General features: G+C 52.2%; 38 protein-coding genes and 2 pseudogenes. 35 read left to right on the top strand and 5 right to left on the bottom strand.

Annotation, left to right across the window (positions count from 1 at the left end; genetic code table 11):
* The first annotated feature begins 277 nt into the window (after positions 1-277).
* The 10 genes from I2G43_RS00005 to wecB all read left to right on the top strand — a co-directional run bounded on the left by I2G43_RS00005 (position 278) and on the right by wecB (position 10,890).
* Complete coding sequence (locus tag I2G43_RS00005) at positions 278-868, top strand: hypothetical protein (RefSeq protein WP_195534594.1); 591 nt, start codon at positions 278-280, stop codon at positions 866-868.
* 81 nt (positions 869-949) lie between these two features.
* Entirely contained in the window at positions 950-1,651 is a 702-nt protein-coding gene (locus I2G43_RS00010; RefSeq protein WP_195534595.1) for a sugar transferase, read from the top strand.
* A complete protein-coding gene (locus I2G43_RS00015; RefSeq protein WP_195534596.1) occupies positions 1,652-2,764 on the top strand; it encodes a glycosyltransferase family 1 protein in 1,113 nt (370 codons plus the stop codon).
* The gene (locus I2G43_RS00020; RefSeq protein WP_195534597.1) at positions 2,764-3,990 is read left to right on the top strand and encodes a glycosyltransferase family 4 protein; all 1,227 of its coding nucleotides are present in this window, start codon (positions 2,764-2,766) and stop codon (positions 3,988-3,990) included. Before I2G43_RS00015 ends, I2G43_RS00020 begins: the two co-directional genes overlap by 1 nt.
* Complete coding sequence (locus I2G43_RS00025) at positions 3,983-5,092, top strand: glycosyltransferase (RefSeq protein WP_195534598.1); 1,110 nt, start codon at positions 3,983-3,985, stop codon at positions 5,090-5,092. The genes I2G43_RS00020 and I2G43_RS00025 overlap by 8 nt, the downstream gene beginning before the upstream one ends.
* Positions 5,092-6,336 (top strand): O-antigen ligase family protein, encoded by a 1,245-nt coding sequence (locus I2G43_RS10625; RefSeq protein WP_195534599.1) that lies wholly within the window; start codon positions 5,092-5,094, stop codon positions 6,334-6,336. The genes I2G43_RS00025 and I2G43_RS10625 overlap by 1 nt, the downstream gene beginning before the upstream one ends.
* Positions 6,337-6,361: 25 nt before the next feature.
* The gene (locus I2G43_RS00035; protein WP_195534600.1) at positions 6,362-7,336 is read left to right on the top strand and encodes a nitroreductase family protein; all 975 of its coding nucleotides are present in this window, start codon (positions 6,362-6,364) and stop codon (positions 7,334-7,336) included.
* A 44-nt stretch (positions 7,337-7,380) separates the two neighbouring features.
* Positions 7,381-8,496 (top strand): polysaccharide pyruvyl transferase family protein, encoded by a 1,116-nt coding sequence (locus I2G43_RS00040; RefSeq protein ID WP_195534601.1) that lies wholly within the window; start codon positions 7,381-7,383, stop codon positions 8,494-8,496.
* A 1-nt stretch (position 8,497) separates the two neighbouring features.
* Positions 8,498-9,796 carry a flippase gene (locus I2G43_RS00045; protein ID WP_195534602.1) on the top strand — a complete coding sequence of 433 codons (1,299 nt, stop codon included), beginning with the start codon at positions 8,498-8,500 and terminating at the stop codon, positions 9,794-9,796.
* On the top strand, positions 9,796-10,890 hold the full coding sequence (wecB, locus tag I2G43_RS00050; RefSeq protein ID WP_195534603.1) for a non-hydrolyzing UDP-N-acetylglucosamine 2-epimerase: 1,095 nt from the start codon (positions 9,796-9,798) through the stop codon (positions 10,888-10,890). The genes I2G43_RS00045 and wecB overlap by 1 nt, the downstream gene beginning before the upstream one ends.
* Before the next feature lie 220 nt (positions 10,891-11,110).
* Here wecB and I2G43_RS00055 read toward each other — a convergent pair.
* Positions 11,111-11,384, bottom strand: a pseudogene (locus I2G43_RS00055) (transposase); the annotation flags it as partial.
* A 761-nt stretch (positions 11,385-12,145) separates the two neighbouring features.
* On the opposite strand from I2G43_RS00055, the gene I2G43_RS00065 reads away from it, so the two are divergent.
* The 6 genes from I2G43_RS00065 to I2G43_RS00090 all read left to right on the top strand — a co-directional run bounded on the left by I2G43_RS00065 (position 12,146) and on the right by I2G43_RS00090 (position 17,585).
* Entirely contained in the window at positions 12,146-13,192 is a 1,047-nt protein-coding gene (locus I2G43_RS00065; protein WP_195534604.1) for a DUF4062 domain-containing protein, read from the top strand.
* Positions 13,193-13,194: 2 nt separating this feature from the next.
* Positions 13,195-13,950: an inositol monophosphatase family protein gene (locus tag I2G43_RS00070; RefSeq protein ID WP_195534605.1), complete on the top strand. Its 756-nt coding sequence runs from the start codon at positions 13,195-13,197 to the stop codon at positions 13,948-13,950.
* 84 nt (positions 13,951-14,034) lie between these two features.
* Entirely contained in the window at positions 14,035-14,442 is a 408-nt protein-coding gene (locus tag I2G43_RS00075) for a TIR domain-containing protein (protein WP_195534606.1), read from the top strand.
* Positions 14,443-14,638: 196 nt separating this feature from the next.
* Entirely contained in the window at positions 14,639-15,250 is a 612-nt protein-coding gene (locus tag I2G43_RS00080; protein WP_195534607.1) for a hypothetical protein, read from the top strand.
* 4 nt (positions 15,251-15,254) lie between these two features.
* Entirely contained in the window at positions 15,255-16,235 is a 981-nt protein-coding gene (locus tag I2G43_RS00085) for a caspase family protein (protein ID WP_195534608.1), read from the top strand.
* 114 nt (positions 16,236-16,349) lie between these two features.
* Positions 16,350-17,585 carry a hypothetical protein gene (locus tag I2G43_RS00090; RefSeq protein ID WP_195534609.1) on the top strand — a complete coding sequence of 412 codons (1,236 nt, stop codon included), beginning with the start codon at positions 16,350-16,352 and terminating at the stop codon, positions 17,583-17,585.
* Between the two features lie 181 nt (positions 17,586-17,766).
* Here I2G43_RS00090 and I2G43_RS00095 read toward each other — a convergent pair whose 3' ends face one another.
* Together I2G43_RS00095 and I2G43_RS00100 are read right to left on the bottom strand one after the other, a co-directional pair.
* On the bottom strand, positions 17,767-18,951 hold the full coding sequence (locus I2G43_RS00095; protein ID WP_195534610.1) for an AAA family ATPase: 1,185 nt from the start codon (positions 18,949-18,951) through the stop codon (positions 17,767-17,769).
* Positions 18,952-18,954: 3 nt separating this feature from the next.
* The gene (locus tag I2G43_RS00100; protein WP_195534611.1) at positions 18,955-19,770 is read right to left on the bottom strand and encodes a hypothetical protein; all 816 of its coding nucleotides are present in this window, start codon (positions 19,768-19,770) and stop codon (positions 18,955-18,957) included.
* 361 nt (positions 19,771-20,131) lie between these two features.
* On the opposite strand from I2G43_RS00100, the gene I2G43_RS00105 reads away from it, so the two are divergent.
* The 4 genes from I2G43_RS00105 to I2G43_RS00120 all read left to right on the top strand — a co-directional run bounded on the left by I2G43_RS00105 (position 20,132) and on the right by I2G43_RS00120 (position 25,405).
* Complete coding sequence (locus I2G43_RS00105) at positions 20,132-21,244, top strand: hypothetical protein (protein ID WP_195534612.1); 1,113 nt, start codon at positions 20,132-20,134, stop codon at positions 21,242-21,244.
* The gene (locus I2G43_RS00110) at positions 21,237-21,683 is read left to right on the top strand and encodes a hypothetical protein (protein WP_195534613.1); all 447 of its coding nucleotides are present in this window, start codon (positions 21,237-21,239) and stop codon (positions 21,681-21,683) included. Before I2G43_RS00105 ends, I2G43_RS00110 begins: the two co-directional genes overlap by 8 nt.
* Positions 21,676-23,397 (top strand): hypothetical protein, encoded by a 1,722-nt coding sequence (locus I2G43_RS00115; RefSeq protein WP_195534614.1) that lies wholly within the window; start codon positions 21,676-21,678, stop codon positions 23,395-23,397. The genes I2G43_RS00110 and I2G43_RS00115 overlap by 8 nt, the downstream gene beginning before the upstream one ends.
* Before the next feature lie 382 nt (positions 23,398-23,779).
* Positions 23,780-25,405 (top strand): reverse transcriptase domain-containing protein, encoded by a 1,626-nt coding sequence (locus tag I2G43_RS00120; protein ID WP_195534615.1) that lies wholly within the window; start codon positions 23,780-23,782, stop codon positions 25,403-25,405.
* Positions 25,406-25,647: 242 nt separating this feature from the next.
* On the opposite strand, the pseudogene I2G43_RS00125 reads toward I2G43_RS00120, so the two are convergent.
* Positions 25,648-26,337, bottom strand: a pseudogene (locus tag I2G43_RS00125) (transposase); the annotation flags it as partial.
* 233 nt (positions 26,338-26,570) lie between these two features.
* On the opposite strand from I2G43_RS00125, the gene I2G43_RS10670 reads away from it, so the two are divergent.
* From I2G43_RS10670 to I2G43_RS00195, 14 genes are all read left to right on the top strand, one after another.
* Complete coding sequence (locus tag I2G43_RS10670; RefSeq protein ID WP_195534616.1) at positions 26,571-26,798, top strand: DUF2188 domain-containing protein; 228 nt, start codon at positions 26,571-26,573, stop codon at positions 26,796-26,798.
* Between the two features lie 385 nt (positions 26,799-27,183).
* The gene (locus I2G43_RS00135; protein WP_229071382.1) at positions 27,184-28,326 is read left to right on the top strand and encodes an AAA family ATPase; all 1,143 of its coding nucleotides are present in this window, start codon (positions 27,184-27,186) and stop codon (positions 28,324-28,326) included.
* Between the two features lies 1 nt (position 28,327).
* Positions 28,328-28,996, top strand: coding sequence for an RloB family protein (locus I2G43_RS00140; protein WP_195534618.1), 669 nt, complete (start codon positions 28,328-28,330; stop codon positions 28,994-28,996).
* Between the two features lie 600 nt (positions 28,997-29,596).
* Positions 29,597-30,697, top strand: a complete 1,101-nt coding sequence (locus tag I2G43_RS00145) for an AAA family ATPase (protein ID WP_195534619.1) — start codon at positions 29,597-29,599, stop codon at positions 30,695-30,697.
* A 2-nt stretch (positions 30,698-30,699) separates the two neighbouring features.
* Positions 30,700-31,518: a hypothetical protein gene (locus I2G43_RS00150; RefSeq protein WP_195534620.1), complete on the top strand. Its 819-nt coding sequence runs from the start codon at positions 30,700-30,702 to the stop codon at positions 31,516-31,518.
* Positions 31,519-31,948: 430 nt separating this feature from the next.
* Positions 31,949-34,087, top strand: coding sequence for a DUF4118 domain-containing protein (locus tag I2G43_RS00155; protein WP_195534621.1), 2,139 nt, complete (start codon positions 31,949-31,951; stop codon positions 34,085-34,087).
* Positions 34,084-34,989: a hypothetical protein gene (locus tag I2G43_RS00160; protein WP_195534622.1), complete on the top strand. Its 906-nt coding sequence runs from the start codon at positions 34,084-34,086 to the stop codon at positions 34,987-34,989. The genes I2G43_RS00155 and I2G43_RS00160 overlap by 4 nt, the downstream gene beginning before the upstream one ends.
* On the top strand, positions 34,986-36,866 hold the full coding sequence (locus tag I2G43_RS00165; protein ID WP_195534623.1) for a DUF2194 domain-containing protein: 1,881 nt from the start codon (positions 34,986-34,988) through the stop codon (positions 36,864-36,866). The genes I2G43_RS00160 and I2G43_RS00165 overlap by 4 nt, the downstream gene beginning before the upstream one ends.
* Positions 36,863-38,290: a GT4 family glycosyltransferase PelF gene (gene pelF, locus I2G43_RS00170; RefSeq protein ID WP_195534624.1), complete on the top strand. Its 1,428-nt coding sequence runs from the start codon at positions 36,863-36,865 to the stop codon at positions 38,288-38,290. Before I2G43_RS00165 ends, pelF begins: the two co-directional genes overlap by 4 nt.
* Positions 38,291-38,293: 3 nt before the next feature.
* Positions 38,294-39,838, top strand: coding sequence for an exopolysaccharide Pel transporter PelG (gene pelG / locus I2G43_RS00175; RefSeq protein WP_195534625.1), 1,545 nt, complete (start codon positions 38,294-38,296; stop codon positions 39,836-39,838).
* Positions 39,828-41,597, top strand: a complete 1,770-nt coding sequence (locus tag I2G43_RS00180) for a CotH kinase family protein (RefSeq protein WP_195534626.1) — start codon at positions 39,828-39,830, stop codon at positions 41,595-41,597. Before pelG ends, I2G43_RS00180 begins: the two co-directional genes overlap by 11 nt.
* Complete coding sequence (locus I2G43_RS00185) at positions 41,584-42,375, top strand: polyphosphate polymerase domain-containing protein (RefSeq protein ID WP_195534627.1); 792 nt, start codon at positions 41,584-41,586, stop codon at positions 42,373-42,375. Before I2G43_RS00180 ends, I2G43_RS00185 begins: the two co-directional genes overlap by 14 nt.
* Before the next feature lie 3 nt (positions 42,376-42,378).
* On the top strand, positions 42,379-43,044 hold the full coding sequence (locus I2G43_RS00190) for a DUF4956 domain-containing protein (RefSeq protein ID WP_195534628.1): 666 nt from the start codon (positions 42,379-42,381) through the stop codon (positions 43,042-43,044).
* A gap of 112 nt (positions 43,045-43,156) precedes the next feature.
* Positions 43,157-44,149, top strand: a complete 993-nt coding sequence (locus I2G43_RS00195) for a PLP-dependent transferase (protein ID WP_195534629.1) — start codon at positions 43,157-43,159, stop codon at positions 44,147-44,149.
* Positions 44,150-44,437: 288 nt separating this feature from the next.
* Here I2G43_RS00195 and I2G43_RS00200 read toward each other — a convergent pair whose 3' ends face one another.
* The gene (locus tag I2G43_RS00200) at positions 44,438-44,785 is read right to left on the bottom strand and encodes a winged helix-turn-helix domain-containing protein (protein ID WP_195534630.1); all 348 of its coding nucleotides are present in this window, start codon (positions 44,783-44,785) and stop codon (positions 44,438-44,440) included.
* Positions 44,786-44,978: 193 nt separating this feature from the next.
* Here I2G43_RS00200 and I2G43_RS00205 point away from each other — a divergent pair, with 193 nt between their 5' ends.
* On the top strand, positions 44,979-46,490 hold the full coding sequence (locus I2G43_RS00205) for an IMP dehydrogenase (RefSeq protein WP_089571691.1): 1,512 nt from the start codon (positions 44,979-44,981) through the stop codon (positions 46,488-46,490).
* Positions 46,491-46,727: the final 237 nt, after the last annotated feature.

Genomic DNA, 46,727 nt, shown 5'->3' on the forward strand with positions numbered 1-46,727 from the left:
CCCGTGGGTTATACCCTAAGAGCAAACCACCCTTTTTAAGGGTGGTTCTGATTGCACAAAAAGGTACAGGTTTTTGTAGAGGGGTATGGAGATGTATCTACTGGCAGTACATTTCGCGTAATCTGGGCAAACGCGGAATAATTGCTCGTATAAAGGCCTATGTCGAAAGATACAAAAACCTGTACTTTTGCGACTGCGCCTACTTGCGAGCGAGAAGCCTGTTCTAAACGCCCCTGCATTTGCGTGTGCCGCAAAGCAAGAAAAAGGGGGCGAGAACATGGAGCAGACGGCACGGCGCCAAGAAAAGCTGCCGGGCGCATTTAACGGCGTAACTACCAACAGCCAGCACGGCCGCGTCCGCTGGTATCTGGTTCACACCCCCAATGGAAAAGAGCGCGAGACCTGCGAAAAGGTCCGCTGCATCATCCCGCATAGCCTAATGCAGGACGCTTTTGTGCTGCAAAAGGAGTTCTGGTTTAAGCGGGACGGCGCCTGGTCGCTCCAAACCAAACCCATGTACAAGGAATATTTCTTCGTCGCCACGCACGATGCCGCCGCGCTCGATAGGGCCTTGGCCCAGCTGAGCTTTGGCTGTCGTATCGCCGGCAGTAGGGAGCGGGCGTACATGCCCATGCCGGACGACGCGCAGGACTGGTACCGCAGCGTGCTGGACGACGACGGCGTGGTGCGCAACAGCGTCGCCCGCATAGAAGACGGCGTGCTGCACATAGAACAGGGGCCCTTGGTGGGGCAAGAGGCCCGTGTAAAGAAGATAGACCGTCATAAGCGCTGGTGCCTGGTAGACGTGGGCGATGGCGACTCCGCTTTTAGGGAGCTGCTTCCGTTGGACGTGCCCAGTAAGACGTAAGGGAGACGTGCGCCGGCAATTCATTCGCAATTTGAATTCATCGATTGGGGGATCCCTGGAATCAGGGACGTGGATTTGAACGTGACTACTAAAGAGATAACTGAGAGTGGCGCATCCATGGGGGAGACGCTGGCTATTCAGAAGATACAACCGAGCGGCACGCTGGCCTACCGCTTTTTGAAGAGGCTGTTCGATTTTGTGTTCAGCCTTTGCGTGAGTGTGGTGCTGTGTATTCCTATTGCCGTTGTGTGCGCGTTTATTTGCTTCGAGTCTTCTGGAAGTCCTGTGTATGCGCAGGAGCGTGTGGGCAAAGGCGGTAAGACCATCAAGATTCTTAAGCTTCGCAGCATGGTCACCGACGCCGGCAACGTGCAGAAATATCTGAGTCCCGAGCAGCTGCATCAGTGGGAGGTCGAGCGCAAGGTCGACGACGACCCACGCATTACCAAGGTTGGTCAGTTCATCCGCAAGTGCTCCATCGATGAGATACCGCAGTTCCTTAACGTGCTGAATGGTGACCTTTCCGTCATCGGTCCGCGTCCCATTACAAGAGATGAGCTCGAGCAGCACTTTTCCGACGAGGAAAAGGCAGAACTTTTGTCTGTCCAGCCTGGCATTACGGGCCTTTGGCAGGCGACCGATCGCAACGCCGCCACCTTCGAGAGCGGTTTGCGACAGAAAATCGAGCTCAACTACGTGCGCAACCGTTGCTTCCGAATGGACTGGAAATGCTTTACCGGCACCTTTGGTGCCATGTTCGGCAAGAAGAGGACGGGGCGTTAGATGACTAATCCAATTCGTGTCGCGCAGATAGTCGGAAAAATGAATGGCGGCGGCGTTGAGGCCGTCGTCATGAATTACTACAGTCATATTGATCGTAGCAAAGTGCAGTTTGATTTCCTTATCGATTCCGATTCGTCGCTTGTCCCTCGCGAGGAGATTGAATCACTCGGTGGCAGAGTTTTCGAGATTCCGCCCTACCAGCACGTAATTGAATACCAGCGAGAGCTTCAGCGCCTCTTTAGGGAAGAGGGCTGGAAGATCGTACACAGTCACATCAATGCGCTTTCGGTTTTTCCACTTCGCGCTGCGAAGAAGGCGGGTGTCCCCGTGCGTATCGCCCATAGCCACTCTACGAGCGGTAAGGGTGAGTATGCCAAGAATGCTCTTAAGGCTGTGCTGAAAACGCAATCAAACCGATATCCGACGTATCGCTTTGCATGTAGCCGGTTTGCCGGTGAGTGGCTTTTCGGCAAAGATGCTAACTTCGAGGTTGTATACAACGCTATTGATTTGAACAGCTTCCGCTTCAATGCAGAGGCTCGCGAACAAGCACGAGCCGACCTGGGCCTTGTTGGCGGTCAGTTTGTAATTGGGCATGTTGGTCGGTTTATGGCGCAGAAGAATCATCCGTTCTTGATCGATGTTTTCGCCGAAGTCGCAAAACGCCGCGACGACGCTGTTCTGTTGCTTGTCGGCTCCGGTGAAGACGAGGATTCAATAAAGGCATTGGTGGATGAACGCGGCCTTTCAGACTGCGTTAAATTCTTGGGACAGAGAAACGATGTAAATCGACTATACCAGGCATTTGATGTGTTCGTTCTTCCAAGCCTTTATGAAGGCCTGGGCCTCGTTGATGTCGAGGCTCAGGTGTCTGGTTTGCCATGTCTGCTAAGTGATGTTATTCCGCGTGAGGTGGATGTAACAGGGGAATGTACGTTTCTGCCCATTGATACTCCTGTCGAATGGGCTGATGCGATTTGCTCTCTTTCAAAAAAGTCTTATGAGGGACGTAAATCCAACTCTCTTGATTCATTTGCAAATTACAACATTGATCAACAGGCTGATTGGCTTTCAAGGCGATATTTGCAGCTAGCAAACGGAGATATAATTTGATGGACAAAAGAGTCAAAAACGTCATTATTGTTGATGACACTGCTGATAATTTTGGTGGAACTGCCCAAATCGCCTATATCACTGCCGTGGTTCTTCGTGACAGCGGATATAACGTTGTTTACTTTGCTGGTTGCGGGCCAATACATAGCCGCCTTAACGGTTTTAGGGTTGTTGTCGCAAATGAGAGGCCGTTTCTCGAATCGACTAATAAGGTTTCCGGTGCCATTAATGGGCTGCACAGCGGTAAAACTTATAAGAAGTTTTGCTCTCTATTAAACGAATATAATCCTGATGACACTGTCGTGCATGTCCATTCATGGACTCATGCGCTTTCATCTTCAATTTTTGATGCTATCGCCGATTTAGGCTTTAACGTGCTCGTTACACTCCATGAATATTTTCTTGTATGCCCTAATGGTGGGTTTTATGATTTTAAGAAGCATGAAATCTGCCATTTGAAACCATGTTCCGCAAAGTGCATCCAATGCAATTGTGATAAGAGAAGCTATGGACAGAAGCTGTATCGAGTGGCTCGCATCGCTCTTCAAAATCGCTCAATCAGGCGTGCTCATCCAAAGTTCTGTTACCTTTCGGATTTTACCTACGATATTATGCGCGGGAGTGAATTCGATGATGGCATGCCGTGCATTCTCCCCAATCCTATTTCTGTTGAAGGAGAGTTTTCGCCTGGTATACCGTCTGAAAAGAGCGGTTACTTGTTTGTGGGTCGTTTCGATAAGGAGAAGAACCCCGAGTTGTTTTGCAGGGCTCTCACATCGTTGGGCTTGCCAGGAACGTTATGTGGATCTGGTCCTGAGTTCGAGAGGCTAAGAGACGCTTATCCAAATCTAAATTTTTTGGGTTGGTGTGATAAGGATGTTCTCGCTGAACAGTTCAAAACAACTAAAGCCTTGGTGATGACTTCATCTTGGTATGAAGCTTCGCCTTTGGTGTGCCTTGAAGCCATGCTCACCGCTGGTATTCCATCAATCGTTCCGGATACCTGTGGAGCTATTGCATATATCAAGGATGGTGAAAATGGTCTCCTATTTAAAAATGGTGATGCTTCCTCTCTTTGCGAGGCGATTTCCAAGCTAGAAGACAGCAGATATTACGAAAAGCTTTGTGAATCAACCAGCCTCTCGGTGCCTTCTCTCCAAGAAGACCGAAGCTATGAGACTTACGCAAAGAGGGTTATCAATCTTTACGAGGGGTTATATGTTTAAGAGGATTATATATATCGTTAAGTCGGACTTAGCGTTCTATCCCCCCTGCATGTCACAAATAAGAATGATTAAAGATTTGGGCGTGCAGATTGAAGTCTGGTTTGGTTCCAGCAAGGATACGGCTAAGGAAATTCTAAAAAGCGAGGGCATTCCTTTTACGGAGCTCGTTGATCCGCATCTGAGCGTTGGCGGAAAACTGGATACATTGAATAACTGGACTCATTTCCGCAAAGCCGTTCTCACTCGCCTAAAAAAAGAGCCAATGGATTATCTTATCTGGTTTGGAACTGCTGAATCCGCGCTTCCGCTTTACGGGGCACTTTCCGGTATTCCCTATGTGGCCACGGCGCTTGAGCTGTGTGATGATCAACCGACAAAAGAACGACTATTTGCGGCGGTTTGTCGCAAGGCTCTTGCAGTTACGTGTTGCGAGTTAAATCGTGCCTACTATATGAAAATTAAATGGGGGCTGAATTCGCTTCCCTCAGTTTTCCCGAATAAGCCATACGGGCTCAAATCGGGTGAAATCCCCTCTGTTTCGACAAACGTCACAAAGCAGATCTTGGATGAGCTTGACGGAAGAAAGATCCTTCTTTACCAGGGGCTATTCCAGCGTCCTGAATATGTTGCGCCCATCGCTGAGGCTCTTCGTATGATGGAGTCTGATTACGCTTTCGTTCTTATGGGAAAAGATCGCTACGGTACGACTGAACGAATGAAGGAGATTTACCCGGATACTTTTGTGTATGGTTTTGTTCCAGCGCCAAAGCATTTGGAAATTACTGCAAGGTCGCGAATTGGCGTCGTGCTTTATGATGACACATCGCTTAATAAGGCCTTTTGCGCGCCTAATAAAATATATGAGTATGCAGCATTTGGTCTCCCCACGCTTGCTAATCGTTTGCCTGGTTTGGTTTCAACTGTTGAGGCTAGCGGTAGCGGTATGTGTGTTGACTTTCAGCCAGACAAAATCGCTGATGCAATTTTGCAATTCGATCAGAATTATGAAAAATATTCGGCATCTGCTTTTAATTTCTTCAATTCGACTGATAACACGCAGACTATGCGCTCGCTGCTTGTAAAGTTGGGCTGTGTAAAATAGTGGAAAAATGTTTTAAGAAGAGCCTGAGTTATGCTAAAGCAAATACGCATCTTAAGGCTAGTGAAATAAAACTTTCAGATCTTTGTATTTACATTGGTATTCTGTATGTTTTTAAGCTGGGCTCAATCTCATATTTAATTCCGAAATTTGGCGTAATTTACTATGGTCTTGCCGTAATTCAATTACTGCTCGCTCTGTTTGTTTATGCTCGGGGCGATGTTCGGCTGAATAAGGTGCATTTTGGAATTGCTGGATATTGTGCCACTCTATTATTTTCAACATACGTAAATGATGCATCGATGCAGATATCACTCAATGAGGTGTTTTGTTTGTTGCCTCTATTGGTGACAGCAGACATGTTGTTTTATAGAAGAGATATAGAGGTAGTTCGACGTGTATCAAGATTTTCAATATTAATGATTTCGCTCAATACCCTCACTGCCCTTATTTTCCGAAATGCAATGTTTCGAGATGTGACTGGCGCTCCCACGATATTTCTACTGGGTGCGGACAACTCTCTTATCCCCATTTATATGGTTTCCTCTGTTTTGGAAATGTATAAAAGAAATCTAGAGGATGCGGCTTGTTGCATTCCAGTCGTTTCGCTCAGCAATTTGCTCCTCTTTTCAATGCTAAGGGATATTGCGTCTGGCAAGTTGGTGGGTGTTTTACTAGTTCTCCTTCTAACTCTAGCTTTCTTCAATAAGTCTTTTAAGTTCTCTTTTTCGCTTGCTCTAGGTATTAATATCGCCTTTTTTGCGATTTTCGTTTATGGACAAAGCACAATTAGTGGCTTAACTGGGATTTTTGAATTATTGGGGAGAAATTCAACCTTTACCGAGCGTTCATTTTTATGGGCATTTGGTTTTAGGCTATTTTCCATGAGTCCTTTGCTCGGCTTAGGCAGCTACAGCGCTGTTAGTTTCAATAATCTTGTTAGGGCGCTAACAATTACTGGACTGTTTAATACTGGTAATCCTCATAACAGCTATTTGTCTATATTAATTTCCGGCGGGTTGCTTGCATTTTCCTTTGTTGTATTTACTGTCCTTCAGGCGAGGGTTAAACCTTCGGATCCTTTTTTTAACATTTTTTTATTCACCTTTTTATTGCATGCGCAAGTGGAGGGACGCGATATCGTCTATATCTTCTTCATCGTGATTGTCATTTATAGATTTTTCCATTCTGATAATCAGCTTTCGTTGCGAGAAGATAGCCGGGCTGCAATTCAATCGTTTATATAGGATATCGATAATTAGGATGGTTAAAGTGAAAGATCTTTGGGCCGTAAAGCTAATATACAACCGCTTGAGGCGTGCTTTGCTTGCTTCGAGAATAAATCGTCTACTGGGAAATGAAGATCAGAAGAACTTGAATACGCTATATCGCGATGCTCTTCTTATTGCTCATTCATTTGAGAAAGCTCTTTGTATTGAAGGCTGTCGCGATGATTTTGGAATACAAAAGGCCGACCGTCTCCTTGATTATTTAACGCTTGCAGCAAAAGATCCTTCTTTTGATAATCATTCATATGCTTTTACCGAGTCCATGGCGGCACTTGAGAACTGGCTTGTTCGTCGAGCTCAGCTTGGACTTGATTGCTCTAAATGGCAGCCTGGTTTTGAATCGCTCGCTGAACAAACTTCATATGAAGTTGGCCGAATTGACTTGAGTGATAGGGCTGGAATTGTTTCCGATTCTTTTGCTTCTGCCTCTGATTGCGATAAGAATGCGATCAATTTTATTAACGGGAGACATAGTGTTCGGTCATTTGATTCAGCCCCTGTTCCTCAGGAAACGCTGACGCAAGTTGTTGAGCTTGCGCAGAGCGCGCCTTCGGCGTGCAACCGCCAACCAAGCCGCGTGTATTTTTCCGGAACAAAATCTGCTCAGGTTGTCTCCGCTGCCGTGCGTGGCAATAAAGGGTTTGAGCAATCAATTTTCCAATGGGCAGTTATTACTGCCGACACTTCTCTGTTTTCATGCGCCGAATATAACCAATGGTTTATCAACGGCGGCATCTATCTCCAGTCCTTTGTTTTGGCTTTAAAGGCTTATGGGATTGGTTCATGTATTTTCCAGTGGGTTGTTGGTGACTCGGGAAAAGAGATGCGCTCGTCCTTAGGCATTTCAGCAAATGAAGTGATCATTGCGGTCGTCGGATTTGGCTATCCAAAAGAAACGTTCGCGAGACCCGTTGCTCGGAGAATGCCTGTTTCCGAAGTCGCGTGTTGGGCAGATTAACGTTGGGATGCTCGCTAGAGTATTATTTGATTGGGAATTATTAAATGAAAATTGGAATCATTACCTACCATTTTGCCCGCAACTACGGTGCGATCTTGCAGTGCTACGCACTGCAAGATCAGCTTTGCTCCATGGGTCATGATGTTTGGGTGCTTAACTATCAAAATGTTCGTCAGGAGCGCAATAATTCCCTTCACCACAAAAGGGATGGTTTTCTATCAAATTTAGCGGTTAATGTCGCGTTGCTTCCTTTTGAAGGCAAAAGGCGTTCTAAGGAGCGCAAATTTGCTGAATATGAGTCGCGTTACCTTCATCTGACGCCTCGGTTTTATTCAATTGACGAGATACGCGATTTTGTTAATGAAGAAAGTTTCGATCTCCTTATCTCTGGTAGCGACCAGGTTTTCAATCCTAATATTGCCGATTTCGATGAAGCTTTCCTTTTTCCCTTTGAAACGTCGGCTCGTAAGGGCAGTTTTGCGGCAAGTCTCGGCAGCGCTACTGAAACTGAATTAGTTCCTTTTTCAGATGACCTAGCTTCCTTCGATGTCCTCTGTGTAAGAGAGAATACTGATGCACCCGTGGTTAATAGCTTATGCGGGCGGTCTCCCGAGGTGGTTGACGACCCTGTTTTCCTTTTGGATTCAAAGCGTTGGGCGCAAGCTGTCGATACTTCGGTTGAAGACCGTGGGTATGTTTTGGGCTACTACATTAATAAAGAGGCTTCTGCGCGATATTTGGAGCTTACTGAGCAGGCTGCATCTGAGCTTGGATTGCCCTTGAAGGTTATAAATGTGCGTTTTGGGCGTGACTCATTTAAGCCCGAGATGATTACTGATGCTGGCCCTGAGGATTTCCTTAAGCTATTCGCGGGCGCTTCTTTTGTCTGTACGGACTCTTTCCATGGAACGGCGTTTTCACTGCTATTCGGAAAGCGTTTTGTGTCTTTTGAACCAAAATCAAATTCTAGTGACTTCCGCAAGAGGGATCTTTTAAGCAAGGTTGGAGAACCTTGGAGAAGCGTTGCGGTCGATTCTACTTCTGCGAGCGCCCTTGTCAGTGAGTTATGTGGGCGTTCTGCTCCCGCTGCTCAGGAAGGAATCGGGCGTGTTCGCGAGGCACAACTGCTGTTCCTCGAGAAGATGACGAAGGAGAATTAGTTTGGCTTTTAAAGAGAAAAAGCTTCTTCAGAATACTGGCTGGCTGCTTGCGTTGCAGGCAATAAATATTGTGTTGCCTTTTGTTACGGTGCCTTACGTTACCCGTGTCTTCGGTGCTGAACGGTACGGCGTGTTCTCTATTGCTCTTAATTGGATAACTTATTTTCAGCTTGTTGTCGAGTTTGGTTTCAACCTGAGCGCAACGAAAAAGGTCGTTGAGGTTAAAGATGGGGAAGAGCTTAACGACCTCGTGTCCGCTGTCGTTATTGCTCGACTAGGACTTGTTGCCGCCTGCTTTGTCGTAGTAATAATTCTCGGTATTACGTCGGCCGCAACCGGGGACCAGCTATCCTGTATGCTTGCGTTGTTTTCTATGCTTGTTGGCATTGCTTTACAGCTTAACTGGCTTTTTCAGGGTTTGCAGGACATGAAGGTCATCACTATAGCCACGGCGGCTGCGCGAGGGCTTTCTGTCATTCTGATTTTCCTCCTTATAAATAACCCCGGTCAATTGATGCTTTACTCGTTCCTGTATTCAATTACTTTCCTTGCTTCGGGTGTTATTACTCATGTATTTGCTTGGAAGCGCTATGGGATCAAAATGGGTTTTGCATCTATAAAGCAGATACTCGGTGAGATGCGAGACGGAATGCCGATTTTTCTTTCATCTGCCGCCGGCAAGATCATTGGAAATGTTGGCGTTACGGTGCTCGGCGGTTGTCAGCCAAGCGCGGTCGTTGGCTCGTATGCTGCCATTTTGAAGGTGCCGCAAATGGCGAGCCTGATGTTTACTCCTGTTGGCCAAGCGCTGTATCCGCGCGTAAACGAAGAACGAATGAAATCTCGGCGCTCCGCGGCGCGGCTTGTTGCTAAGTTTGGTATTCCCGTGGTCGTATTGTTTGCGGCTGGTTTATTTGGTATGGCGATCCTTCGCAATCCTGTAGTCGAGATTCTCTATGGCAAAGAGTATCTAGTTTGCGCTGATACACTCATTCCGCTTGCTATTTGGGTGTTGCTGGGCATCGTAAACAATTTTCTCGGTGTTCAGCTTCTCATTCCTTTTGGATATCAGTCCCTATATAGCTTGCTTATGATTGTCGATTCCGTTCTTTCGTTGGTGCTTAACGTTTGGCTTGGCCATGCTTGGGGCGCCATGGGTGTTGCGTCAGCTATTGCGATATCCGAGGCTGTCCTTACGGTAGCTTTGTTTTTGGCTCTTCTTTCTGTAGTTAGGCAATCGTCCGCTGTTTCTTATAGCTCTCATGCCCATAAGGCTCAGCACATGAGAAAGGACCGATAATGAAAAAAATCATGCTCGTCTTCGGCACGCGCCCGGAGGCAATCAAGATGTGCCCGCTCGTCAACGAGCTGAAGGCGCGCAAGGAGGAGTTCGAGACCGTCGTGACCGTGACGGGTCAGCACCGCGAGATGCTCGACCAGGTGCTGCGCGTCTTCGGTGTGGCTCCCGACCACGACCTGGCGATCATGAGGCCGGGCCAGACGCTATTCGACGTGACATGCGACGTGCTGCTCAAGCTCAAGGCGGTCCTCGAGGACGAGAAGCCCGACGTCGTCCTGGTCCACGGCGACACCACGACCAGCTTCGCCGCTGCGCTCGCGTGCTTCTACCTGCAGATCCCGGTGGGCCACGTAGAGGCGGGCCTGCGCACGCACGACATCTACAGCCCCTGGCCGGAGGAGTTCAACCGCCAGGCGGTCGACATCGTGAGCGAGTACTACTTCGCCCCCACGGAGGCCAGCAAGCAGAACCTGCTCGACGAGGGCAAGCCCGAGTCCAAGATCTGGGTCACCGGCAACACCGGCATCGACGCCCTGCGCACCACCGTACGCGAGGGATATTCCCACACCGAGCTCGCCTGGGCGGAGGGCTCCCGCCTCATCCTCATCACGGCGCACCGCCGCGAGAACCTGGGCGAGCCCATGCACCGCATGTTCCGCGCCATCCGCCGCGTGATGGAGGAGCATCCCGATACCAAGGCGATCTACCCCATCCACATGAACCCGCTCGTCCGCAAGGCAGCGCACGAGGAGCTCGACGGCTTCGACAGGCTCCACATCATCGACCCGCTCGAGGTGCTCGACTTCCACAACTTCATGGCGGCGAGCCATCTCATCCTCACTGACTCCGGCGGTATCCAGGAGGAGGCCCCTAGCCTGGGTAAGCCGGTGCTCGTCATGCGCGACACCACCGAGCGCCCCGAGGGCGTGGCGGCCGGCACGCTGAAGCTCGTCGGCACCGAGGAGGACGTCATCTACCGCGAGTTCAGTCGCCTTCTCTCCGATCAGGCCGAGTACGAGGCCATGAGCCACGCTTCGAACCCCTACGGTGACGGACATGCGAGCGAGCGCATCGCGGACGTGCTGGCGCAGTAGTTTTCTCTGAGCTGTTTTATGAAGCTGCTCTTTTGGAACATAAACAAGAAAGACAATGCCGACCTTGTCGTCACGCGCATGCGAGGGGATGAGGTCGGCATTGCTGCTTTTGCTGAGTTTTTGGAACTGACTTTTCAAATGAGCTGTTAAATAGAACTGGTTGAGGTGCCGTCAAAAATCTTTCGCAAATTGATTTAACCGGCCTCGGCCCCGTCTTCTTTTAGCCCTCCGTCTTTCCCTTCAGTTCGTCCATCTCCTCCAGCTTCGACATATCCAGGTACTCCCTCTTGCTTCACTTTGTGCTTCAGCCTCGCCGTCACCAGCATGAGGACCGAGTTGCCGTCCGGGAAGATCCCGACGACCCTCGTCCTCCTCCTGATTTCGCGGTTGATGCGCTCGATCCCGTTGTTCGTCCTGATTTGGCGCCAGTGCTCAGACGGGAATTCCGTGTAGGCAAGCGTCTCGGCGAACCCGTCGCGTATCGTTCTCGCGGCCGTTCCGCAGAGCTTCGGCACGCTGAGATCGACTTCCCCGACGACCGTGATGAGTTTTCTCGCGTAGCGGCCGCCGTGGTAGCCATCCCGGCCCGCCGTCCTCTCGTAGCGCTCGGCCCCCCGACAAGCTCGGACGCCTCCTTGTCGAGCAGCGCGTTAAGCGCTTCCTCGACGGTCTTCCTCATCAGGTTCTATATGTCATTGCGCAGCAACTCCCCGTCGACTGATAACGATATTCACAGACACGGCCCGCGCCCTTTCGTCAATGATTTGTTGTTTGGCCGCTGGAAATCATATGACGGGGTGCGGGCCGTGTTCCGCTATGCGGTTGTCAATTTATAAAAGATATTATGCGTCACCACCGTTTGACGAAAAACTAATAAACAATGGTTCTGCTGCACGTGCATGGGGGTAATATCTACTCAGACGTTCAGTGTCTGGAGCATGACGTTTTATGTCCGCACGTTGACCTTTCTATGAGGTTAACTGATTGCTGGGGGTTGTCATGCTGCTATACGATGAGGCATTTCTACATGCTAATAATTTTTGCGAGATGACGCTTAGGTCATCTCGCTGATTGCTGCAGATTGATATCTATTTCCGTGCCGCGATGGCGTTTCATGTTCTGAGGTTAGGCTTCCTGCTTTGGCCTGCGCCATTCAGCATCTCACTATCTTCGTTTATCAAACTGAATGGGTTGGATAAAGGCCATTTGTCCGTCGCCCATTGGAGGTATATCTGCGAATTAGATTGGAGCAGAAATGCAAAGGAAGATGTACACCGCATTTGTATCCTCCGTATCTTCTCTTAAAGAGGAGCGCAGAGCAACGCTCGACGTTCTTCTTGATTTGGACGTATTTCCAGTGGCAACTGAGCATTTCGTTATCCAGTCAAAGGATGGGATAAATGATATCGAGCGTCTTATAGACGACTCTGATTTCTTTATCCTTCTTATGGGTAGCGAATACGGTCCTAAGACCAAGATTGGCGATTTTACCGGTAGCTGGACGGAATATGAGCTTGTGTACGCACTGGAACATGCTCGAAGTAACAACACTAAGATCATTATTATTGAGCTGCCGGAACTAAAACGCATCTCGTCGCTGTCTTCTTCGGAAAAGGAGACTTTGAAGACTTCGGAAAAGAATCAGCTTGGTTTCTTGGATCGCCTTAATGGAAACACCATCTGCCAGGTTGCAGATATTAGTTCTCTGAAATCGACCCTATCTACCTTTATTGAGGGCAATCGTCGCGCAAATTCGGCTTCAGGTTGGGTGCGAGCATTGTCCGCGCAGGGCTGTTTTGGTATTGAGTTTGGACGGACCTATCGTCAAGTTCATCTTTCGCCGAATGATGATACGTATATCCGAGTCGGGACCGCAGTTTTTAGCTGCAGTAAGCAATCGGCTACGATGGTTCATGTCGATGGAGTCAACCATAAGGCGAGTCTTGACGCTAACGGAAATATTATCCCTCGCAACGGTAGGAGCAAGACGGAATGGCAAGGCGAATACTCTTGCCAAGACGGAAGACTGTGCGGTGTCTATGAGGCATATAGACGGGACAACGGTGCGTTTGGCGGTAAATCTGTGACTGCGGGACATCGTCGTGGCGTCCATGAATTTGCAATTTCCGATGGCTCGGAGGCGTTTATGGATGGAACATTTCAAGATGCTGTTGGCAGAAACAATATAAACATAGCCTGCAAGTCTGGCGAGATTTACTTCTTTGAGAGCGAGGAGCTTATGAATCGTTTCCTCAAGCGCGAATGTCCTGAATTGTTTTGTACGTTGCCGGCGGAGGGGTAAAAATGGACTATCAAGCGATTATTGATGTTGTTAAGTCTGTCAAACCGCTTTTCTTTGATAACGATCTGAGGTCTCAGTCCTCAATGAAGGGTGACGCTGACTTTGTTACGCAAGTCGATCTAAAGATTAGCTCGTATGTTAAGTCTGCACTTGCTGAGTTAACGCCTGAAATAGGTTTTATGAGTGAGGAGGAAGACCCTGGCGAGGTGAAGCCCACTCGTTGGATTCTTGATCCTGTTGACGGTACTACAAATCTTGTTTTTGACTATCGTGCAAGCACTATTTCGCTAGCACTTGTCCGTGATGAAAAGCCTATATTTGGCATTGTTTACAATCCTTATAGCGATGAATTATTTACTGCTAAAAAGGGCTTAGGGGCTTTTTTGAATGGTAATAAAATTCAAACATCCGACCGTGAGCTCGCTAATTGCCTTATCGAGTTTGGTGCTGGTTCAACGCATAAAGACGGCGCTCATGAGATTTTCGGTATCGCCGAAAAAGTATTTTGCGACTGCCTGGATTTGCGTCGCATGTGTTCTTCTGCGCTGGCAATCTGCTATATAGCCTGCGGAAGGACTAATGGCTATTTCGAAAAGAGGCTGAAGCCTTGGGATTATGCCGCTGCCGCACTCATCTTGGATGAGGCGGGAGGACTCTCTTCGGAGTGGAATGGACAGCCTCTTCAGTATAAATCTGCTTGCAGCTTTATTTGCGGGTCGCAGACGGCGTTTGAATATTTAAAGGGAGTTGTTTCTTAACTCTGACTAATTGATTGACGACGATTGCCATGGCGATTACTCGTACAAACTATTAGATCACGCTTTGAAAGAGGGGAGCGTTATATGAGTCTTCGTGATTATCACATTCTTATTAGCCATTCGTGGGATTACAGCGATGACTATAGGACGATAAAGAGCTGGCTTGATTCAGCCGGCTACTTTAAGTGGTCGGACTATTCTGTTCCTATCGAGAATCCGATTGACGCTAAGAGCAAAGCTGAGCTTAAGCAGAGGATCGCGAATCGAATCTCTTGCTGTAGCTGCGTAATTGTTCTCTCTGGAATGTATGTCGCCTACAGCGAGTGGATCGACTTTGAGATCGAAACTGCTTTGAAGTATAACAAACCCATTATCGGGGTTAGGCCGCGGGGCCAGTTGCGTGTCCCTGATGAAGTGTCCTCTAATGCCGACATTATGGTTGGTTGGACGAGGGACGGTATTGTTAACGCTGTTCGCCAATATGCACTTTAGGAGAACTATGTTTTTTAAGAAGCGAAAACCCGACTCGAGTCCTTCCGAGAAGTCATACAACAAACAACTGCCGAAAGATCATCCCAATCCGCCTATTAGGGTTGTTCGTGGGAACACGGAGGAAATACCCGACTTCCCTTGTGCAGGATCTCCCTGCCCTGGATTCCCTTCGCCTCGTCCGAAAAAGAAGAATTAAATGGGTAAACGCAGCCGAAAGCAAATAGAGGGCGAGGGTGCAGTCCCGGGTTTCGATTCAGTTGACTATTCTGCCGAATATCTTTCATGGATGACCGAGCTGTCTTATCAGACAGAACTTAGTCGGCGTGATTCATATGAACATTTGTCTAACTGTTTGCTAAGCTGCGTCTCCATTATTTCCGTCGCTTTATTGACGGTGGCCCCGCTGTTATTTGAGAGATATAGCTACAACGACAACGGGGCTGCCGCGTCTGTTCTGCTGGCGAGTGGCTATGTTGTCGTCATGCTGCTGCTAGGTGCTTCATTTCTGCTGTCGTTGCTTAGTCAAGTCAGGCTCAAGATGAGCGTTCTCGCATCACCGATGGATTTGAATGATTTCGTTGCGGGCGAGATTAATCGTGGTGCGCCTTTTGCCTCTCCGATGGAAGTTGCCGAAGGTAAGGTAGGGGCGGTGCAGTCCCACTTTGAATCGCTTAATCGCAAGAACGAGTACATGAGAAAGTGCCTAATGGCATCGATGGTTCTGCTGATCGTGGCTGTTTCGGTATGCTTGTTCTTGGTTTGTCTTTTTTCGTTATTTGAGTTTTTATTGCCACCGTTTTGGAGTTGATGTAATGCAAGGTCGCAAGGCACTTGTTGTCGGTATTGATGAGTATGCGTCGTCTCCGCTATATGGTTGTGTTGCCGATGCCAATGCGGTGGCCGAAGTATTAGGGAAAAATGGCGACGGCTCTCCTAATTTCTCCATTCATCTTGAGAGAAACGTTGAGTGTCCTTTTGAATTGAAGCGGATGATCGAAGACTGTTTCTCCGGGGATCCTGAGATTGCGCTGCTATATTTTGCTGGACATGGTGGAAGATGCGACGTCACTAAAAATGGTTTCATCTTATCTGGCAAGGGCTATCCAGGGGGACAACTTTCCCTCGACGAGATCCTGGCGATAGCAAATAGCTCCAAAGCGAAAAATCGCGTAATTCTTCTCGATAGCTGTAATTCTGGGTGCATGGGGACTCCTGGAGTGCTTGGTGGGACATCCTGCTTGCTTGGTGAGGGTCTAACAATTCTGAGCGCATGCTGTTCTAACGAATGTGCGGAGGAGCTTAACGGGCGCGGGACATTTACGTCGCTTCTGGTGGATGCGCTAAATGGCGGTGCAGCAGACGTGATGGGGCATGTTACTCCCGGTGGGGTCTATGCGTATATTGATAAGGCTCTCGGGCCATGGGATCAGCGGCCTGTGTTTAGGACTAATGTCAACTCGTTTATTTCGCTAAGAAAAGTCGTTTCGCAGGTTCCGGATAGTGTCTTGCGGCAGCTGCCGTCTTTGTTTGATGCGCCCGGTGCTCAACTGTCCTTGGATCCGTCTTTTGAGCCCACCAACAATCCCGATTGGGAAGAGCATCGAATTGTTGAGCCCTATGCGACTAAGGATAATATGGAGAAGTTCAAGATCCTTCAGCAGCTGGAGGGTATTGGCCTTGTCCGTCCAGTGGGGGCCGAGCATATGTATTTTGCTGCCATGGAATCTAAGTCGTGCGAACTGACGGCTCTGGGCAAGCAGTATTGGCGCCTTGCCGATACGGGGAAGATTTAGGCGATTGCGTCGAAAACGTTAATGTAGGGGCAACACCTTGATTTCCGTATAACGATGAACGGACTTCGTCTTGGAATCTGAAATCAGCACAACAACAGGTTCTAAGAATGAATGATGGCTATTACAGAATTCTTATTAGACCTGGCGTACGACACAGCCTCCTTGTTGCACGGGGTCGTGGGAAAGGCTTTAAGCGTCGTGGCGGACGCTGAGACCGAGCTGCTGTACGGTGACGGGGTGAACTTGGACGGGTGCTGTGAGAGGGCAATCGCCACCTTCGGTGACATGCTGTTGTTGCGCCTCCTGCAGTTTTGCTCGGGCAGCAAGCGACCGTTAAGAACATGTGAAGCATTACGCTGCGCGCGTTATTTGACGGTCACACATGATTGGGGAAGTGAAAGCGGTTTAAGGGAGAACGGAATGGCGCAGCGTGAGTACGATAGTTTTGCTATTGGAGTGTTTAATTGCGGCAACGCAGCAGCACACGTTGATTTGTCAATTAACGTGTGGGCCGATATTGGGCGTTCTTCTGAAATTGATTTCGGTGTTCAAATCCCATGCAAGGACGAAATTACGGGGCTCTTTATCTTTGTTCCTTTCAGAATAGATGAGAACGATGTTGTTGATCTTTCCCCCTCGTTTCGTGATAACGAGTTCAATCAAGTTTTGTTCAATCGGGATTGCAAAACCACGTGCTGCGGCAGTCAAACAATTGTTATTGATGACTGTGGAAATTCATTATTGGTCCTGCCTTTTGCGTGGGATGAAGGGTTGACTGTTGATTATTTGGAGGGAGGGTCCTTACTTTCGCTTTCCTACGGCGTCTCGGCTCTTTCGCGTAAAACCTCATCTTTGTATTTCAGAATGCGAATTCCTTTCACGTCACTTGGTGACCTGCTATCTGGCCCCGCTGATATGAGAGAGGTTATTACTGGACCTATTGTTCCGTTTCGTACCATGATTTCACTTCCGGTCAATCAGGTTAGGGGTCTTCCGAATTCGGTCGTACGTAGGCTTGTTGATTCTAAAACCGATGTTGGAGAAACGCATATTGCGGTAATCGCTTCGCGACAATGGGAAGTGAATTCCGTTTTTACTCCGTATAGGGTTAGGCTTTTGGAAACTGTTGCTTGGGAACAATATCAGCCTAGAGTAAGGTGCAGTAATGCTGTCCTGTTTCCAAAAGACCGCGACATGTTTGTATATCAGTGGCTTATATCTGACTGCAGCACTTCGTTACAACTAGAATTTTCACGTAAGCGTATTACTGTCCTTACCTTGCTTTTTTATCTCGTCATCCTTTTTTTAATAAACTTGTTGAGCGAAGTTTTGATTCGTTTGGTTTTGTGAACGCCAAAAATGTCGTTCGGGTATTTACTTAGTAGGGCACCATCTTCTGGTTTATAGGACAAAAAGTGTGTCTACTTTAGGGGCGTCGGCGCAGGTCGATTCCTAGCTTGTATTACGAAATCGTACCGTCGCTATTGCGCGTGGGCACTAGGGTCAACTTGGCCCCCAGTGCCTTTTTATGCTAGGAGTTTACCTTGTTTCGTTCTGCGATGTAGTCCGCGAACCATTTGCGCGCGTTGTTCTTGAGGATACGGATGTTGTCTTCGTTTGTGGTGCTGATCTCCTGAAGCGCTCGTTCGGCGATAACGTTCTGATCTTCAAGAGACTCGTCGACGCTTGAACGGTATTTTTCAGCGACCGATGCTATGTACCTGCTTACGAAGGTCTTTTTCTCCTTATCGCTCAGGGCCGCGAAATCTACTTTGAGATTGAGCCTCGAGAGCAGTTCCGGTGGGAACTTGTCCTGCACCTCGGTTCTCGGTGTGTTCGAGGTGAATACTATGGTATAGCCGTTAAGGTCGTGTTCTTCGCCCTGGGAATCCGTGAACTTGCCGTTCTCGAGCAGGTCTAGGAAGAAGCTCCAGACTGCGGAATCTCCCTTTTCGAACTCGTCGATGAGAATGACGCCCGACTTACTGCGTTCTATCTTCATTGTTAGCTCGCCCTCTTCGCTGCCCATGTAGCCACGCGGGCTGCCGATGAGTGAATTGAGCGAGTCCTTGCTGCTGTAGTTGCCGAAGTTGATCTTTGCTAACGATTCTCCCGGCGCGAGAAGGCTACTGAGGATCCTTGCAGTCTCGGTTTTGCCCACGCCGGAGGGGCCGATCAGGAACAGGGAGAGAATCGGCTGTTCTCCGATGCTGTTAAACAGCCTGAAAATTTCGACCTGTTTACGGAAATCATCTTTGAATTTATCCTGCCCGATGAGGTTGTGTACGAACTGGTCGAGTAACTCTTTTGTCTCTGAGTCGTCTAGGTCTATCAGGCGTTTTGGTTTCTCTTCAGTTGGCATGGCTTGATCTTCGGTATCTCCTTCGATATCGCATTGTCGTACGGTGTCAAATATGGTGCGCATTTCGTATGCGTATCTGCCTGCTGTTGTTTCATCGGCGATGAACACCGTGTTTTCAGGCATTTGATAGAGAAGACCTTCAAATGTTGCGGCCATGCTTCCTTTGCCGACAGTGGGATCGAGTAGGGATAAAAGCGATGAAACATCGAGTGCCATTTCACCCTCTCCAGCTTGCAGCGCAATTTGTGCCGTGCTAGAAAGAGATAACGCCGAGGTGTAGGCATAGCCTTCGCTTTCGAGCCAGTTTCTAAGACGGGCGAACTGGTCCTTTCTGTATGTGATTAAGTTCAGCATAGATTATTCACTCTTTTTATTGACTGCCTGGATGACGGCGATGACATCGATGTAGGTTGCTTCGGTCTCATCTTCTTCTATTGCCTGATTGTCAACTTGATCTTCCGTTCGTTCTTTGGATGAGCCATTAATGAAGCCGTCGTCCTCCGGTTCAGTCGTCTTTCCTTTTGTTTGATAGTATTCGTACGAGCTGCGAAGGTCCGATGGTTTAACTTTTCCCTTGCAGATTCCGATGATTCCGACTTTGCCGATGAGAAGGTCATCGACTGAGTAGCCGCTCTCGAAGAGATCCGCTCCATCAATAGGGATCTTCAAGATAATGTTGCTGCTTTCCTCGTCACCAATTCTCCCGATAAGCTTGAACGACGTGCCCGACTTGATGAAGGACTGAAATAGGTGCCCCACATCGAGGCCGCCAGCCTCCGGGATTGTAATCCCATCGAACGTTCCCGACATGACTGTTATGAGGGTACGCACTTCATCCTCGTTGAGTAGCGAGAGGCGTACGTTATCGATGTAAACAAGGTCGCCCTCCGATCTCTCTTCTTTGCCAAAATCGAGGCAGTTTCTTTTGATATCGGCTAGCATGCGGCTCACTGTGTTTATGTACTCGAACGTATCGATCATCTTTGTTCGCTTCTCATGTCCGAGGTTTCCGTTTGCCTGCGCGGTAAATTTTGGAAATATCGGAACCTTGGTTTCGCCTTTTGCGTGGATTTCAGCGTTTCCAGAGGTAGCCTTGTCTTTTTCATTCGAGCTATCTTTCCAAAGTGTGTTGTCTAGCAACATGCGCATCTCATAAACCTTGGAATGGTTCATGTAGTACACCGTGAAGAGGTCTGTGGCCTTGGTTTTATTCGACATAGCGTTCCAATCTATTTGATTCGTACATCTGTTCTGTCAATTATACCTAAGGGTACGGTGTCTTGAAGATGCGCGGCGACTTGAAGCTGGGAAAGACCCGGCCACCTTCGATTGCTGCATGTCCCGAAAGGGGTTAATCGGCGTGGTGCGTACTGCGAACTGTACATATCAATCGATTTCATTTTGGCTGCAATTAAATAGTGAATCATGTGACATAGTTTGATGGACTTAAATTGCCTTAGCCCCTCCGTCATGCGAGTTAAATGACTACGGTGGAGTAGAATTGTTTTAATTAGTGACTTTATGGCGGTGTGATATGGATCTATCAGGAATACTCTCGCAAGCAGGTTTTGCTTTCCAGATGAAAGTGTTTCTGAAGCAGGTGACAGAGTTAAACCCTAATACAGTTGCCAGCTATGAATATCTTGATGACATCTCAGCTTCTACCAGCCTTGACGAATTAAGCGGGCGGATTGGACTTTGTGAATCTCGGCTTATTCAGGTAAAAAACACCAATGTTGCTAAACGAGATGTTGTCCAAATTTATACGAACTGGATTCTTGCCGTTAGCAAGCACGAGTCGATTTCTTCCCTCTGGCTCCTTTATTCGGATGATAAAAGCCTTTCCGCACATTTTGATGCCATTACCGCCAATCAATTCATTGAGAGTCTTGCTGAAAGGGCTAAGAAGTTCAGTAGGTCAAATGCCGCGAAGCTAAAGGCCTCTTTAAATGATGACGACATTGTCAGACTCTTTTCTTGTGTCAAAGAGAAGGCGAGTGCTTACGCCATTAACGAGAATGCAATTAATGCTGAGATTAGGGATAATCTTTCAAGTATTTTTCACCTTACTTCGAACGTTGATTTATTTGATGAGCGAGTTGCTGAGTTGAGGAGAAGAATTCAGTTTAATGTGTCCGAAGCGATGCTAAAAGCAATTCCTTATAAAATCGACTATGAGTCATTTATGCAACTTTGCGAGCAGATATGCGCAAAAATTTCTTCAAAACGATTTGAGCCAGATTACTCAGCATGGATGGCTGCTGCTGATGGCGATTTGCTTGACGTCAGGGAGTCGTCGCGTGAATATCGACAACTGCACTCCTGTCGGGAAGATGCTTTATTTATTACGCAACATCTGTATTTCTGTGAATACTATCGCTCTATAAATTATGAGAGACTTGCAAAGTGTCAGGCTGACACTGTTGCTAGTTTGGAAAACGCTACATTTAATAACTTTTGCGATTCGTGTAACCTGCTAAAGCTTGATGGCAAAGACGAACCAATCCGACGGCTAATAGAAACTAAGCGCTGCCAAAATAGCTATGCGTATAACGATCATGAAAAATGGGGGTCATGCATTTGGCTTACGAGGGAAGAAACACCTACTGAGAAAAGAATTTCATGGAAAGACGAAACCAATGATTAGCTATTCAAATGATCTTTTTCTCCGCCAAAGAGCAATAGTAGACAGCATTTATGTTGACTATTTGCTTGCCATTCTTTCTTGCGCTGACAGCATGAGCGTTACTAAATTATTGGTTTTAACATTCTTGTCGAAATCAATCGAATCTCATGGAAACGAGCTGTTGAACGGTAGGTGCTCAAAAAATCTAATCGAGAGAGCTGCCTGCGCGGTTTCTGGTTCTTATAGCTCTTTCTTATATGAGCTTCAATATTCAGTTGAAGCCATCGAGATAGCCAATGTGGGCGGTCTCATTGCTATTGAAGATGCTTTTGTCCGCCTCACTAACGAGGGACGAACTCAGGGCTGCAGGGTGAATAATTCGTTTATCTCAAAATTGATAAGAGAAGTCGCTTCTCTAGACGATAAATATGTTCTGTCGGAGATGATTCGTAATGTTTAGCATTGAGTGCTTGGAACTAATCTCTTGTTCTGGGGAGTCGTTTAGATACTCCTTTTCGAGCGGAGTTAATTACATTCAGGGTCCTAATAGCTCTGGAAAAACCGAATTTTACAATTTTCTTGACTATATGCTCGGGGCTGAGAAGAAGAAACTATCCGAGTCGCCTTGGTTCAAGGGGTCGTTACAGGCGGCCAAGATGCAGATCTCTTTTAATGGTCATGGTTTTTCCTTGTATCGCGATTTGGCTGGCGATGAGTTTGGACTAGTAATAGATGGAATACCTTATAAGGTATCTGATCTCGCGGAATATAGAAATTACCTCAATACGCTGTTTCTGGAATCGGCGGATGACCCTACCAACCTCTCTGAATATGTCGGCCAAGAGCTGACATATAGGACGTTCACCTTATTTTCTTTTCTAAGCGAAGCTACGGTCGGCCGAATTAGTGGCTTTTTCAGCAAACTTCTTGAAACAAAATATCGAGTAAAACAGAGACCCTTATTTGATTATTTGTTTAGCATCAATCCGGATCGAATCGCGTTCCTTCAGCGCAAGATAACCGAACTTGGCAAGCGAGCTCGCGAGCTAGAATCTCAACGTGACTTTTTCAATCATTATTTAGACGCAGTTAATCAAGAGCTTGCAAAGCTCGGAATCGTCGAGCGTTTCGATGGCAGCAATGCTGCTGTCATATCTGAATTGATTGAGACGGCTGCTATCTCCATTAATCTTGATTCTTCTTCGAGCTTGATGGCAAACGATGTTGTTGAGGCGGATCAGCTAAGAAACGATATCAAGGCGCAGAAGCAAATGATTCGCGAGCTTAGGGGGACAAAGGCTCAGGACGAGAAACGGTATCGCCTTCTGGATAGGTTGAACTCATTGATTGCTGACGATGATTCTAGGGCTGATCTTTTGGGCCAAACTTGCAATCTGCTTGGTGAAATTGAAGCGTCGATACCCAGAAAAGACCTTGATTTTCAAAAGGAATTACTTGCTCGCAAAGTGAGCAGATTAACTCAACTTGAAGCTAAGTTAACGGCTGCAAACGTGGTGTTTAATCCATTAGACTTTAATGAAAAAAGCAAGGCTGTTTTGGTGTCAAATGAGTATTTATCCCAGTATTTGGCGCTCTACAAGCCCGATGATCTTGATGATATAAAAAAGGAGATTTCTCGTCTAAAAAAGGAGCTTCTAAACCTTAAGCATTCTGATGATGATATTTCTATCTATTCAATTTCTGATACCGTAACCGATCTGTACCACTCGGCTTCTCAGGTGTCCTCCTTTGTTGAATCTGATTTTAAGCAACTTGATTTTCATATCAAGTTTCAAAAGGAAGGAGTGGGGCTTCAACCCACCTTTTCCGAAGGGGACGATAGCGTTGACGTGTTTACTGGAAGTCGCGCTCGTCATACTTTGATGCAGATCTGCGGTTATCTCGCCTTCATGCGTTACTTACTTCAAAAGCGTAACGTTCCGTTTGTTCCCCTCCTTGCATTCGATCATGTCTCGTCGCCATTTGATGACGGAAGCTGTAGGGCGATAGGAGCGATAATCTCGAAGTTTTATTCGCTTGTGGATAAAAAAGAAGTACAGCTATTTTTGTTTGAGACTGAAGAGCCGGATGCTTTGGGCGTTGATGTAGATAAGTATATTTCTCTTGTTTCAAACGGAAGAACTGGTTTCAACCCATTCTACAAAGCTGACTAAAGTAATCTGTTTTCCGGTGGGGGTGTGAACGTGCCCGGAGTTAAGAATCAGCATTATGTGCCGCGTTTTTATCTCAAGTTGTTTACCAATGAATTGGGCTACCTCAGCGTTGTAAGGCGCGATAATATTGTATTGAAGCCCATCTTCCGATCGAAACCCTGGGCATTTGCCCACATGAGCACCGCTGCTCGAAAAGCTTCGGGTATAGTTTATTGTTTATACCTGCACCAAATAGATGGCTGCTAAAATATGAAACATAGCCGGTTCGAATTAGCGTTTGCGTATCGCAAACGGAAGTGCATTGTCTGCGCATTATATTCTGCTACGTGCCTATCAGGTGCGACTCTACGGAGGAACCGGCTAACAGCTTTAAGGATCTCCGATGCTCAATGGATTTCAGTCGAAAGCGGATCTGGCTGGGTTTCTTGACCTGTCCTTGGAAAAACTTGACCTCTTTGTAAATCCAACTTCCATGTATCAGCTATATAGAAGTAGATTGGTGCCAAAAAGATGCGGTGGCTATCGAGAGCTATTGATTCCAAGGTCTGATCTAAAAAAGGCTCAAAGAATTATCGCCTGTGAGCTTGAAAAAAGCTACAGCCCATTGCCTTGTGTGCACGGTTTCGTTAAAGGTCGGTCAATTAAAACAAATGCCGAAACTCATGTTGGCTCACAAGTAATTGTCGGCTTGGATATTAAGGATTTCTTTCCTTCAATTTCGTCAAAACGAGTATACGGCCTTCTTATTTCCAAGAGGCTGGGTCTAACCCCTGAGGTTGCATTCTGTATTTCGAGACTTGTTGCGACGCCGAAAGGGCTTCCCCAGGGCGCCCCCTCATCTCCTGTTATTTCGAACATGATTTGCCTCGGTATGGACAAGCAGCTCATGCATCTATTCCATGAGTATCATTACCAATATTCACGATATGCGGATGATCTTACGTTCTCATTTAGAAGTTCCTTCTTCTTTTACCGACACTTTTATTCAGGCGGAAAGCTCAGATTGCCTAATAAGCTACGAAACGCAATTACTAACTTCCATGGGATTGCGTCATTCGAGCTCAACGAAGATAAATCTTTTTATAGTTTCAGTTTTTCAAGACAGCTAGTCACGGGCGTTGTCTGCAATAAAAAGACGAATATAAAACGTGAACAATATCGTCGTCTTCGCTCAACGCTGCATCGACTAAGTGTCGGTGATTGTAATGGCGCAATGGGTTGCTATTACGGAAAATCCGTTGGCGAGATAACCGACGCAGAGATTAGAATGTTCGAACCATCTCTCCGGGGAAGTCTAGATTATTACAAGTCCCTTATTAAGGACCCATGGACATCGGGGCCACTCATGCGTTTGGGCAGTTTGTACAACAATTCAAAACCAGAAGACGCACCCGTTTTCCCAGTCGCACTTCATCAAGACTCGATTCTGTATCTTGAAGGAGTAGATTGCGAACAAAACCCATTTGAGGGACTGGGGTTTTACTTAACCGGCTACGGTCTTGTAACGGCATGGCATGTGATATGCGATGCCGTTTCCCGCGATATGGAAAGCGGGGAAATAAGAATTTTTAGCTCAAACAAGACACCGCTTGCTAGGTTTATATATAGCAACGACCTACTTCAGGAGAATAAACGCGATGCTGCGATACTAAAAGATGTACCCTCTGAAATGATAAAGAACACTCCTCAGCTTTCGCCAAATATTGATTTACCTACAAAGGGGGAGAAGATTACTGCCTACCAGCATCATTTTTCCGAATCTGGATTCAGCTTTGAACTTCACGGTGGGGAACTGCTCAGATTGGGAGACCCAAATGAAGAGGGTACGCTCTGTTATACGAATTGTTCATTTATGCACGGAATGAGTGGCGGGCCAGTGTTTAATGGTATCGGGCAGGTAATCGGCATAGTACATAGCGCGACCGAGCAGGGAAAACTGGGATCATTTCTTCCTTTAAGGGATTGCTTTCGTTCAACTGACGTTTATGGAAAGTGGATTATCTTCTAAAGAGATCATGTGCGGCTCTCTTAATCAGGCTGGCTCTCGTCCTTCTGCAGAACTCCGCGAGGTTGCATGCCTGCGGGTCGAACCCGCCGCCCTCCTCCGTGGCTGTGTTTCGTCAAGAGGAATTGAGCAAAAAGAGCATCGGAAATTGAGCAGCCTGAGCATCGGGAAGCGGGTAGTGTCGAGAAAGTTTGTGTAAGGGCCCTTGCGGCCCCTGTGTCCGATATCCGGAATCAGTTGATATCCTAGGCCGCCTCCACGCTGTCGGTAAGTTCCAGGCTGGATTCGATCATCTTCCTGGCCGTCTTCTCTAGCTCCGCCCAGTCGTGCTCGCCCGCGGCACCCATCCTGAACGCGGCGTCATGCATCTCGGCCATCTTCATCTCCGAGAAGCACCTCGATGTCGACCACGTCTCCGCCTGGTCGCACATGACGGCGCCCACGAGCCTGAGCAGCGAGCTCTCCGACGGGAAGACCTGCACCACGCGCGATTGGCGCTTTATCTCCCTCTTGGCGCGCTCCTGCACGTTGTTGGTGCGCAGGCGCTTCCAGTGCGACGGCGGGAAGTCCAGGTACGCGAGTGCGTCGGGCTCCGCCTCCTCGAGCATCCTCGCCGCCCTCGGGCAGCACCCCTCCAGCATCTCGCACGCCGCGTGGTACATAGCCACGGCGGTGGCGGCGTCCCCGGCGCGGAAGACCGACGAGACGATGCGGCCCACGCGGCGCCTCAGCTGCCAGGAGCCGGCCTCGCGCATGCAGTCGCGCATCAGGTGCACGGCGCATCGCTGCCAGGCCGCCCCCTGGAAGACCTCGCCTATGGTCCTGACCAGGCCCCCGTGGGCATCGGAGACGACGAGTTCGGTGCCGATCGCGCCGCGGTCGCGCAGCTTCCGCAGGAAACCGAGCCACGATTCTTAGGACTCCGTGTCCACCACGGATGAGGCGTATTTGTCCTGGCGTTATGTTCCGCGCTTATTGGGCTATGCGCAATACGGCGGCTTCAGTATGAGGCCGGCTTGCGCTTCTTCGGGATCCCACACTGACACCTTCCAAGTCCGATTTATGTCCGCGCCGGTATTTATGCTTTAAGCAAAGCGGCACGAGTGAACTTGCTACAAGCCTCATGCTGCAAGCACGTTAACCAATCGGTCGTGAAGGCGAGGTGAGTATGAAAGGTAGAAACCAGCACGTTACGAAGCGGGCGGATGGCAAATGGCAGGTTAAGGGTGAGGGGGCGCGTCGCGCTTCCTTTGTTACGACGACCCAGGGCGAAGCTATAAAGCGCGGTCGTCAAATTAGTTCTAATCAGCACTCTGAGCTAATCACCCATCGTCCCGATGGCAGAATCCGCGCAAAGGATTCCCATGGGCACGATCCCTTCCCGCCGAGAGGATAGGGGCTTGACGCCATTGTGGCTGCGGGCATGGATTGGCGTGTCCGCAGCCGCAAGCGCCTTCCGGAAGTATGCGGCAAATTCTGGAATCCCCGAGCACAACGGCTTTTCCACATATAGGATCCGCAGGTAGAAGCATTGCGGCATTCCGGAGCGCTCGGCACGCCAGGGATTTGCCGCATACTTCCGAGTTTTTGGCCTTGTGCCCTTTGTTCTAGATGCTGCAAACACTTGATTGATGCTATTTAAGGTCTATAATCAAATAAAAACTCTGAAATATCTTTTCAAAACAATGAAAGGAATTTTGAGGACGATGCTTTGCCAGTTTACCTTCAGGAACTATAGATCCTATCGCGACGAAACTGAGCTTTCCATGCAGGCAACATCGATGAGGGAGTTCGAGCGCTCCCTTATAGAGTGCCCTGACGGGCAGAGCTTCCTTCCGGTGGCTGCGGTTTACGGGCCTAACGCTGGCGGCAAGTCTAACCTGCTCGAGGCTCTTGACTATATTCGTTCGGCGGTGGCAAGGCCGATCAGATTGTTGTCTGCCAGCACTGATGCGCCAGAAGGTAACCGATCTTCAATACCCCGTTGCTCTGCGTTTGAGTTCGATGACGTGTCGGCTGCTAAGCCCACCGAGTTCGAGCTCTACTATCGCGCGGGTGAGCATGAGTACCGCTATGCCCTGTCCGTGCATGCGGACGAGATCGTGTCCGAAGGCCTTTGGCGACGAAAATTGGGAGCATCACGCACGGCGATGCTGTTCGAGCGTGAGGGCGCAGAGGTTGAACTCGGTCCCACGCTGAGTAAGCTCGTGACGGCTGCGAGATTCAACCCGAGGCTGCCGTACCTGTCGTTTCTCTGCATCAACTTTGACGTGCCGGTGGTCAAGGAGGCTGCCAGCTGGTTTCTTGACGGGGTGTTCCTGAACTATAACAGCTCCTATCTGGAGCAGATGCTCGAACAATTGCTCGATGAGGATGACTCACCCGAGGTCACGCGTTTTTTGCGCGCCGTTGATGTACGTATTGATGGCTTCAGAGTGGAGAGGGCGCCGGAGTGGCGCGGCCAGCGCGTCTTCGTGAGGCACGAGGTGGGCGGCAAGGCGTACGAGCTGCGTTTATCCGAGGAATCTGCCGGAACCCAGAAGCTCATGGGGTTGGCTGCGTATCTGATGACAGCGCTTGAGCGTGGTGGCACCGTTGTGGTAGACGAGCTCGACGCCAAACTGCACCCGAAGCTTCTTCGCTATGTGATTCTGCTGTTTAAGGATCCTGGGGTCAACAAGAGTGGCGCGCAGCTCATCTTCTCGTCCCAGGATGTGTCAACCATGCGAAACGATGTGTTCCGCCGTGACGAGATATGGTTCGCTGCGCGCGGCGAGGGGGAGGCGAGCCAACTGTGGTCTCTCGCCGACATCCACGAGGCAAACGGTAATCTGGTAAGCAAGAACGCGGCTTTCGACAAGCAATACCTTTCCGGTCGCTACGGCGCCGATCCGTATCTCACCCGCATCGAGGAGTGGGATTAGCATGGTGGCGAAGAAGTCGAAGGGCTGGCGTAGCGGCAAACGAGAGGGCCGCTCGCGCATGGTTCAGATGACGCGTCATCTTGTAGTGAGCGAGGGCAAGGAGACCGAGCCTCGCTACTTTGAGGGTGTGCGTGCGGCGTTGGGTGCGGCGAACGAGCGTAAGGTTGCCATTGTCGTTAAGGGGACCGGCAAACACACACTTGACCTACTTGACTTTGCCGTCGAACATTGCCGCTATGCGCCCGAGACATTCGACCATGTGTGGCTCGTGTATGACAAGGATGACTTTCCTGCGTCCGACTTTGACGCGATGGAGCGCAAATGCGACGAGCTCTCCGATGGTTCGAGGACCTTCCATGCGTTGTGGTCGAACCCCTGCTTCGAGCTGTGGCTGCTTCTGCACTTTCGCTACACGACCGCGCATATGTCCGCGTCCGACTGCCAGCATGCCCTCGCGCAGGAGATGTCGAAGAACTTGGGCATCGAGTACCGCAAGAACCTTGACGGGATGTTTTGGGCAGTGGATGATAGGCGAGGCGAAGCATTGCAGCGTGCTGGGCGCCTCGCCGCGTACCATAGGGAACTGGGTAACATTAAGCCATCTGCGCAAAACCCTTCAACTAAGATTGGCGAGATATTCGATGTGATTGGGCCGTATCTGGTTGGATAGTCGAGTTCGATCAGGCTTGCTAGAGCATGGGTCCACGAAAGAGGCTGCATGCAGGGTTGCTTTCTGCCTTGGATTGGATTGGCCTTTTGGGGCACGAATAGGATACTAGCGTGAATTAGCGGTATTGACGCAGCCAACCTACGGGCTTGCGTCCTGCGGAGAGGCGGCTGTTCTCTGGACGGCCGTCTCTCTCTTTGCGTCCATGATGAGAAGAATATTTCGCCAAGTTTGGCGGTCTCGATCGTGTGGTTTCGACTTGTGGTCGAGTTTGTAGGCAAACGGAGGATATCGACAAAAAAGAGTCAATTGCGGTGGGAGCCTTCGGGCGATACCTGAAGAGGGTGGATGTGTCGGCCCTCTTTTTTGGATGTAAGATTCGACCTGTCAAAACTTACATCTCAATTGGGTAAAGACGAAATTACGGGTGTTTTTCTGCCCGCATGTAATTTTACTGACGCGTGGTCGCTTGGCCTTAATTCGCGGCGGGTTTTCATGGCTCGCATGGACTTTGGTCACATTACTTTTCTCGTAATGGAGTATTTGATTAGACTCTCCTATCTCTTGCCGTAATATAATTACGGCAAGAGATAGGAGAGTCTAATGCTTAAGTGTTTTACTGTTGATGGCTATAGGAATTTTCCGAATCCGGTTACATTTAATTTTGCGGCTTCTCGTGATTACCAGTTTGCAGAAAATAACGTTAAAAACGGAACCGTGAAAACCGCGCTTTTGATCGGCAGAAATGCGTCTGGTAAATCAAATTTTGGTTCAGCTTTATTCGACATTACGCTCGGCTTTCCAAAGGCATTCGATTATCCTGACCAGGATGATCGTCTATTTTTGAATGCTGATTGCGGGCGAGGCACAGCACGGTTCACCTATGTCTTTGAATTTGACGGTCGCGAAATCAATTACAGCTATGAAAAGACTTCTCCCACTACTTGGTTTCACGAGAGCCTATCGATTGATGAGAGCCTCATTTTCGATTTCAATAACGCGCGCGGCGTTTTCGTAGAGAACCACCTTGAACGAATCGGTGCAGCTGGGATCAATTTTGAATTCTCCGATACTTCGCTGAGCCTTCTTTCTTATATAACGAGTAGCCTTCCAACCAATGTTTTAGGCATCTTGGCTGAATTACGCCGATTTGTCTCGCACATGAGGCTGATTCGCATGGAAGGATTTCGATTAAAGGGGTTTGAAACAAGAAAGGTGGTCGACAAAATCATACGCGAGAACAAAGTTGCGGAATTCGAGTCATTTATTCGCAATTTTGGAGTCGATGAGTCTCTGATCGTTATTAAAGAGTCCGACGGCTCGCCTGTTTTGTATTTCAATCATCCCATGCGATGCATCCCGTTTGTCGAGGCATGTTCTAGCGGTACAAGAACTCTGGTTAAGTTATTCTCTGAGCTTGAGCTTAACGAGTCTGCCAGCTTTTTGTTCATAGATGAGTTTGACGCTTTTTGTCACTTTGAGATGGCGGAGAGCCTTTTGAAGCTCTTTGCTTCCAAGGCATCTTGTCAGATACTGTGTTCCACTCACAACACTTCGCTTGTTAAGAATGGCGTTATGCGGCCTGACTGCGTATATCAAATCTCTGCAAAAAATGGCATTCGAACCTTGGCCGATTCCACCGATCGTGAGTTGAGGCTCGGCAACAACATTGAAAAGCTCCTCCGTGCCGGAGAGTTTGAGTAGTCATGAATAGAGCGTCTGAAAAGAACGTCCTGCTTATTGTTGAAGGGGCTAAGCGCGAGCCTCAGTTGATGGAGCGATTGTTTGAATCATTTGACCTTTCAGACAATTTTCAAATTGTTCCAGTCAAGATCAACGTTCACGATTTTCTAAATAAGCTCTTTCAAGAATACGGTTGCGATTTTGAGGCCGTTGATCTTAAGCCCTTTGTTGCTGAGCTTCTTTCGGACAAAGATGATGCGGCTCAGCTTCTCGAATCAAGCTTCACGGACACTCTGCTCATATTTGACTTAGATCCTCAGGACAATCGGCTCGATTTTAAACGGCTTGAGCTAATGCAAGACTATTACTGCGATAGCACTGATATGGGCCAGCTATATCTAAGCTATCCATCGGTTGAAGCGTATCGTGATTTCGATACCTTTGGATATTCGTCGCTAGATGACGCCCTCGTTCCTTCAGATGTGATTTTTGGTCAACGTTCGTACAAGGAGTGGGTTGCCAGAAGGGGAGATTCGCTTGCGGATATCGATCGCATTGATGGCTATACATTTGCCTGCATTGTTGCCGTTCATGCCCTGAGATCGCTTTGGTTAACTAATGAGCAGGTGACGCAAAATGCAAAAGAGTCTTTGGTCGATTTAGCCGGGACTGTGATGAACATTAATCATTCGGAGCTATTGCTCAATGAGATTGACCGTCTGAACAATGATTCATTTTGCGCCTGCTGCACCTGCTTATTCTTCATTGCAAATTGGCCTAAGCGGCTTTACGACATTTTGAACAAGGCGATTAAGAGGGGGTTGGGTATTCGTTTGTTCTAAAGAGTCTCCTTCGCCCTTTATTTTCGGAAGTGCGGGGAAAAATTGAAAACCGCCGAGCACAACCTGATTTTTTGCAACAAAACCGCAGGTCGCGGAAGCACAAAGCAGGGGTCTGGCCGGCTGATCTCGGCTTTACCCCGCACTTCCGAAATCGCCCGTCGGAAGTATGCGGCAAATTCTGGAACCACCGAGCACGCCGCCATTTTTGCGCAAAGAAACCGCAGGTAGACGCGTTGGCGCTACTCGGCATGGTCGGCCAGCTCTGATTTTGCCGCATACTTCCGGATTTGATGCCTTTTATCCTATTTTGGCGCGTTCGCACACTCTAAAGATGTTCTTAAATCGCCCTTAAAGATTTTGGACATATGCACAGGCAGCGTACAATACGCATGTTTGGCATGATTGAGATCTAAAGGGAGGGGAGCACGCGGTGGAAGTGCTGGTTGTTGGCAATACTTCGTATGTCGATGATGACTTTTGTGCCAAGGCGTTCCCTGGGGACCATGTTCAGGTTGTAGCTGCGAGCGATGCGCAGCGCGATGGGGCGTCGGCTCCCTCGTCTTGGAACGAGCTGCTGCAGCATCTGGACCAGGCCTACGAGTTCGATCGCGTGGTCTACCTTTCCACCTACCTTACGCCGCATACCGAGACCTTTGGCGACATCGAGCTGCTACGCTCGGTCTTTCGCGCCTGCATGGACCGCCAGATCCAGCTGCTGTTTGTGACGGGGCCGGCGGGCGCCGATGGCGACGTCGATGCCGCCGGCCAAACCGGCAAGGGCATCATTGCCCACGCGGCCAACGACCTGTGCCGCTACTATGCTGGCCGCGACGGCATCCAAGCCAAGATCTTGCGCGTGCCCTATCTGTACACCGCTTCGCCGGCCCTCGACGACCCGTTTTTGGTGCCGTTGTTCCAAGCTTGCTCGCACGGCTCGCTCGTGCTCAAGAACAGCGCGGATGCTTCACTCCAGGCCCTGTGCGCCGAGGAACTCGCCGTCTTGGTGAGCCGCATCTTCGATAGCTGGGACCCCGTGTTTGAGGAGCTCGGCGTTGCGGATAGCTTTGCGCACACAATGGGCAATCTGGGCGAGGCCCTAAAGCGGCTGTTCCCGGGGCTCCAGGTAACCTATGGCGACGACTCGGAAACCCCCGTGGTGCCGAGTGATACCGTTCGCATGCGCTACGGCTGGTTCCAGCGCTACGACGTTCTCACTGACCTTTCGACCATTCATGCCCGCTGGGAGCAGTCCCGCGCGGGCAGGCGCCATCCGCTGCGCCGTGCCATCGACCGCATGCGCGAGCACACGTTGCCCGTCATATGCGCGGAGACCGCGCTCGCCTGGGTGCTCTTTGAGTGCCTAGAGCGGGTGTTTTCCCAATCGGCGCAGCTTAACGTACTCGACTATCGCCTGCTGTATGTGGTGCTGATTGGCACGCTCTACGGGCTCGATTTTGGTCTGGTCGCGGCGCTGCTGGCCTCGATTGGCCTGGCTGCGAGCTACTTTACCCAGTATGGCTATACCTTCCAGGGCCTGTTCTACGAGCCCTCTAACTGGCTGCCGTTTATCGCCTACTTTGTGGTGGGCGCCGTGTGCGGCTATGTGCAGCTGCGCAACCGCGAGGCGCTCAAGGCCGAGCGCGCCGAGAACGAGCTCGTGCGTAACCGCAACGACTTTTTGGGCCGGCTCTACCACGACGCCATCGAGGATAAACAGGCATACAAGCGCCAGATCGTGGGTCGCCACGACAGCTTTGGCAAGATCTTTGCCGTGACGCAGGAGCTCGACGTGCTCAACCCGCGCGATATCTACCGCAAGTGCTGCGAGCTGCTCGGCGAGATTTTGGAAAACGACTCGGTGACGATCTACCACGTTTCGGGCGGGGCGTTTACCCGTTTGGTCGCCGCGAGCCCGGCAATTTCGGCCGATGCGCTGCGTTCGTTGGCGCTCGACGATCTTAAGGCCATGATGGAGGGCGTGGACCATTCGGGCCTGTGGGTGAACCGCAAGCTGGTGCCGGGTCTGCCCATGTTCGCCTACGTGATGGAGCGCGACGGGGTACCGGCAATCTTTGTCTTTGTGCGACGCGTGGCCGAGAGCCAAATGACTCTCTATTACCAAAACCTGTTCCGCATTTTGTGCGGTCTGGTGGAAAGCGCGTTGGGTCGCGCCTTCGATTACGAGGCCGTGGCGCAGGACAAACGCTGCATTGCGGGCTCGCGTGTGCTTAAACAGGATGCCTTCGGTCGCGAGCTTGCCGCCGAGCAGGCGCTTGCAGACAGCAAGATGGGAAGCTATTTGCTCTTGCGCGTGGTGCCGGGGATGGAGCCCGTCGGCGAGCTGGTCGGGGCGATTGGGTCGGCGATCCGCGAGAGCGACGCCGCGGGCCTGGTCGACGACACGCTTTATCTGCTCATGCGTCAGGCCACCGAGGCCGACCTGCCCGTCATTTGCAAGCGCATGGCCTCTAAGCAGATTATCATTGAGCATGTCGACGGCGAGGGCGTTGTGGCGCTGCTGCGGCAGATTGCTTCCGCCAGCACCGACGACGAGGGGGATGCCGCTTGATCTCGCTTGTTGTTGCCGTGCTCTTATTGATAATCCACGCGCTGGTGTGCCTGGTGCTCTGGACGCTCATGAAGTTGGGCCTGCTCCCGGTCCGCGGGCACATGCTTGCCGTAATAGTGCTCGTTCCGCTGTGGGGTCCCTTGCTGGTGCTGCTGCTCTGCGCGCGTAGCCGGACTTTTGGCGATGCGTCTTGTGCTGGCACGTTGGAATCGCTGCGCTTAAAGGACGACATGCGTCGCGGCGTGCAGGTTCAGCGCCGCGAGGCCGATGCCGGCGTGGTGCCGCTCGAGGAGGCGCTCATCGTCAATGACGCGGGCGACCGCCGGCGCCTTATGCTCTCCATGCTCACCGAGGACCCGGGTGCCTATCTGGCGCAGCTCCAGGCCGCTAAACTCAACGATGACGTTGAGGTCGCACACTATGCCGCGACGGCTGTGGCGCAGATCTCCAAGGAGTCCGACCTTAAGCTGCAGCAGCTGGAGCGGGCGTTTAAGGCCGATCCGAGCGCGCAAAACCTGGATGATTACTGCGACTACCTTGGCGACTATTTGGCCTCTGGCCTGGCTGAGGGCCGTGTGGCGCAGATCCAGCGTCAGCAGTATGCTCGCCTGCTCGCGCGTCGTTGCGAGCGCGAAGACGGGACGGCGCTGCGTGTTCGCTTCGCCACGGCGCTGGCCGATGCCGGCGAGTTGGACGAGGCCGAGGCCGTGACCACGCAGCTTGTGGCGAATGCGCCGGACGAACAGGAGGCCTGGATGCTCTGCCTGCGCCTTGCTGTGACGCGCCACGATGGCGAGGGCGTGCAGCAGGTGATTGACGCGATTGACAACCAGCATGTGTATTTGAGCGCCGACAACCGCGAGAAGTTGGCATTTTGGCGCGATGGGGAGGAGGCCCGATGAGCGTGGTGCAGCATGTCCGCGACCGTGCGGGCCATTTTCGCTGGATGGGGCTGCTCGTGGTGTGGGCGGTCTTTATCGCCATGGCCGCCGTGCTGCTGATCGAGCGCGCCGGCGTGCAGTATAGCGCCGGGCAGCACAAGCTGGGCATGCTTGCCGCTACCGATGCCATGCCCGCAAGCTCGGCGATCTTTGGCCAAAAGCCTACGTGTCTGGTCATTAGCGACTCGGACCAGGATGGCGTCGAGGACGTCAAGGACCAGTTTGACCAGATTCTGCTCGACATGAAGATCGCGCACCGTGATATCGATATTGCCACCGATGGCGCGGATGCGATTCCCTCGCTCGCGTCTTTTGACCGCGTGATCGTGCTGATGCCCTCGCTCGATGCGCTGGGCACGCACCTCACCGACCTTATGAGCTGGGTGAGCGCCGGCGGTTCGCTGATGCTGGGCATGACCCCGGAGAGCTCTGGTTACTTGCAGGCGATTGCGCCCAAGCTGGGTATCGATACCGTGGGGTATGAGTACACCACGGCCGAGAGCATCGTCCCAAGCAAGGACTTTATGATTGGCGGGGGCCAACGCTACGAGTTCTCGGATCCCTTTAAATCGTCGCTGCTGGTTTCGTTGCGCGAGACGGCGCATGTGTGGGCCAAAACCGGCGATACGGAGGCCCCGCTCATTTGGTCGAGCGATTGCGGCAGCGGTCGCACCGTAGTGTGCAACATTGGCATTTACAGCAAGGTCATGCGTGGCTTTTACGCTGCGGCGATTAGCTTGCTGGGCGGTGCTACGGCCTATCCGGTTATCAACAGCGCCGTGTTCTACTTGGACGACTTTCCGAGTCCCGTGCCCTCGGGCGACGGCACCTACATCAAGCGCGACTACGGCCTTTCCATTGCCGATTTTTACACCAGGGTGTGGTGGCCCGATCTGCAAAAGCTCGCGCAGAAGTACGACATTCGCTACACGGGCGTGATGATCGAGAACTACGAGGACGTTGTCAATCAGGTCGAGCCGGTGCGTCAGGCGGATACCACGCAGTTTCGCTACTTTGGCGGCATGTTGCTGCAAATGGGCGGTGAGTTGGGTTTCCATGGTTACAACCATCAGCCGCTTGCCCTCTCGGACACCGACTACGGCACGATGTACGACTATAAAACCTGGAAGAACAGGGAGACGCTCGTCGCAGCGCTCAACGAGCTCATCGCGTTCCAAGACGAGGTCCTGCCCAATGCACATGGCACGGTGTATGTGCCACCGTCGAATATCCTTTCGGCCCGCGCGCGCAAGATCATCGGCAAAGACGAGCCACGCATCAAAACCATCGCCAGCACGTATTTTGAGGATGGCACCGACCTGCCCTACGTGCAGGAGTTTGGCGTTGCCAGCGATGGCATCGTGGAGCAACCGCGCATTGTCTCGGGCGGCATGGTCGACGATACCTACATGCGTCTGGCTGCGGTGTCCGAGCTTAACATGCACTACGTGAGTACGCACTTTTTGCACCCCGACGACCTGCTGGATCCCGACCGCGGTGCCAAGGAGGGCTGGGAGGTCTACAAAGGAGGCCTGACCGACTACCTGGATTGGCTGACCACGTCGGCGCCCGACCTGCGTCATCAGACGGGCTCGGAGTGCTCGGGCGCCATCCAACGTTTTTCGTCCGTGACGGTGAGCGTGGATACGAGCGACGATGCCTGGACGCTCAGCCTGGGCAACTTCCACGACGAGGCATGGCTCATGTTCCGTGCCAATAACGGCGAGCCGGGCGCGGTGTCCGGTGGCGAGATAACGCATCTGACGGGCAACCTGTACCTGGTCAAAGCGACGGACAAAACGGTGACGATCGAGCGCAAGGAAGGTGGCGACCGATGAGAATCTGCTTGGTGCTCGAGGGTTGCTACCCCTATGTGCACGGCGGCGTATCTACCTGGATGCACGGCTACATCCAATCCATGCCCGAGCACGAGTTTGTGCTGTGGGTGATTGGCGCGCATGCTGGCGACCGCGGCAAGTTTGTCTACGAGCTGCCCGACAACGTCGTCGAGGTACACGAGGTATTTCTGGACGATGCCTTGCGTCTTACGGGCGAACAGCACGAAGCCGGCTTTAACGACCGCGAGCGCGAGGCGTTGCGCCGCCTGGTGTCGCTCTCCAACCCGGATTGGGATGTGCTGTTCGACATCTTTCATCACCGTCGCGTGCATCCGCTCTCGTTTTTGCAGAGCCGTACGTTTATGGACATCTTCCGCGACGTGTGCCTGGCCGAGTACCCCTACGTTCCGTTTGCCGACGCCTTCCACACCATGCGCTCCATGCTGCTGCCGGTGCTGTACCTGCTGGGCAGCGAGGTTCCCGTGGCCGATGTGTATCACGCGATCTCGACCGGCTACGGCGGCTTGCTTGCCTGTCTGGGAGCGAGCGTCCACAACGCTCCGGTGCTGCTGACCGAGCACGGCATCTACACGCGCGAGCGCGAGGAGGAGATCATTCGCGCCGACTGGGTGGTGCCGTCGTTTAAGGACCGCTGGATTCGCTTTTTCTACCTGCTTTCGGAGGAGATCTACCGCCGCGCCTTTCGCGTGACGAGCTTGTTTCATAACGCCCGCAAGACGCAGATCGATATGGGCTGCGATGCGGACAAATGCCTGGTCATCCCCAACGGCATTCAGTTCGACCGCTTTAAGGACATTCCCTTAAAGCCCGATGACGGCTGGGTGGACATTGGCGCGGTGGTGCGCCTGGCGCCCATCAAGGACGTCAAGACCATGATCTATGCCTTCTTTGAGCTGCACGAGCGCCTGCCCAAGGTGCGCCTGCACATTATGGGCGGCGTGGACGACGAGGAGTACGGCGCTGAGTGCCACGCGCTGGTCGATACCCTGGGCGTGCGCGACCTGATCTTTACCGGCCGCGTCAACGTGGTCGAGTACATGGAAAAGCTCGACTTTACCATTTTGACGAGCATCTCCGAGGGCCAGCCGCTCAGCGTGCTGGAGTCGCTTGCAGCGCGCCGTCCCTGCGTGACGACCGAGGTGGGCTGCTGTCGCGAGCTGCTCGAAGGCGCCCCGGGCGACGACTTTGGCGTGGCAGGTTTTGTGACGCCGCCCATGTATCGCAAGGGCTTGGCCGATGCCATGGAGCGCATGTGCACAAGCCGCACCCGCCGCATTGAGATGGGGGAGCGCGGCCAGCGTCGCGTTGCCACGTACTTTTTGCACGAGCAGATGCTCGCCAACTATCGCGAGCTGTACGACGAGACAGCGCGTGCGTTTGACCTGCCCAGAGAGGGGGAGTAGCCGGTGGCCGGAATCGGTTTTGAGCTCAAACGCCTGTTTAGGCGCAAGGGTCTGTTTGCCACGATGCGCGCCTATGGCTACGCCGGCATTGTGTGCACGGGCCCCATGCTGCTGGGCGTGCTACTCCAGGTGGGTATCTTGGTGCTGTGCGGTTTGTGGGGTGTGGGGCGCGCCAACCAGGATCTGCTGGTGTGCATGGTGACCTATACGCTGCTGGCATCACTTACGCTCACGAGTTTTTTCTCCATGCCGGTCACGCGCTTTTTGGCCGACATGCTCTTTGCCGAGCGCGAGGATGAGATCCTGCCTTCGTTTTGGGGATCTAATGCCATCATGCTCGTTGCGGGCATGGTGCTCTACGGCGTCTTTTTGCTGTTCTCGGGCGCCACGCTGCTGCAGGGGCTGCTGTGCCTGTGGCTGTTCAACATTATGATTGTCAACTGGAACGGCATGAGCTATCTCACGGCCATCAAGGATTATCGTGGCATTCTGTGCAGCTTTGCGGCCGCCATTGGCGTGGCGTGCCTGTGCGCCCTGGCAGCGCTGGCGCTGGGACTGCCGCCGGTCGAGGGCCTGTTGGCGTCAATCGGCCTAGGCTACGGCGTCATGCTCGCCTGGGATGTGGTACTGCTGTACCGGTATTTTCCACGGAGTGACCGGAGTCCCTGGCGTTTTTTGCGCTGGCTCGACCAATTTATGCCGCTTGCGCTTACGGGGCTGTTTACCAACTTGGGGCTTTTCGCACACCTGGTTATTATCTGGGCGGGCCCTATTGGCGTGCAGATCAAAGGCCTGTTTTACGGGGCTCCTTACCATGACGTTCCGGCACTCATTGCGTTTTTGACCACACTCGTCACGACCGTCAACTTTGTGGTGTCGGTCGAGGTCAATTTCTATCCGCGCTACCGTGACTACTACAGCCTGTTTAACGACGGCGGTGTGGTGGGCGATATTGTGGTGGCTGAGGAGGAGATGCTCTCCACGCTCAACAGCGAACTGCGCTTTTGCGCGCTCAAGCAGCTGTTTGTGACCGCGGCGGTCATTTCGCTCGAGACCACAGTGCTCTCGGCCCTGCCGCTGGGCTTTAACAACCTTATGCACGGGTATTTTCGCACGTTATGCGTAGGCTACGGCCTGTATGCCGTGGGCAACACGATTCTGCTTATCTTGCTGTACTTTACCGACTACAAGGGAGCCGTTCTGGCCTCGGGCCTGTTTGCCGGTGTGGCAGAGCTGGCGACCGCCGTGTCGTTGCTTTTGCCGCAGCAGTTTTACGGCTTTGGCTTTTTGTTGGGTGCGGTGGTGTTTTTTATCGTGGCCCTGCTGCGGCTCGATACCTATACCGCCAACTTGCCGTATCGTATCCTGAGCCAGCAGCCCATTGTGGCGACCGACAAAACGGGTCGCTTTACACAGCTGGGCCGCTTGCTCGACCGTGCCGAGCAGCGCTATGAGGAGTGCCGCCGCAAGGGCGTGCCGCACGGCGCGTTTCAGCGCGCAGTAGTTCGCGTGTATCGCAACCATTGGGGAGGTTCTGATGATCGATAAGTTGATGTCTCGCCGCTGTCTGATCGAGGCGGCTACCGGCGCGCTGCTGCTTTCGGGCTGCTCATCTCAGGACGAATCCTCGACAAATAAGGTAAAAAAGCAGGACAAGATTAAAAAGGCCGAGGCCTCCGACCAGTCCAAGCATCTGCGCGATAAGGACGAGCTGTACGAGGTCTACGACGACTCGGACATTGTGACCATGTACCTGACGGTCTCGCGCGGCAACAGCTCCGAGAACACCGACCACAGCTGGGCCGAGATCAACACGTACTCGGTGTATGACTATGCCGACATGGGCGTGACGCGCTATCAGGTTATGGGCCTGCTGCAGCCGGGCGACGAAGACGGCCCGGTGGCCGGCGAGGTTGGCTATGGCGAGGAAGCGCCCAATGCCACCGTGCAGGTGCGCGGCCAGACGTCGAGCTCCTACACGCAAAAGAATTACAAGGTGGAGCTCAAAAAAGGCAAGGGCACCTGGCGCCAACAGCGCGCGATTGCGCTCAACAAGCACATGGGCGAGGGTATGCGTTTTCGCAACAAGATGGCCTACGACCTTATCCGCGGGATTCCCCAGATGATGGGCCTGCGCACGCAGTTTGTGCATCTGTGGGTGTGCGACCAGACCGAAAAGTCCAACGATACCTTTGAGGACTACGGCCTGTATACGCAGGTGGAGCAGCTCAACAAGACGGCGCTTAAGGCACATGGCCTGGATAAGAGCGGGCACCTGTACAAGGTGAACAGCTTTGATTTCCATCGCTACGAGGACACCATTAAGCTTGCCGACGATCCCGACTACAACCAGGCAAGCTTTGAGGGCATGCTCGAGATTAAGGGCGATTCAGACCACACCAAGCTCATCGAGATGCTCGATGCGCTCAACGACGAATCGCACAAGATCGATGACGTGCTCGACACCTACTTTGATACCGAGAACCTGGTCTATTGGCTGGCGTTTCAGATTCTGACGGGCAACTGCGATACTCAGAACCGTAACTGCTATCTGTATAGCCCGCTCAACTCCAATACGTGGTACATCCTCGATTGGGATAACGACGGCATGCTGCGTAAGCTTGAGCTGAGCCTGAAGGGGTTCTCGGACTATGCGAGCTGGGAGCGCGGCGTAAGCAACTACTGGGGCAACGTGCTATTCAATCGTGCGCTGCGCAGTAAGGCGTTTCGCGGTGAGCTCGACCGCGCCGTCAAGGATCTGCGCTCGTATTTGACCGAGGCGCGCCTGGCCAAGATGATTAGACATTATCGCGAGGTTACCGAATCGCTGGTCTTTGCTTCGCCCGATATCGACCATCTGCCTGTCACCAAGGAACAATACGAGCAAATCGCCGCGGCGATTCCCTCCGAGATCGAGGAGAACTACAAGAGCTTTCGCGAGAGCTATAATAAGCCCATGCCGTTCTACATTGGCGTGCCACAGATCGATAACGGTAAGCTGCGCATTAACTGGGATGCGTCTTACGACTTTAAGGCGCGTGACATTCGCTATACCGTGGAGCTGGCGCGCGACTATGCCATAAGCGATGTGCTTTTTAAGGCCGAGGACGTGCTACTTCCCGAGGTGACCTGTGATGCGCCCGATGCCGGCCAGTATTTTGTGCGCGTGCGCGCCACCAACTCCGACGGCTATACGCAAGATGCGTTTGACTACTATGTGACCGACGACGGCAAGCACTACGGCATGAAGTGTTTTTACGTGCAGGACGGCGGTAAGGTCGTGGAGGATGCGTATGAGGAGGGCTAGCGCGCTGCTTGAGCGCTTGGCAGCTCCGCCTGTGCGTGCCACGCAGGAGCGTTACCGCCACGAGCTCAAATATCTCATTAACGAGGGCGAGCACGCCGCGCTTGCCTGTCGCATGGCGCCGGTGTTTAAACTGGACAAGCATGCGCGGGCGGGTGGTTACACCATTCGCAGCCTGTACTTTGACGACTACTGCAACTCGGCCTACGAGGAAAAAGACGCTGGTATTCTCATGCGCAAAAAGTATCGCGTGCGCATCTATAACGGCAGCGACAAGGTGATTAAGCTCGAGCGCAAAAAGAAGTACGGTAGCTGGATCTACAAGGAGGACGCGCCGCTCACGCGCGGCGAGTTTGAGCAGATCCTTGCTGGCGACTACGACTTTTTGCTGAGGAGCCCCTATCCGCTCTGTCGCGAGTTCTACATCGAGTGCATCTGCAATATGATGCGCCCGCGGACCATCGTGGACTACGAGCGCGAGCCGTGGGTGATGGACGAGGGTACCGTGCGCATTACCTTTGATAGCAACGTGTGTGCGGCGGTGGGGAGCTTTGACATCTTTGACGCGACGTTGCCCGCGTTGCCCGTGCTGGAGCCCGGCAAGCTGGTGATGGAGGTCAAGTTTACCGAGTTTTGTCCGCAGCTGGTGCGCGATATGGTGCCGCCAGGTGCGGCCGAACTCACGGCGGTCTCTAAGTACTGCCTGTGTTATGACAAGACCGCCTACCTGCGCGGTTTTAACTACTGGGAATCGGATTTTGGGAACCGAGGGGATATTTAGACCATGAGCACTAGGGACTTTTTTAAGAACTCCGTCTTGGAGGCGTTTGGTCAGGTCGACCCCGCCAAGATTGGCCTGTCGCTGCTCGTGGCGCTCGCCATGGGCATCCTGATCTACTACGTGTACAAGCGCTTTTTTACCGGCGTGGTCTATTCGCGCAGTTTTGCCGTGACGCTCGTGGGCATGTGCGTGCTCACCTGCATGGTCACGCTCGCGATCTCGACAAACGTGGTCATCTCGCTTGGTATGGTCGGTGCTCTGTCTATCGTCCGCTACCGTACGGCGGTCAAGGACCCGCTCGACCTGCTGTATCTGTTTTGGTCCATTACCACGGGCATTACGGCGGGAGCCGGTATGTATGCGCTCGTGGGGCTCACGGCTGTGGTGATCGTGGTGATGATCGCCAGTTTTGCGAGCCACCAGGACAAGGCGCGCATGTACATGATGGTCATCCACTACACGGGTCAGACCACCGGCGACGATATCGTGCGCGCGTTTGGGCGCACCAAGTTTTCCGTCAAGTCCAAGACCATGCGCGGTGACAAGGTCGAGATGGCCGTCGAGGTTTTCTCGGACGGTGTGGATATGCCCTATGCCGACGCCATCCGCGCACTCGATGGCGTGGAAGATCTAACGCTCATCCAGTACAACGGTGAATACCACGGCTAATTTTGTTCCGGCGTTCTAACGAACGCCGGACCGCTCGACGCTGCTTGCGCTGACGTTTTCTCGACCTGGGTGGGCTGGTCTTGGTTTGGTTTTATGTAAAGGATGGTGCCGCGTGGACGTGCAACAGCTAGAAGAGTCCTGGGCTGCAAGGGCCGGCGCGCGTGAGGCGCGTCTTGTTGCGGCCTCGCACGTGCCGGTGGCGCTGTCGCTGCTGGGGATTGTGCGTCCCAGCGATCGCCTGGTCGTGTTTGCCGATGACTTTGCCGATGCGTTTGCGCGCGGCTTTGATGCCTGCGACGTTGTGCTCGTGGGGGAGCCGTCGGTTGCGGCGTTTACCGCCGCGTCCGAGGGTTTTGCCACCGCGTTTGATGCCGAGGTGCCGCACCTGTGGTGGTTTGTGAATTCAATCGGCGGCTTTGGCCTGCGTGTTCCCGATTTGCGCGCGCTGGGTCGGGCGGCGCGTGAGGCTCATGCGCTGCTGGTTGTGGACAACACCGTGGCGTCGGCTTTTGGCTGCGATTCGCTGCGGCTGGGTGCCGCGCTGTCGCTCGAGGCACTCGACCGTGTGTGTGCCGGCGAAGCTCCGCGCAAGCTCGTCGCCGTCTCGGTGGCGCGCTCGCAGCTCAAGCGCCATCGTGTGGATGCAGCTGCCGAGTGCACGCATGCCCTGCTTGAGGGCTGCGGCTTGGCCAAGCTTGATTTGACTGCTGACGAGGCCGACGTGCTGGAGCGCGGTCTGGACTCGCTCGATGCTCGCATGCAGGCTCACTTCGACCGCGCACGTGCACTGGCCGAGTATCTGGCTGCCAACGAGATGGTGCGCAACGTGCGCTATCCAGGGCTGGGTTCGCATCCCGATCATGCGGTTGCAACGGGAATCCTCGAGCACGGCTTTGGCCCGGCAGTTGAGTTTGACCTTATCGAGCGAAGTGCGGGTGAGCTGTTCGACACATTGCCGGGGGAGTTCCGCACGTCGCCCGCCGGCGGCGCAACGACACGCCTTTCGGCCCCACGCGGCAAGCAGGGGGGAGCCATCCGCCTCTTCGCCGGCACCGACGACCCCCTAACCGTAGCCGGCGCCCTAGACAACGCCCTCCGCAACTAGCTATTTTGGGGCTTGTCTCGGGGTAGTCTTTTTGGGACGGGCTTTTTAGCTACTTTGGGACTGGGCCGTGGGGGACTGTGCCACGAAAGCGGCCTATCTACTACGTTTAACCCTTAGGGGGCGACCTTACCTGCCTTTTTTGAAAACTGGCAAGCTGTCTACCAGCGGTTTTGTTTTCAAGAAATCTGGGGTGGTCGAGGGTGTTCAACTAAACGTAGTAGATAGGCCCATTTTATGGCGCGCGTCTTAATTAGTTCGTGCGGCGGATCAATAATCAGACCAAATAGACTACTTTGCGTTGATGCTGGCTATGAGGGCGTCGGCTTTGGTGGCGATGACGATGTTGATGTCGGCCTGCAGCTCCTCGTAGACCACTATGGCTCGCTCGCCGGCGGGGGTGAGCGTGGATCCGCGGGCGCCGTCGCGCTCGATGAGCTTACAGCCTAGCTGGCCTTCCGCTTCGTTTACAATACGCCACGCTTTGGAATAGGCCATGCCCATGCTCTTGGCGGCGCGGTTGAGCGAGTGCTCGCGGGCAATACCCTGCAGCAGTAAGACGCAGCCGTGGCCGAACACGCCCGGCAGATCCTTGTCGCACGCTTGAATGACCAACTTTGCCGTCGTCTTGTACTCCATGTGCTCCACGTCTCCCCGCTAAAGTGTTTGCTGGGCAAACGCAAAGCCTGCGTCAAACCCTCGTGTGCTCTTCTTAAATCATGCATTGTAGCAGTCAAAGTGCGTTAAGATACTTCCCCAGTATTGGGCGCCCAAGGTTGGGCTGGGTCCTACGAGGCCTGCAGCCGACCGGTCGCATGGATAAAGGAGAAACATGGCTACGTTCTTTCCCGGTGAGTCCCACACGTTTTCGGAGTATCTGCTGGTCCCTGGTTACTCGTCCTCGCAGTGCATCCCCAACAACGTCTCTCTTAAGACGCCGCTAACCCGCTTCAAGCGCGGTGAGAAGCCGGCAATCACCCTGAACATCCCCATGGTTTCCGCCATCATGCAGTCCGTCTCGGGCGTCGACATGGGTGTCGCGCTCGCTACCGAGGGTGGCCTGTCCTTCATTTACGGTTCCCAGACCCCCGAGTCCGAGGCCGCTATGGTCAAGGCCGTCAAGGATCACAAGGCCGGCTTTGTTCAGTCCGATTCCACGCTGACCCCCGACATGACCATGGAGCAGGTCATCGAGCTCAAGGAGAAGACCGGTCACTCCACCATGCCGGTCACCGACGACGGCACTCCCAAGGGCAAGCTCCTGGGTATCGTCACCAGCCGTGACTATCGCCCCAGCCGCGATGACCACCAGAAGAAGGTCTCCGAGTTCATGACCCCGCGTGAGCAGCTCATCGTGGGCGACAAGAACATCAGCCTTAAGGTTGCCAACGACGTCATCTGGGACAACAAGCTCAACGCTCTGCCCATCGTCGACGACAACGATCACCTCATGGGCATCGTCTTCCGCAAGGACTACGACAGCCACAAGACCAACCCCAACGAGCTGCTCGATAACGACAAGCGCTACATGGTCGGCGCCGGTATCAATACCCGCGATTATGCCGAGCGCGTGCCGCTGCTCATCGAGGCTGGTGCCGATGTCCTGTGCATCGACTCTTCCGAGGGCTTCAGCGAATGGCAGAAGCGCACCATCGAGTGGATCCGCGCCAACTACGGCGAGGACGTCAAGGTCGGTGCCGGCAACGTCGTCGACGCTGAGGGCTTCCGCTTCCTGGCCGACTGCGGTGCCGACTTCATCAAGGTCGGTATCGGCGGCGGTTCCATCTGCATTACCCGTGAGACCAAGGGTATCGGCCGTGGCCAGGCCACCGCGCTGATTGACGTCTGCCGCGCTCGCGACGAGTACTACGAGGAGACCGGCGTCTACGTGCCCGTGTGCTCCGACGGCGGTATCGTCTACGACTACCACATGACGCTCGCCCTTGCCATGGGTGCCGACTTTATGATGCTGGGCCGTTACTTCGCCCGCTTTGACGAGAGCCCGACCGAGCGCGTCAACGTCAATGGTCAGTACATGAAGGAGTACTGGGGCGAGGGTTCTGCGCGTGCCCGCAACTGGCAGCGCTACGACCTGGGCGGCGCCGCGAAGCTCAGCTTCGTCGAGGGCGTCGACTCCTACGTTCCCTACGCCGGCTCCCTCAAGGACGGTGTGGGCGGCACGCTCTACAAGGTCAAGTCCACGATGTGCAACTGCGGCGCCCTCTCGATCCCCGAGCTCCAGGAAAAGGCACGCCTGACCCTGGTCAGCTCCACCTCCATCGTCGAAGGCGGAGCCCACGACGTTGTCGTAAAGGATTCTCAGCAGTCCGTGTCTTATCGATAGGCCTGCACTCATAATCGATCTTTCGCCGATTGGTGCCGCCCACTTGGTTGATTTCCGATCCCAGCCGAACACATTGAGCGAATAGGCCGTTCCCGCAGCTAGCCGAACGCCCCCGAGGCCCAATTCAGGTCCCGGGGGCGTCGTTTTCCCAGTTGAAGGAACGGTGGAGATGTGTTTCGATAGGTCCGGTGGCCATGCTCCGCCCGCCGCCCGGCACCTCTTCCCAGACTCAGCCGG

The organism is Collinsella aerofaciens (genome assembly GCF_015557435.1).
Taxonomy (GTDB): Bacteria; Actinomycetota; Coriobacteriia; order Coriobacteriales; family Coriobacteriaceae; genus Collinsella; species Collinsella aerofaciens_Z.

Bases quoted from the DNA above. Each gene is read 5' to 3' on its own strand.
- I2G43_RS00005 (WP_195534594.1), top strand. From the start codon at position 278: ATGGAGCAGACGGCACGGCGCCAAGAAAAGCTGCCGGGCGCATTTAAC.
- I2G43_RS00015 (WP_195534596.1), top strand. From the start codon at position 1,652: ATGACTAATCCAATTCGTGTCGCGCAGATAGTCGGAAAAATGAATGGC.
- I2G43_RS00020 (WP_195534597.1), top strand. From the start codon at position 2,764: ATGGACAAAAGAGTCAAAAACGTCATTATTGTTGATGACACTGCTGAT.
- I2G43_RS00025 (WP_195534598.1), top strand. From the start codon at position 3,983: ATGTTTAAGAGGATTATATATATCGTTAAGTCGGACTTAGCGTTCTAT.
- I2G43_RS00040 (WP_195534601.1), top strand. From the start codon at position 7,381: ATGAAAATTGGAATCATTACCTACCATTTTGCCCGCAACTACGGTGCG.
- wecB (WP_195534603.1), top strand. From the start codon at position 9,796: ATGAAAAAAATCATGCTCGTCTTCGGCACGCGCCCGGAGGCAATCAAG.
- I2G43_RS00065 (WP_195534604.1), top strand. From the start codon at position 12,146: ATGCAAAGGAAGATGTACACCGCATTTGTATCCTCCGTATCTTCTCTT.
- I2G43_RS00070 (WP_195534605.1), top strand. From the start codon at position 13,195: ATGGACTATCAAGCGATTATTGATGTTGTTAAGTCTGTCAAACCGCTT.
- I2G43_RS00075 (WP_195534606.1), top strand. From the start codon at position 14,035: ATGAGTCTTCGTGATTATCACATTCTTATTAGCCATTCGTGGGATTAC.
- I2G43_RS00080 (WP_195534607.1), top strand. From the start codon at position 14,639: ATGGGTAAACGCAGCCGAAAGCAAATAGAGGGCGAGGGTGCAGTCCCG.
- I2G43_RS00085 (WP_195534608.1), top strand. From the start codon at position 15,255: ATGCAAGGTCGCAAGGCACTTGTTGTCGGTATTGATGAGTATGCGTCG.
- I2G43_RS00090 (WP_195534609.1), top strand. From the start codon at position 16,350: ATGGCTATTACAGAATTCTTATTAGACCTGGCGTACGACACAGCCTCC.
- I2G43_RS00095 (WP_195534610.1), bottom strand. From the start codon at position 18,951: ATGCTGAACTTAATCACATACAGAAAGGACCAGTTCGCCCGTCTTAGA.
- I2G43_RS00100 (WP_195534611.1), bottom strand. From the start codon at position 19,770: ATGAACCATTCCAAGGTTTATGAGATGCGCATGTTGCTAGACAACACA.
- I2G43_RS00105 (WP_195534612.1), top strand. From the start codon at position 20,132: ATGGATCTATCAGGAATACTCTCGCAAGCAGGTTTTGCTTTCCAGATG.
- I2G43_RS00110 (WP_195534613.1), top strand. From the start codon at position 21,237: ATGATTAGCTATTCAAATGATCTTTTTCTCCGCCAAAGAGCAATAGTA.
- I2G43_RS00115 (WP_195534614.1), top strand. From the start codon at position 21,676: ATGTTTAGCATTGAGTGCTTGGAACTAATCTCTTGTTCTGGGGAGTCG.
- I2G43_RS00120 (WP_195534615.1), top strand. From the start codon at position 23,780: ATGCTCAATGGATTTCAGTCGAAAGCGGATCTGGCTGGGTTTCTTGAC.
- I2G43_RS10670 (WP_195534616.1), top strand. From the start codon at position 26,571: ATGAAAGGTAGAAACCAGCACGTTACGAAGCGGGCGGATGGCAAATGG.
- I2G43_RS00135 (WP_229071382.1), top strand. From the start codon at position 27,184: ATGAGGGAGTTCGAGCGCTCCCTTATAGAGTGCCCTGACGGGCAGAGC.
- I2G43_RS00140 (WP_195534618.1), top strand. From the start codon at position 28,328: ATGGTGGCGAAGAAGTCGAAGGGCTGGCGTAGCGGCAAACGAGAGGGC.
- I2G43_RS00145 (WP_195534619.1), top strand. From the start codon at position 29,597: ATGCTTAAGTGTTTTACTGTTGATGGCTATAGGAATTTTCCGAATCCG.
- I2G43_RS00150 (WP_195534620.1), top strand. From the start codon at position 30,700: ATGAATAGAGCGTCTGAAAAGAACGTCCTGCTTATTGTTGAAGGGGCT.
- I2G43_RS00165 (WP_195534623.1), top strand. From the start codon at position 34,986: ATGAGCGTGGTGCAGCATGTCCGCGACCGTGCGGGCCATTTTCGCTGG.
- pelF (WP_195534624.1), top strand. From the start codon at position 36,863: ATGAGAATCTGCTTGGTGCTCGAGGGTTGCTACCCCTATGTGCACGGC.
- I2G43_RS00180 (WP_195534626.1), top strand. From the start codon at position 39,828: ATGATCGATAAGTTGATGTCTCGCCGCTGTCTGATCGAGGCGGCTACC.
- I2G43_RS00185 (WP_195534627.1), top strand. From the start codon at position 41,584: ATGAGGAGGGCTAGCGCGCTGCTTGAGCGCTTGGCAGCTCCGCCTGTG.
- I2G43_RS00190 (WP_195534628.1), top strand. From the start codon at position 42,379: ATGAGCACTAGGGACTTTTTTAAGAACTCCGTCTTGGAGGCGTTTGGT.
- I2G43_RS00200 (WP_195534630.1), bottom strand. From the start codon at position 44,785: ATGGAGTACAAGACGACGGCAAAGTTGGTCATTCAAGCGTGCGACAAG.
- I2G43_RS00205 (WP_089571691.1), top strand. From the start codon at position 44,979: ATGGCTACGTTCTTTCCCGGTGAGTCCCACACGTTTTCGGAGTATCTG.